The sequence below is a fragment of the Ruegeria sp. YTSC199 genome, assembly GCF_059609725.1.
Window position 1 is genome coordinate 167,391 of record NZ_JBXWMF010000004.1, and the last position, 55,439, is coordinate 222,829.

At 60.6% G+C, this 55,439-nt stretch carries 61 protein-coding genes (2 of these 61 cut by a window edge); 26 read left to right on the forward strand and 35 right to left on the reverse strand.

All coding sequences use genetic code 11. From position 1 onward, the window contains the following. Positions 1–468: the end of a polyprenyl synthetase family protein gene (locus AC2FEE_RS05340; RefSeq protein ID WP_496863557.1), read on the forward strand. It extends 531 nt beyond the left edge of the window; only the last 468 of its 999 coding nucleotides appear in the window; the start codon falls outside the window, past its left edge; its stop codon occupies positions 466–468. Here the strand turns inward: AC2FEE_RS05340 and AC2FEE_RS05345 are convergent. The 4 genes from AC2FEE_RS05345 to soxR all read right to left on the reverse strand — a co-directional run bounded on the left by AC2FEE_RS05345 (position 461) and on the right by soxR (position 5,326). Then, the gene (locus tag AC2FEE_RS05345) at positions 461–1,282 is read right to left on the reverse strand and encodes a 4-(cytidine 5'-diphospho)-2-C-methyl-D-erythritol kinase (RefSeq protein WP_496863559.1); all 822 of its coding nucleotides are present in this window, start codon (positions 1,280–1,282) and stop codon (positions 461–463) included. The genes AC2FEE_RS05340 and AC2FEE_RS05345 overlap by 8 nt on opposite strands. Beyond that, on the reverse strand, positions 1,272–2,984 hold the full coding sequence (locus AC2FEE_RS05350; protein ID WP_496863561.1) for a tetratricopeptide repeat protein: 1,713 nt from the start codon (positions 2,982–2,984) through the stop codon (positions 1,272–1,274). Before AC2FEE_RS05350 ends, AC2FEE_RS05345 begins: the two co-directional genes overlap by 11 nt. A 104-nt stretch (positions 2,985–3,088) precedes the next feature. After that, complete coding sequence (locus AC2FEE_RS05355; RefSeq protein WP_496863563.1) at positions 3,089–4,735, reverse strand: electron transfer flavoprotein-ubiquinone oxidoreductase; 1,647 nt, start codon at positions 4,733–4,735, stop codon at positions 3,089–3,091. Between the two features lie 135 nt (positions 4,736–4,870). Further along, on the reverse strand, positions 4,871–5,326 hold the full coding sequence (soxR, locus tag AC2FEE_RS05360; protein ID WP_496863565.1) for a redox-sensitive transcriptional activator SoxR: 456 nt from the start codon (positions 5,324–5,326) through the stop codon (positions 4,871–4,873). A gap of 88 nt (positions 5,327–5,414) precedes the next feature. On the opposite strand from soxR, the gene AC2FEE_RS05365 reads away from it, so the two are divergent. From AC2FEE_RS05365 to AC2FEE_RS05375, 3 genes are all read left to right on the forward strand, one after another. After that, positions 5,415–5,795, forward strand: coding sequence for a VOC family protein (locus AC2FEE_RS05365; RefSeq protein ID WP_496863567.1), 381 nt, complete (start codon positions 5,415–5,417; stop codon positions 5,793–5,795). 138 nt (positions 5,796–5,933) lie between these two features. Then, the gene (greA, locus tag AC2FEE_RS05370; RefSeq protein ID WP_496863569.1) at positions 5,934–6,404 is read left to right on the forward strand and encodes a transcription elongation factor GreA; all 471 of its coding nucleotides are present in this window, start codon (positions 5,934–5,936) and stop codon (positions 6,402–6,404) included. 13 nt (positions 6,405–6,417) lie between these two features. After that, the gene (locus tag AC2FEE_RS05375; RefSeq protein WP_496863571.1) at positions 6,418–7,410 is read left to right on the forward strand and encodes a hypothetical protein; all 993 of its coding nucleotides are present in this window, start codon (positions 6,418–6,420) and stop codon (positions 7,408–7,410) included. On the opposite strand, the gene AC2FEE_RS05380 is transcribed toward AC2FEE_RS05375, so the two are convergent. Genes AC2FEE_RS05380 through AC2FEE_RS05405 form a run of 6 tightly spaced genes read right to left on the reverse strand, consistent with a single transcriptional unit; the run spans position 7,407 to position 11,841 of the window. Continuing rightward, complete coding sequence (locus AC2FEE_RS05380) at positions 7,407–8,000, reverse strand: GNAT family N-acetyltransferase (RefSeq protein WP_496863573.1); 594 nt, start codon at positions 7,998–8,000, stop codon at positions 7,407–7,409. The two genes, AC2FEE_RS05375 and AC2FEE_RS05380, sit on opposite strands and share 4 nt — an antisense overlap. After that, positions 7,997–9,262 (reverse strand): molybdopterin-binding protein, encoded by a 1,266-nt coding sequence (locus AC2FEE_RS05385; RefSeq protein ID WP_496863575.1) that lies wholly within the window; start codon positions 9,260–9,262, stop codon positions 7,997–7,999. Before AC2FEE_RS05385 ends, AC2FEE_RS05380 begins: the two co-directional genes overlap by 4 nt. Further along, complete coding sequence (mobB, locus tag AC2FEE_RS05390; protein ID WP_496863577.1) at positions 9,259–9,750, reverse strand: molybdopterin-guanine dinucleotide biosynthesis protein B; 492 nt, start codon at positions 9,748–9,750, stop codon at positions 9,259–9,261. Before mobB ends, AC2FEE_RS05385 begins: the two co-directional genes overlap by 4 nt. After that, positions 9,747–10,391, reverse strand: coding sequence for a molybdenum cofactor guanylyltransferase MobA (gene mobA / locus AC2FEE_RS05395; protein ID WP_496863579.1), 645 nt, complete (start codon positions 10,389–10,391; stop codon positions 9,747–9,749). The genes mobB and mobA overlap by 4 nt, the downstream gene beginning before the upstream one ends. Beyond that, positions 10,388–10,903 (reverse strand): hypothetical protein, encoded by a 516-nt coding sequence (locus tag AC2FEE_RS05400; RefSeq protein ID WP_496863581.1) that lies wholly within the window; start codon positions 10,901–10,903, stop codon positions 10,388–10,390. Before AC2FEE_RS05400 ends, mobA begins: the two co-directional genes overlap by 4 nt. After that, entirely contained in the window at positions 10,903–11,841 is a 939-nt protein-coding gene (locus AC2FEE_RS05405) for a formate dehydrogenase accessory sulfurtransferase FdhD (RefSeq protein WP_496863583.1), read from the reverse strand. The genes AC2FEE_RS05400 and AC2FEE_RS05405 overlap by 1 nt, the downstream gene beginning before the upstream one ends. Between AC2FEE_RS05405 and AC2FEE_RS05410 the strand changes: the two genes are divergently transcribed. Beyond that, entirely contained in the window at positions 11,840–12,556 is a 717-nt protein-coding gene (locus AC2FEE_RS05410) for an AzlC family ABC transporter permease (protein ID WP_496863585.1), read from the forward strand. The genes AC2FEE_RS05405 and AC2FEE_RS05410 overlap by 2 nt on opposite strands. Continuing rightward, on the forward strand, positions 12,553–12,885 hold the full coding sequence (locus tag AC2FEE_RS05415; protein WP_496863587.1) for an AzlD domain-containing protein: 333 nt from the start codon (positions 12,553–12,555) through the stop codon (positions 12,883–12,885). The genes AC2FEE_RS05410 and AC2FEE_RS05415 overlap by 4 nt, the downstream gene beginning before the upstream one ends. On the opposite strand, the gene AC2FEE_RS05420 is transcribed toward AC2FEE_RS05415, so the two are convergent. The 7 genes from AC2FEE_RS05420 to AC2FEE_RS05450 all read right to left on the reverse strand — a co-directional run bounded on the left by AC2FEE_RS05420 (position 12,874) and on the right by AC2FEE_RS05450 (position 19,384). Further along, positions 12,874–13,506 carry a hypothetical protein gene (locus AC2FEE_RS05420; protein WP_496863589.1) on the reverse strand — a complete coding sequence of 211 codons (633 nt, stop codon included), beginning with the start codon at positions 13,504–13,506 and terminating at the stop codon, positions 12,874–12,876. The genes AC2FEE_RS05415 and AC2FEE_RS05420 overlap by 12 nt on opposite strands. Positions 13,507–13,524: 18 nt before the next feature. After that, positions 13,525–13,659, reverse strand: coding sequence for an aa3-type cytochrome c oxidase subunit IV (locus AC2FEE_RS05425; protein ID WP_496863590.1), 135 nt, complete (start codon positions 13,657–13,659; stop codon positions 13,525–13,527). Positions 13,660–13,727: 68 nt separating this feature from the next. After that, the gene (locus AC2FEE_RS05430; RefSeq protein WP_496863591.1) at positions 13,728–14,288 is read right to left on the reverse strand and encodes a hypothetical protein; all 561 of its coding nucleotides are present in this window, start codon (positions 14,286–14,288) and stop codon (positions 13,728–13,730) included. Next, positions 14,275–16,113: a glycerophosphodiester phosphodiesterase family protein gene (locus AC2FEE_RS05435; RefSeq protein WP_496863592.1), complete on the reverse strand. Its 1,839-nt coding sequence runs from the start codon at positions 16,111–16,113 to the stop codon at positions 14,275–14,277. The genes AC2FEE_RS05430 and AC2FEE_RS05435 overlap by 14 nt, the downstream gene beginning before the upstream one ends. A 64-nt stretch (positions 16,114–16,177) precedes the next feature. After that, entirely contained in the window at positions 16,178–16,630 is a 453-nt protein-coding gene (locus AC2FEE_RS05440) for a DUF6173 family protein (RefSeq protein ID WP_496863593.1), read from the reverse strand. Positions 16,631–16,634: 4 nt separating this feature from the next. Continuing rightward, positions 16,635–17,681, reverse strand: a complete 1,047-nt coding sequence (locus tag AC2FEE_RS05445) for an MBL fold metallo-hydrolase (RefSeq protein WP_496863595.1) — start codon at positions 17,679–17,681, stop codon at positions 16,635–16,637. Then, the gene (locus AC2FEE_RS05450) at positions 17,681–19,384 is read right to left on the reverse strand and encodes an acyl-CoA dehydrogenase family protein (protein WP_496863596.1); all 1,704 of its coding nucleotides are present in this window, start codon (positions 19,382–19,384) and stop codon (positions 17,681–17,683) included. Before AC2FEE_RS05450 ends, AC2FEE_RS05445 begins: the two co-directional genes overlap by 1 nt. Positions 19,385–19,522: 138 nt before the next feature. Here AC2FEE_RS05450 and AC2FEE_RS05455 point away from each other — a divergent pair, with 138 nt between their 5' ends. Further along, a complete protein-coding gene (locus AC2FEE_RS05455; protein WP_496863597.1) occupies positions 19,523–20,473 on the forward strand; it encodes an L-threonylcarbamoyladenylate synthase in 951 nt (316 codons plus the stop codon). Here the strand turns inward: AC2FEE_RS05455 and AC2FEE_RS05460 are convergent, their stop codons facing one another. Then, positions 20,474–21,028, reverse strand: a complete 555-nt coding sequence (locus tag AC2FEE_RS05460; RefSeq protein WP_496863598.1) for a YqgE/AlgH family protein — start codon at positions 21,026–21,028, stop codon at positions 20,474–20,476. It abuts the gene before it with no gap. 145 nt (positions 21,029–21,173) lie between these two features. On the opposite strand from AC2FEE_RS05460, the gene AC2FEE_RS05465 reads away from it, so the two are divergent. After that, positions 21,174–21,986, forward strand: coding sequence for a protein-disulfide reductase DsbD domain-containing protein (locus AC2FEE_RS05465; protein ID WP_496863600.1), 813 nt, complete (start codon positions 21,174–21,176; stop codon positions 21,984–21,986). Between the two features lie 3 nt (positions 21,987–21,989). Continuing rightward, entirely contained in the window at positions 21,990–22,409 is a 420-nt protein-coding gene (locus AC2FEE_RS05470) for an NUDIX hydrolase (RefSeq protein WP_496863601.1), read from the forward strand. Here AC2FEE_RS05470 and AC2FEE_RS05475 read toward each other — a convergent pair. From AC2FEE_RS05475 to AC2FEE_RS05500, 6 genes are all read right to left on the reverse strand, one after another. After that, on the reverse strand, positions 22,406–25,807 hold the full coding sequence (locus AC2FEE_RS05475) for an efflux RND transporter permease subunit (protein ID WP_496863602.1): 3,402 nt from the start codon (positions 25,805–25,807) through the stop codon (positions 22,406–22,408). The genes AC2FEE_RS05470 and AC2FEE_RS05475 overlap by 4 nt on opposite strands. A 5-nt stretch (positions 25,808–25,812) precedes the next feature. Continuing rightward, positions 25,813–27,267 (reverse strand): efflux RND transporter periplasmic adaptor subunit, encoded by a 1,455-nt coding sequence (locus tag AC2FEE_RS05480; RefSeq protein WP_496863604.1) that lies wholly within the window; start codon positions 27,265–27,267, stop codon positions 25,813–25,815. 106 nt (positions 27,268–27,373) lie between these two features. Continuing rightward, positions 27,374–27,916 (reverse strand): molybdenum cofactor biosynthesis protein B, encoded by a 543-nt coding sequence (moaB, locus tag AC2FEE_RS05485; protein WP_496863606.1) that lies wholly within the window; start codon positions 27,914–27,916, stop codon positions 27,374–27,376. A gap of 6 nt (positions 27,917–27,922) precedes the next feature. Beyond that, positions 27,923–28,543, reverse strand: coding sequence for a LysE family translocator (locus AC2FEE_RS05490; protein ID WP_496863607.1), 621 nt, complete (start codon positions 28,541–28,543; stop codon positions 27,923–27,925). After that, positions 28,540–29,139 carry a metallophosphoesterase family protein gene (locus AC2FEE_RS05495; protein WP_496863703.1) on the reverse strand — a complete coding sequence of 200 codons (600 nt, stop codon included), beginning with the start codon at positions 29,137–29,139 and terminating at the stop codon, positions 28,540–28,542. The genes AC2FEE_RS05490 and AC2FEE_RS05495 overlap by 4 nt, the downstream gene beginning before the upstream one ends. Continuing rightward, positions 29,139–29,903, reverse strand: a complete 765-nt coding sequence (locus AC2FEE_RS05500) for a uracil-DNA glycosylase (RefSeq protein ID WP_496863609.1) — start codon at positions 29,901–29,903, stop codon at positions 29,139–29,141. Before AC2FEE_RS05500 ends, AC2FEE_RS05495 begins: the two co-directional genes overlap by 1 nt. Positions 29,904–29,988: 85 nt before the next feature. Between AC2FEE_RS05500 and AC2FEE_RS05505 the strand changes: the two genes are divergently transcribed. The 9 genes from AC2FEE_RS05505 (at position 29,989) to AC2FEE_RS05545 (ending at position 36,118) form a co-directional block, all read left to right on the forward strand. Beyond that, the gene (locus AC2FEE_RS05505) at positions 29,989–30,618 is read left to right on the forward strand and encodes a scavenger receptor class F, member 2 (protein ID WP_496863610.1); all 630 of its coding nucleotides are present in this window, start codon (positions 29,989–29,991) and stop codon (positions 30,616–30,618) included. A gap of 59 nt (positions 30,619–30,677) precedes the next feature. Next, positions 30,678–31,613, forward strand: a complete 936-nt coding sequence (locus AC2FEE_RS05510) for an aspartate carbamoyltransferase catalytic subunit (protein ID WP_496863611.1) — start codon at positions 30,678–30,680, stop codon at positions 31,611–31,613. Further along, positions 31,610–32,128, forward strand: coding sequence for a hypothetical protein (locus AC2FEE_RS05515; protein ID WP_496863613.1), 519 nt, complete (start codon positions 31,610–31,612; stop codon positions 32,126–32,128). The genes AC2FEE_RS05510 and AC2FEE_RS05515 overlap by 4 nt, the downstream gene beginning before the upstream one ends. Further along, positions 32,113–32,499, forward strand: a complete 387-nt coding sequence (locus AC2FEE_RS05520) for a hypothetical protein (protein WP_496863614.1) — start codon at positions 32,113–32,115, stop codon at positions 32,497–32,499. The genes AC2FEE_RS05515 and AC2FEE_RS05520 overlap by 16 nt, the downstream gene beginning before the upstream one ends. Next, positions 32,496–33,776 (forward strand): dihydroorotase, encoded by a 1,281-nt coding sequence (gene pyrC / locus AC2FEE_RS05525; RefSeq protein WP_496863615.1) that lies wholly within the window; start codon positions 32,496–32,498, stop codon positions 33,774–33,776. The genes AC2FEE_RS05520 and pyrC overlap by 4 nt, the downstream gene beginning before the upstream one ends. Further along, the gene (gene plsY, locus AC2FEE_RS05530; RefSeq protein WP_496863616.1) at positions 33,776–34,381 is read left to right on the forward strand and encodes a glycerol-3-phosphate 1-O-acyltransferase PlsY; all 606 of its coding nucleotides are present in this window, start codon (positions 33,776–33,778) and stop codon (positions 34,379–34,381) included. Before pyrC ends, plsY begins: the two co-directional genes overlap by 1 nt. Then, positions 34,378–34,545 carry a hypothetical protein gene (locus AC2FEE_RS05535; RefSeq protein ID WP_496863618.1) on the forward strand — a complete coding sequence of 56 codons (168 nt, stop codon included), beginning with the start codon at positions 34,378–34,380 and terminating at the stop codon, positions 34,543–34,545. The genes plsY and AC2FEE_RS05535 overlap by 4 nt, the downstream gene beginning before the upstream one ends. Positions 34,546–34,841: 296 nt before the next feature. Continuing rightward, a complete protein-coding gene (locus AC2FEE_RS05540) occupies positions 34,842–35,315 on the forward strand; it encodes a YHS domain-containing (seleno)protein (protein ID WP_496863620.1) in 474 nt (157 codons plus the stop codon). Between the two features lie 269 nt (positions 35,316–35,584). Further along, positions 35,585–36,118 carry an outer membrane protein gene (locus tag AC2FEE_RS05545; RefSeq protein WP_496863622.1) on the forward strand — a complete coding sequence of 178 codons (534 nt, stop codon included), beginning with the start codon at positions 35,585–35,587 and terminating at the stop codon, positions 36,116–36,118. Positions 36,119–36,171: 53 nt separating this feature from the next. Here AC2FEE_RS05545 and AC2FEE_RS05550 read toward each other — a convergent pair whose 3' ends face one another. Continuing rightward, entirely contained in the window at positions 36,172–37,155 is a 984-nt protein-coding gene (locus AC2FEE_RS05550) for a quinone oxidoreductase family protein (protein ID WP_496863624.1), read from the reverse strand. 193 nt (positions 37,156–37,348) lie between these two features. Here AC2FEE_RS05550 and AC2FEE_RS05555 point away from each other — a divergent pair, with 193 nt between their 5' ends. Further along, positions 37,349–38,206, forward strand: coding sequence for a DUF2189 domain-containing protein (locus tag AC2FEE_RS05555; protein ID WP_496863625.1), 858 nt, complete (start codon positions 37,349–37,351; stop codon positions 38,204–38,206). A gap of 34 nt (positions 38,207–38,240) precedes the next feature. Here AC2FEE_RS05555 and AC2FEE_RS05560 read toward each other — a convergent pair whose 3' ends face one another. Both AC2FEE_RS05560 and AC2FEE_RS05565 read right to left on the reverse strand, forming a co-directional pair. Then, the gene (locus AC2FEE_RS05560; protein ID WP_496863626.1) at positions 38,241–39,227 is read right to left on the reverse strand and encodes an NAD(P)H-quinone oxidoreductase; all 987 of its coding nucleotides are present in this window, start codon (positions 39,225–39,227) and stop codon (positions 38,241–38,243) included. A gap of 55 nt (positions 39,228–39,282) precedes the next feature. Further along, the gene (locus tag AC2FEE_RS05565) at positions 39,283–39,975 is read right to left on the reverse strand and encodes a COQ9 family protein (RefSeq protein ID WP_496863627.1); all 693 of its coding nucleotides are present in this window, start codon (positions 39,973–39,975) and stop codon (positions 39,283–39,285) included. 111 nt (positions 39,976–40,086) lie between these two features. On the opposite strand from AC2FEE_RS05565, the gene rpsU reads away from it, so the two are divergent. The 4 genes from rpsU (at position 40,087) to AC2FEE_RS05585 (ending at position 44,378) form a co-directional block, all read left to right on the forward strand. Next, on the forward strand, positions 40,087–40,293 hold the full coding sequence (gene rpsU, locus AC2FEE_RS05570; RefSeq protein WP_005614280.1) for a 30S ribosomal protein S21: 207 nt from the start codon (positions 40,087–40,089) through the stop codon (positions 40,291–40,293). A 465-nt stretch (positions 40,294–40,758) separates the two neighbouring features. Beyond that, positions 40,759–41,649 (forward strand): hypothetical protein, encoded by an 891-nt coding sequence (locus AC2FEE_RS05575; protein ID WP_496863629.1) that lies wholly within the window; start codon positions 40,759–40,761, stop codon positions 41,647–41,649. A 303-nt stretch (positions 41,650–41,952) separates the two neighbouring features. Beyond that, positions 41,953–42,990, forward strand: coding sequence for a CAP domain-containing protein (locus AC2FEE_RS05580; RefSeq protein ID WP_496863630.1), 1,038 nt, complete (start codon positions 41,953–41,955; stop codon positions 42,988–42,990). Between the two features lie 203 nt (positions 42,991–43,193). Next, the gene (locus tag AC2FEE_RS05585) at positions 43,194–44,378 is read left to right on the forward strand and encodes a CAP domain-containing protein (protein ID WP_496863631.1); all 1,185 of its coding nucleotides are present in this window, start codon (positions 43,194–43,196) and stop codon (positions 44,376–44,378) included. A 55-nt stretch (positions 44,379–44,433) separates the two neighbouring features. Here AC2FEE_RS05585 and ppk2 read toward each other — a convergent pair whose 3' ends face one another. Next, positions 44,434–45,351 carry a polyphosphate kinase 2 gene (gene ppk2, locus AC2FEE_RS05590; protein ID WP_496863633.1) on the reverse strand — a complete coding sequence of 306 codons (918 nt, stop codon included), beginning with the start codon at positions 45,349–45,351 and terminating at the stop codon, positions 44,434–44,436. Between the two features lie 355 nt (positions 45,352–45,706). Between ppk2 and AC2FEE_RS05595 the strand changes: the two genes are divergently transcribed. Beyond that, positions 45,707–46,474, forward strand: a complete 768-nt coding sequence (locus AC2FEE_RS05595; protein ID WP_496863635.1) for a CPBP family intramembrane glutamic endopeptidase — start codon at positions 45,707–45,709, stop codon at positions 46,472–46,474. A 3-nt stretch (positions 46,475–46,477) separates the two neighbouring features. Here the strand turns inward: AC2FEE_RS05595 and AC2FEE_RS05600 are convergent, their stop codons facing one another. Further along, entirely contained in the window at positions 46,478–46,936 is a 459-nt protein-coding gene (locus AC2FEE_RS05600) for an Lrp/AsnC family transcriptional regulator (RefSeq protein ID WP_480429839.1), read from the reverse strand. Positions 46,937–47,074: 138 nt separating this feature from the next. On the opposite strand from AC2FEE_RS05600, the gene ald reads away from it, so the two are divergent. Next, positions 47,075–48,193, forward strand: coding sequence for an alanine dehydrogenase (gene ald, locus AC2FEE_RS05605; protein ID WP_496863636.1), 1,119 nt, complete (start codon positions 47,075–47,077; stop codon positions 48,191–48,193). Between the two features lie 188 nt (positions 48,194–48,381). Here the strand turns inward: ald and AC2FEE_RS05610 are convergent, their stop codons facing one another. Together AC2FEE_RS05610 and AC2FEE_RS05615 are read right to left on the reverse strand one after the other, a co-directional pair. Then, entirely contained in the window at positions 48,382–49,188 is an 807-nt protein-coding gene (locus tag AC2FEE_RS05610; protein ID WP_496863637.1) for a mechanosensitive ion channel family protein, read from the reverse strand. Between the two features lie 198 nt (positions 49,189–49,386). Then, positions 49,387–49,836 (reverse strand): YtoQ family protein, encoded by a 450-nt coding sequence (locus AC2FEE_RS05615; protein ID WP_496863639.1) that lies wholly within the window; start codon positions 49,834–49,836, stop codon positions 49,387–49,389. 230 nt (positions 49,837–50,066) lie between these two features. On the opposite strand from AC2FEE_RS05615, the gene AC2FEE_RS05620 reads away from it, so the two are divergent. Next, positions 50,067–50,585: a hypothetical protein gene (locus tag AC2FEE_RS05620; protein ID WP_496863641.1), complete on the forward strand. Its 519-nt coding sequence runs from the start codon at positions 50,067–50,069 to the stop codon at positions 50,583–50,585. Between the two features lie 79 nt (positions 50,586–50,664). Here AC2FEE_RS05620 and pheT read toward each other — a convergent pair whose 3' ends face one another. The 4 genes from pheT to pheS all read right to left on the reverse strand — a co-directional run. Further along, complete coding sequence (pheT, locus tag AC2FEE_RS05625; protein WP_496863642.1) at positions 50,665–53,061, reverse strand: phenylalanine--tRNA ligase subunit beta; 2,397 nt, start codon at positions 53,059–53,061, stop codon at positions 50,665–50,667. A 78-nt stretch (positions 53,062–53,139) separates the two neighbouring features. Beyond that, positions 53,140–53,934 (reverse strand): CE1 family esterase, encoded by a 795-nt coding sequence (locus tag AC2FEE_RS05630; protein ID WP_496863644.1) that lies wholly within the window; start codon positions 53,932–53,934, stop codon positions 53,140–53,142. A gap of 231 nt (positions 53,935–54,165) precedes the next feature. After that, positions 54,166–54,429 (reverse strand): hypothetical protein, encoded by a 264-nt coding sequence (locus AC2FEE_RS05635; RefSeq protein ID WP_496863646.1) that lies wholly within the window; start codon positions 54,427–54,429, stop codon positions 54,166–54,168. Between the two features lie 54 nt (positions 54,430–54,483). After that, on the reverse strand, positions 54,484–55,439 hold the 3' portion of the coding sequence (gene pheS, locus AC2FEE_RS05640) for a phenylalanine--tRNA ligase subunit alpha (RefSeq protein WP_496863647.1). 118 nt of this gene lie beyond the right edge of the window; the window shows 956 of its 1,074 coding nt (coding positions 119–1,074); the start codon falls outside the window, past its right edge; its stop codon occupies positions 54,484–54,486.

The window sequence follows — 55,439 nt, forward strand, 5'->3', positions numbered from 1 at the left end:
AAGACGGCCGCCCTGTTCTCGGCCGCGACAGAAGTAGGCGGCGTCATCGCCGGAGCATCCGAGGAACAGGTCAAGGCGCTGTATGGCTATGGCGACGCGTTGGGTATTGCCTTCCAGATCGCGGATGATCTGCTGGATTATCAGGGCGATAGTAAGGCCACCGGCAAGAACGTCGGTGACGATTTCCGTGAGCGGAAGCTGACCCTGCCGGTCATCAAGGCCGTGGCGCAGGCGACCCCCGAGGAACACGCCTTTTGGGAACGCACCATTGGCCGGGGCCGTCAGGAAGATGGCGATCTTGACCACGCATTGAGCCTGATGGGCAAATACGGCACTCTGGACGCCACCCGCGCGGATGCGTTCGGATGGGCCGCCAAGGCCAAGGCATCTCTGGACGTCCTTCCCGATCACGAGATCCGCACCTTACTGCGCGATCTGGCCGATTACGTGGTCTCGCGCCTCAACTAAGCCGCGTCGCGCGGCACCACCAATCGGGATGGGCCGCACCGATCTCATAAGCCGCGAAATGCGCGTCTTTCATCGTTGGATACAACGCAAAACAGGTCGAGCCTGAGCCCGACATGCGAGCCAGAAGGGCCTGTTTGGTTTCAGCCAGTTCCTCAAGCACACGTGCCACATCCGGGGCCAGCCCGGTAGTGGGCGGCTCAAGATCATTGCGCTGATCCCGCAACCACGCAGCACAGACCTCGGGCGTGTCGAAAGATGGGATCATGCCTGGCATGGACGGGTTGTCACGACTGTCCAAAGCCGAGAACACTGCGCCTGTGGGCACTTCGACGCCGGGATTCACCAGCAGGGCGGGCAATGGGGGCAATGTGATCGGGTTCAAATGCTCGCCAATACCGCGCATCCGCACGCCGGAAGCCAACATGCAGACAGGAACGTCCGCGCCCAAAGACAATGCTACTTCTGCCGAGACCGCCTCTCGCTGATCCGTGATCATTTTCAGTGTCGCGGCAGCGTCCGAGGACCCGCCTCCGATTCCGCCGCCATGGGGAAGCACTTTGTTCAGATCGATATGCCCGGTCCAGCCTGCGGCCTCGGCAGCTTTCCAGACCAAATTGCGCCTGTCCGTGGGCACGCCTGCGGCGTGTTCTCCAGTCACAGCCATCGACAATGCGGGCCCGGGGGTGAACTCCAGCGTGTCGCCGACATCTGCGAACACCACCAGCGAATCCAGCAGATGAAAGCCGTCCGGCCGCTGGCCGGTCACATGCAGGGTCAGGTTGATCTTGGCGGGCGCGAAGGCCTTAATTGCCATTGGCAACCTTCAGCGGCTCGGCCCCTTCTTCGGCCAGAACCGCGTCCAGCCCAATTTCCAGCTTGCGGCGGATGCGCTCGGGGTCGGCCTCGCCATCCGCATCTGACGGGTCGATGAAGGACAGGGCGCGGCTCCATTGGAACTCAGCCTCACGCCCACGGCCGACGGCCCAGTAAACGTCGCCCAGATGGTCGTTTACCACTGGATCGACCGGCATCAGTTCGACTGCGCGCTCCATATGCTCGACTGCTTCGTCATAGCGGCCCAGACGGAACAGAACCCAGCCCAGACTGTCGACGATATAGCCGCTGTCAGGTCGGGCGGCGACGGCGCGCTCGATCATATCAAGCGCCTCATCCAGCTTTTCCTGCCGTTCAACCAGCGAGTACCCCAGATAATTCAGCACCTGAGGTTGATCCGGATTCAGCTCTAATGCGCGGCGGAAATCGGCCTCGGCCTGATCCCAGTTCTTCAGCCGCTCGTGTGAGATACCGCGGGCATAATGCAAGAACCAGTTGCCGCCCGAAGCGCCCTCGGTCAGGACAATTGCCCTGTCATAGGACGCGACAGCTGCCGCGTAATCTTCTTGCTGGCGCTGCAGATCGGCCAGCGCCACATGCACGCTGGGCAGGTTCGGGGTCTGGCTGGCGAGCGTCTGCAGCACTTCGGCCGCCGCATCTTTCTTGCCCCACCGGCTGAGCACTTCGGCCCGTCCCAGTTCGGCTGCGTGGTAATCGCTGCTGCTGGGTGGAACCTTGCGATAGGCCTCGACCGCCAGGTCGTATTGCTCCAGCCCGTCCAGCAACTCGGCGCTCAGCAGAATTGCGTCCACGTGGCCGGGCCGCAGAAACGCAGCGATGCGTACATAAAGCAAAACGTAGTTCTCAGCAGCCTCATTGCTCAGTGCGGCGCCCACGGAAAAGAACACTTCGGCCATGCCATCCTGTGCTGATTGCGCATGGGTGAACGGCAGCGTTTCACCGGCGCTCAGGCGCGCAACATAGCCTTCGATGGACGGATCGCTGCCAGCGGCAAAAACCTCCGCCAAGAACTGCAGCGCCTCGTCGTGGCGATCCAGTTGCGACAGAACCTCGACCCGAGCCAAGGCCGCGCGACGTGAAAAGCGAGATACAGCGCCGTTATGCGCCGTGAACACCTCTTCTGCGCCTTCAAAATCGCCTACCGACGCCAGCGCCAACGCTTTGTGATACAGTGCAAAGTCCCGCAGCCCGTCCTGCGTGGCAACCTCATCGAATTGCTCCATCGCGCGGGTCATGGCGCCCTGCCCCATATAGGCCCAGCCCATCATCAGACCATCGACCAGAGGCCCCACGCCCTGTGTTTCATGATCCAGAGCCAACAGGTCGTCCAGCTTGCCTTCGGCCACCAGATTGGCAGTGATCACCATCCGCGCCGCCTGGCTGGGCAGGCCCATATCCTCAATGGCCTGTGCAACCGGTAGCGCGCGCTGCACCTCGCCCAAGGACAGGCGCGCGACGACAACGCTTTCCAACAAGGTCGCATTTTCGGGATCGGCCTGCAGGGCCCGGGCATAGTATCTTTCAGCCGCGGTATAGTCGTTCTCGTAAATCGCCTGACGGCCGGCCAGATAAGCACCAGACCCCGTATCCGCCTGAACCGGAAAAACAAAAGACGAGGTGAACAGCACAGCCAACGCTGCGCGACGAACCAGAGAAACCACCACAATCCTGCCTTGCTATTTTTGTCTGCGCAACAAGCTAGGGCTTTGGTAGGCAAGAGGCAATGGCAGAGCCTTCACGACCCTGCCAGTGCCCGGATTTTCGCTTACATGTTGGGATAGTTCGGGCCATCCCCTCCCTGCGGCGTGGTCCAGGTAATATTCTGGCTGGGGTCTTTGATATCGCAGGTCTTGCAGTGGACGCAGTTCTGGAAGTTGATCACGAACCGCGGACCCTCTTCATCCTCGACCATCTCGTATACACCCGCCGGGCAATAGCGCTGCGCCGGTTCGTCGAACTTGGGCAGGTTCACTTTGACCGGGACATCCGGGTCGGCCAGCTTCAGGTGACATGGCTGGCTTTCCTCGTGATTGGTCATCGCAAAGGACACGTTGGTCAGACGGTCAAAGGACAGCGTGCCATCGGGTTTAGGATAGTCGATGGGCTGATGCTTGCTGGCCTCTTCGGTCGACTGCGCGTCATTCTTGCCGTGGCCCAGCGTGCCCAGCAACGAGAAGCCCAGCGTGTTGGTCCACATGTCCATGCCGCCCAGCACCAGCGAGGCAGTCAGGCCGTATTTCGACCACAGCGGCTTGACGTTGCGCACCTTTTTCAGGTCGCTGCCAATGGGGCCATCGTGCACGTCGGCCTCATAGGCGGTCAGTTCATCACCCGAACGATCGGCCTTGATAGCGTCATAGGCGGCTTCAGCAGCAGCCTTGCCCGACAGCATGGCGTTGTGGTTGCCCTTGATGCGCGGCACGTTGACCATGCCCGCCGAGCAGCCCAGCAGCGCTACGCCAGGGGCGACCAGCTTGGGCATCGACTGATAGCCGCCCTCGGTGATCGCACGTGCACCGTAAGCCACGCGCTTGCCGCCTTTCAGCAACTCGGCCACCATCGGGTGATGCTTGAAGCGCTGGAATTCCATGTAAGGATACAGGTGCGGGTTCTTGTAGTTGAGGTGCACCACGAAACCGACATAGACCTGATTGTTTTCAAGGTGATAGATGAACGATCCGCCACCTGCGTTGCTGCCCAGAGGCCAGCCCATAGTATGCGTGACCGTGCCTTCCTTGTGCTTGGCCGGGTCGATCTCCCAGATCTCTTTCATGCCGACACCGTATTTCTGCGGCTCTTTCCCGGCAGACAGGTCATACTTGGCAATCACTTCTTTGGACAACGATCCGCGGACACCTTCCGACAGGAACACGTACTTACCGTGCAGCTCCATTCCTGGCTCGGTACCCGGACCGTAGGATCCGTCGGGTTCCAGACCGAAGACACCTGCAACCACGCCTTTGACCTCGCCATTGTCGCCATAGACCAACTCGGAACAGGCCATTCCGGGGAAGATTTCAACGCCCAGTTCTTCGGCCTGTTCGGCCATCCAGCGGCAGACATTGCCCATCGAGACGATGTAGTTGCCGTGGTTGTTCATCAGCGGCGGCATCGGGAAGTTGGGGACGCGGATTTTACCCGCCTCACCCAGCATATAGAAATTGTCCTCGGTCACCGGCGTATTAAGCGGAGCGCCTTTTTCCTTCCAGTTCGGGATCAGCGCGTCCAGGCCGCAGGGGTCCAGCACAGCACCCGACAGGATATGCGCGCCCACCTCCGAGCCCTTTTCCAGAACGACAACGTTCAGGTCGGCATCCAGCTGTTTCAAACGGATGGCCGCCGACAGGCCCGCGGGGCCTGCACCCACGATCACCACATCGTATTCCATCGCTTCGCGTTCAATCTCGGCCATCGCGGGCTCCCTAGCTAACTTTCCGAATTGGCGCTTTCACTGCGTGGTCTGCGCAATATTGTTTCACGGCTGATTACATGGTCGGAAAGACCTTGGTCAATCAAAACACGGCGTAACATTGCTGCAATGCGGCAGTTATGTCTCTGGTGCGTCCCCCATGAGGTATCTGGGACCGCTACCATGGGATTTGGCGCGGTCATCAGGGTTGTAAAGGGCGCAGTTCGGCAAGCTCAGGCAACCGCATCCAATACAGCCGTCCAGATTGTCGCGCAAGCGCGTCAGGGTATCGATTCGCTGGTCCAGATGAGACCGCAGGCCGATACTGATCTTTTGCCAATCTTTCGGCGTCGGCGTGCGGTTTCCGGGGAGGCCTGACAGTACCTCGCGAATCTCGGGCAGGGTCAGTCCGAATTGCTGGGCGATCATGACAAAGCTCAGCCGTCGGATATCGGCACGCTGATACCGCCGCTGACCGCCTGCGTTGCGCCAGGGCGAAATCAGCCCCTGCGCCTCGTAGTAACGAATGGCGGAAACCGCCATCCCGGTGCGCTGCGCCAAAGCGCCAATTGCCAATCCTTCCGATACCGCCATTTCACCCTCGCAAAAATACCTTGACCTAAAGTTAGGTTTAGAAATTACGATGAGTCGGAACAAGCCTCAAGACTGAAAAGGAGATCCCATGATGGCAACACTTGAACACACCAATTTCACCGTGCGCGACCCCATGGCCTCGGCGGCGTGGATGCAACAGGTGTTCGGATGGAAAACACGCTGGGAAGGCCCGGCCATCGCGGGCGGATACACGGTGCATGTAGGCAGTAAGCATACCTATCTGGCACTGTATGCGCCCAGCGATCCGAAACCGTCGGGCGAAAGCAGCTATGACATCGTTGGCGGCCTGAACCATGTAGGCGTTCTGGTCGAAGACATCGATGCCACTGAAGACAAAGTGAAAAAGGCCGGGTTCACCCCCAAATCCCACGCTGATTACGAGCCGGGCCGACGATTCTACTTTGACGACGACAACGGCATCGAATTCGAGGTGATTAGTTACGACTAGGCCGTAATCCGCGTCACAGGACATCACCCTCTTGCATTTCACGCCTCATTTGGGTCAGGTATTTGCCAACCCATCAAATCGCCCCGACGCTGGTTCCATGCGGCGGGGCGCAACATTTTTTGCGTGGACGACAAGAGTATGGAAAAGATTCCAATGACGCCTGCGGGCAATGCCGCGCTCGAGGCAGAGCTAAAAAACCTGAAATCCGTTGAACGCCCCGCGATCATCGAGGCCATTGCCTCGGCGCGCGAACTGGGCGATCTGAAGGAAAACGCCGAATACCACTCGGCGCGCGAAAAACAGGGCTTCATCGAAGGTCGGATCAAGGAACTGGAAGGCATCCTGTCGCTGGCTGACGTGATCGACCCTGCCAAGCTGTCCGGTGCGATCAAGTTCGGCGCCAAGGTCACGCTGGTTGACGAAGACACCGACGAGGAAAAGACTTGGAAGATCGTGGGTGAGTATGAGGCCAGTATCGAAAACGGTCTGCTCAACATCAAATCGCCCATCGCCCGCGCCCTGATCGGCAAGGACGAAGGTGACAGTGTCGAGGTTCGCACCCCCGGCGGCGTGCGGTCTTACGAAGTGCTGAGTATCGAGTACGCCTGACCGGAGCGTCCCCATGTCCGAGCCCTCACCTGAGCAGGAACCCGAGCGACCGACCTCGCTGGGCATCTACGACAAGCCTTCGCGCCCGGTGGTGACCGAGATCGAGATCGCGGCCATCGTGCTCAGCGTGATCTGGCTGGTGGTTTCAGTGGTATTTCTGGTGCTGCCCGGCCAGGCACAGGGCGGAGGCTTCATTGTGACCTTGTTGGCGGTGTTCATGCCGGTGGCGATGTTCTGGGTTGCTGCCACCGCGATGCGCGCGAGCCGCGTGATGCGCGAAGAAAGCGAACGTCTGCAGACCGCGATCGACGCGATCCGGCAGGCCTATGTCATCCAACAACAGCGTTCGGCCAGTTCTTATGAGCCGGCAGTCAGCAAGAAGCTGGATGAAATCGCCGAGGCGGCGAAAAAGACCGAAAGCGCGCTGGCGACGTTCTCGACCAAACGCACAGAGCGCGCGCGTGCGGCGGCACCCAACGGCACTGGCGACCAGACAACGCTGGAATTGGGCACCCAGGCCGAAGATATCGCGCCGCCACTCAGCACCGATGTTTTCATCCGCGCGCTGAACTTCCCCGAAACCCAGGACGATGCCGACGGGTTTAACGCCTTGCGTCTGGCATTGAAGGACCGCAAGACCGCGCAGCTGGTGCAGGCCTCGCAGGATGTGCTGACCCTGCTTAGCCAGGAAGGCATCTATATGGATGACCTGCGCCCCGATATGGCCCGGCCCGAGGTCTGGCGGCAGTTCGCGCAAGGCGCGCGCGGGCGTTCGGTGGCCGCATTGGGCGGCATCCGCGACCGGTCCTCGCTGGCGCTGACAGCGGCACGGATGAAACAGGACCCGATCTTTCGCGACGCCGCGCATCATTTCCTGCGCCGCTTCGATCACATGATCGTCGCCTTCGAGCCCGAGGCCAGCGATGCCGACCTGACCGCCCTTGGCGAAACCCGCACGGCACGGGCCTTCATGCTGTTGGGGCGTGTGGCCGGGACGTTTGACTAAGGCGCGGTAACCGCCCAGCTCATGCGCGTGGCGCTGTTGAAGCCGAACAAGAACTGGAACGGTCCGGTTTCTTCCTTGCTGACGGCTCTGAAGCCCTCGCGTTCGTACAAGGCCTTTGCGCGCGGGTTGGTATCGATTACGTCCAGCTGCACCTCTGACATACCCGATTTGCGAGCCTCATCCTTGATCGCAGAGAGCAGCGCGGTTCCAACACCCTGTCCGCGCGCCTCTGCAGCGACAAAGATACCGTCCATTTGAAACACGCCGGGCTGCAGATCACGCTCCAAAACGCTCAGCACAAGACCGCGCCATGTGCCGCCAAACCAGCCATATACCTTTGCCATTTCGGACAGGCTGCCTTCGACCAGCCCGCCGTCCTGGGTTTTGTAGCCGGCCAGCCCCAGCATCCTGTTTGAACTGTCTCGCGCGACCAGGGCAAATTGCGGGTTTATGGCAAGCTCTATGAAGGCCAGCCCCTTTTGGTCCGGCCCCATGACCTTGTGTAGCTTGGCTGCGAAAGCCTGCCAGAACAGGGCGGCGGATGTTGCCCGTTCCGCCTCAGAGAAACCCTTCTCTATTCTGAACGTCACAACCCAAAGCTCCCGTAGGGAATGAACCGAATCATATCGCCCGGTTTGATGTGGCAAGCGCCGTCCTCGATCTCGACCAGCCCCTCGGCCCAGCTGAGCCCGCTGATCCGGCCCGACCCTTCCGAAGCGAACACCTCGGCCTGGCCATCGCGGACACGAGCGCGCAGATATTCGCGGCGGCCCGGCTTCTTGCGTTTCTCGAATGCGGCGGGCAGGTCGAAACCTTGCGGGTCCTGCCAACCCTCACCGGCCATCAGGCCCAGCGCCGGGCGGGCAAAGATCAGCGTGCAAACCATGGCGGCCACCGGATTGCCCGGCAGGCCGAAGACCGGTGTTCCGTCCCACATTCCCAACGCCAAGGGTCGCCCGGGTTTCAGCGCGATCCGCCACTCCTGCATCGCGCCCGCTTGCCGCAACAGGGCCGAGACGTGATCTTCATCCCCTGCCGACGCACCACCGCTGGTCAGGATCACATCCGCCTGCACTGCCGCCCGATTCAGGCGGTCGCGCAGGGCATCGCGGTCGTCTTCAACACGTCCCATATCCACGGGCTGGAACCTCATGCGGGCGATCAGTGACAACAGCATCGGGCGGTTGGCATCGAATATCTGGCCCGGACCGGCGGGTTCGCCCGGTTCGATCAATTCGTCCCCTGTGGACAAAACGGCCACCCGCAGCGTTTCACGGACGGGCACCTCGGCAAGACCCGTCGCGGAAAGCAAAGCCAGATCGGCGGGTGTTAACCTGCGCCCGGCGGGCAAAACCGGATCGCCCTCGGCCACATCCTCGCCTGCGCAGCGTGTGTTGGCGCCGTATTTCAAAGGGCCGTGAAAGGCGATGTGGCCCTCTTGAACGGTTACGTCTTCCTCCAGAATGACTGTATCCACACCCGCAGGCAGGGCCGCGCCGGTCAGCACGCGCAGCGCATGGCCGTCGGGTACCGTGCCGTCAAACGGAATGCCCGCCGCTGCGCGCCCCGGATGCATGGGCATCACCTGCGGCCCCTCGGGCGCGGCACCGGAGAAACCATAGCCGTCCACCGCCGTATTCGGCAGCGGCGGGTTTGAGCGTTTGGCGATGACACCTTCGGCCAGAATATGCCCCGTTGCCTGCTCCAAAGGCAGAGTTTCGGCGCGCTTCACCACCGTCAACCGCTTGCGCAGCAGACCCAGCGCGTCGTCTACCGGGGTCCAGTTCACACCGGCGGGCAGCGCAAAACAATCGTTGCGCAGGGGCGGCGGTGCGATGTTCGGTTTGGTCATAATCCGACCTCCTGCAGGATGAAATCAGCGATTGCAGCGGTGTCATCCAGATCGAAAACAGGGCAGTCCGCGGTCAACGGCGTATCGCTGGCCACGGCGCGAATAGTTGCGTTTTCCGGTGCCATCAACGGATTTCCGGCCTCGGCCCGAAACGCTTCGACCTTGTGATGGGCTTCGCGTTTGAACCCTTCGATCAACACCAGATCAACCGGTGACAAGCGCGCCAGCAGATCGGCCAGAGACGGCTCAGGTGCGCCGCGCAGCTCCTGCATGATGGCGATGCGTTGGCCCGAGGCCAGCAGCACCTCGGACGCGCCGGCGGTACGGTGGCGATAGCTGTCGGTGCCCGGCTGATCGACATCGACCCTGTGATGGGCGTGTTTAACGGTCGAAACCGAGAAACCGCGCCCCGTGATCTCGGTCACCAAACGCTCCATCAGCCCGGTTTTGCCCGCGTTTTTCCATCCGGTGACGCCATATGTTTTCATGCCTGCTCCAGCAGCTTTTCCGCCCGCGCCAGATCAGCGGGCGTGTTGACGTTGAAGAAGGGATCGAACGGGTCGGCCGAAAACAGCGCCTCGCGCCCGTCATGTTTGTCGGTCCACAGCACGACCTTGCGTAGCCCGTCGTTCAGTGCATCGCGCAGATCGTCACGCAGTGCCACGGGCCAGAGGCCGAATGTCGGGTGCCGGTTGATGCGTTTGCCACCGCCGGATTTCAGCGCCTCCTCCCCGGTGCGCGGTGTGGTCGCCAGAACCAGCGGATGGGTTTGTCCTTCGGCGGAATGCATCAGACGCGCCACCAGATCGCGCGGGAAAAACGGCGTGTCTGCTGCTGCGGTTACGATACTTTCCGCACCGTGCTCTGCCGCCCAGTCGAGCCCGGCCAGAACGCCCGCCAAAGGGCCTGCGAACCCTTCAATCGTGTCCGGCAGTATAGGCAGGTTCAGATCCGCGAACCGTTCGGGATCACCATTGGCGTTCAGCGCAAGGTCATCGACTTGCGGGGCAAGACGTTCGATGACATGGCACAACAGGCTCTGCCCACCGATCTGCAACAGGCCCTTGTCGCCACCACCCATCCGGGTGGCCAGACCGCCTGCGAGGATCACTCCTAAAGGTTTGGTCATGGTGTATCCTCAGTTACAGGCCATTTCTTGAACTTCTCCAGTGAAATAAAAACCAAAAAACCTATGCAGAGGCTGAACAGAATGCACCATGTGTCTTTGGGCACTCCTGTGAATTCGGCCAGAGCACGGCTTAAGCGAAGATAGGCAGGCAGAAAAACGACCACGGCACCAATAACAAGTAAGGCACAGAAGTAACGCCGGAAATTGCGCACTGATTTTTGAGTCTCTTCAGATAACTCCAAAGAGCTGGGCAAACCGTGAAGTAAAACCCGTTGAAGGGCGATGTTCTGTCGCTGCGCCAACAGTCCCCAAGACTGCCACCCCTGTTTGAAAGAGCCGAGAAAACCCCATGGGCTGATAAAAACCCTCGGCGTCCATCCCAGTTTATCAAGGTGGCCTTGATCGAGATTTGCCATTCCTTCAATGACAGCTCGTTTGCTTCTTTCGTAGCTTCTGAATGCAACAAACATCAGCGCGATTAATAAGAACACGAGGAGATAAGCTACGAGCATTATCCCGCGCTCTTCCTGCGATGTTTCTTGTCCTCGACCGCCACCGATGCCGGGTCGACATCGCGGACCAGCCGGTCCTCACCGGACAGGCACACGAACCGCTGCCCGCGCATGCGGCCGATCAGGGTCAGGCCGACCTCGCGGGCGATCTCGACGCCCCAGGCGGTAAAGCCCGAGCGGGACGCCAGTACCGGGATGCCCATCATCGCTGTCTTGATCACCATTTCCGAGGTCAGACGACCGGTGGTGTAGAGGATCTTGTCCTCGGCCGCCTCGCCCTCGGACAGCATCCAACCGGCGATCTTGTCGACCGCGTTGTGGCGGCCCACGTCCTCCATATAGACCAAGGGGCGATTCTCGCAGCACAAGACCGTGCCGTGAATTGCGCCCGCTTCAAGGTACAGCGAGGGCGTCCGATTGATCTTGGCGGCCAGATCATAAAGCCACGAGGTGCGCACCTGAACCTGTGGCAGGCGCACATCCTCCAACCCCTCCATCATATCGCCGAACACCGTGCCGACCGCGCAGCCGCTGGTGCGGGTCTTTTTCTTCAGCTTGTCCTCGTACGAGGTTTCACGCGCCGTGCGGACGATTACGGTTTCCAGATCGTCGTCGTAATCGACCCGCGTAATCTGGTCATCGGCCAGCAACATGCCCTGATTGCGCAGGAACCCCAGCGCCAGATATTCCGGGTAATCGCCGATGGTCATTGCCGTCACGATCTCCTGCGAGTTGAGGAAGATCGTCAGCGGACGCTCCTCGACCACCGAGATCCGGCTGATCTCGCCATTCTGGTCCACACCTTCGACCGCACGGGTCAGGCGGGCCGCGCCGGGGTCGGGGGCGATGATGTAGTCCGAGGCATCCAGTTCTGTAGCCAATTGCAACCCTTTCCCAAGACCGTTAGTGCTGCGGGCAACACCATAGGATTTAGCCATGGCAGACACCACATCCAAGTCATACTATTGGAAGGGTTTTCGCGACGGGTCACCGTTCATCTTTGTCGCAATCCCCTTCGGCACCCTGTTCGGCGTTTTCGCAACTGAGGCCGGTCTGGATATCGTGCAGACCATGATGCTCACTTCAACCGTCTTTGCGGGGGCAGCGCAATTCGCCGCCCTGCAATTGCTGCAGGACCAGACGCCCACGGCCATCATTCTGATCTCGGCGCTGGCGGTGAACCTGCGAATGGCAATGTACTCGGCCTCGCTGACGCCCTTTCTGGGGGCGGCACCGCTATGGCAGAGGGCCTGTGCGGCCTACCTGACGGTCGATCAGTCTTATGCCTGCTCAATCGTGCAGTTCGAGAAAGAGCCGAAGATGACCGTCCCCCAACGCATGGCCTATTTCGTGGGTTCTGTCACTCCGATTACACCGCTTTGGATTCTGGCAACTTATCTGGGCGCGGTACTGGGGACGCGCATTCCCGAAAGCTGGGCGCTGGACTTCGCCCTGCCAATTACCTTTCTGGCCATGATCGGCCCAATGATGAGGACCCTGCCCCATGTGATCGCCGCGTTAGTTGCCATTGCCGTTTCGTTGCTGACGGTGGCCCTTCCGTACAATCTGGGCCTTTTGATCGCAGGGTGTGCCGGGATGATCGCAGGCGCACAGGCTGAACTGGTCACAGAACGCCGAAAGACCGGGACATGAATCAAGTCGATGCTGTAACAATCTGGACCATTATCATAGGTCTGGCAGTGGGCAGCTACGCCCTGCGATTTGTCTTCATCGGTCTGGTCGGAGACCGCCCGATGCCACCCTGGCTGCTGCGTCATCTGCGCTACACCGCCGTGGCCATCCTGCCAGCGCTGATCGCGCCGCTGGTGGTGTGGCCAACCGCTACCGAAGGACAGCCGGACGCGCCGCGCATGGCGGCGGCAGCGGTCGCTTTGGTTGTCGGGCTGGTTACCAAGAACGTGCTGGCGGCCATATTCTCTGGCGCCGGAACCCTCTACGGGCTGCTGTATCTATTGAGTTAGGGCTGCGTCCTGCTGGTTCAGAACAGCATTGTTCGCCGCCAGACCTTTTTGCAGATCGGCGTCGTCATTCTCACGGTATTCGCTGGTGGCAACCCCCGGGATCTCTCCAAATTGCTCGGACAGTTTGACCGGGTAGAAGGTGGTGCTGATCTGTTCGAAACCCGGCACCTGTTGCAACAGCTGAGCTGTCGAGTTGGCGCAGTACGCGCTCGACACCGGCCCCATCTGCTTGGCCAGTTGCAGGGCGATCTCGGCCTGTTGCGGGGTGACCTCGATGGTTTGAATCCGCGCAAAATGCGTCTCGCGCGCGTGGCTGCTGCGATAGGCGCGCTCGACGTTCGGAGTGATACCGTAAAGCACGTCATTCTTTATCGGCACCACATCCGCACGAAACGAACCTGCGGGGTCAAAGATCACTCTCTCACTGCCGCTAATCATCAATGAGGTATGTGCACCCGAACCGGTCCGGGTGTTGATCATCGTATAAAGGGTCAGCGTAGAAGGTCCGGGGTCACGGTAGGACCGTGCCACGACTTCCGACTGATCTGCCTGTGGGCGCTGCGAACCGGTGCAGCCAGCAACGGTTGCTGCCAAAAGGCAGGCAAGCAAAATCCTGATCACGGTGAACCCCGTTCCGAATTAAGAGGCGAAAACCGCCAGGAACAGGCAGAGGAAAATGATGGCAACCACGCACCATGTGGTGGCCTTGATAAAGCCGTGGAAGGTTTTTTCTTGGACTTTGATGTCCATTTCGCCGTGCTTGTATTCAGCCATTGTTCAGAGATTCCCAGTTCGCGTGTTTAAGACGTTGGATAATCGAAAATCCGAGGCCTGTCACCACGTCATTCGCGCGCAGGGGGCGTAGGCAGGAACACAGAACAGCCTGGATATCCGAAACCCCAGCGCCAAGGCAGGCCGGAACAGGGCCCACCGCCCAACCGCACCGCCGCATGCATTGCTTCGGCCGTGATGGAATGCGCCGTGCGAATCTGGTCGGGTGTCATGTCATACCGTTCAGCATAGGCGTCGGCGTTATCTTCTCCATGCTGTTTGACGCAGGCACGCAGCGCATCATCCGCTGACAGGCGCGCGTCATAGCTGCCCTCGGCCTGCGTCGCGTCACCCGCATTGTGATAGGCGCGGTCATGGGTCACGCAGCAGTATTCCCACGGAGGGTGTTCCTCGTAGAGGGCGCGGAATTTGGGAAATGTCTCGGCCACAAAGCGCCAACTAGCCGACAGGCCACCGGAACAGCCATCGGTTTCGAACGGCGTTGGTTCCGTGTCCCCGCGCTGTGCGATCAGGGCACGGTGGGCCGGCAACTCGATGTTGCGCATGAAGTCCTGCGCCGTAGCGGTGGACGCCATCAGCGCGAGGGCCACGCCCAGATTACGGGCTATCATCGCGCATCGCTTTTGTGTCGACGGACATGCCGAAGGTGGTTGCCAACCACAGCAGCAGCCGCTCGGCCGGGCCCATTTCGGCGCGCACCCGCAGAACCTCGTTGGCCATCGCGGGGCGGTCGGTGATCAGCCCGTCCACACCCATCGAGGCCATAGCTGACATTTGCAACGGGTCGTTCACCGTCCAGACATAGATATCCTTGCCCGCCGCATGGGCCGAGCGTACCAGCCCCGGCGTCGCCATCGCGGCGTTGACGGCGATGAAGTCACCTTCCAGCCCGGTCAGATCGCCCACTGCCGTTGCTGCCAAGACCCCGGCTCGCCAATCCGGGCGCAACTTCTTCATCTTCTGCACCGCAGGGTATTTCAGAGACATGGTGGCGATGTCGTCCTGCATCTCCAGCTCTTCGACAATCGCCGCCACGCGGTTTTCCAGATCGACGTCGTGGCCATAGTACTTCAACTCGATGATGACCTTGGACTTGCCCTTGGCAGCTTCCAGAACCTCACGCAGGGTCGGGGTGCGTTCCTCAGCGTATTCTGGGCCGAACCAACTACCGATATCGATCTGGGCGATGTCCTCCATCGTCGCATCCCAAACCTTGAGGTTCACACCCGCCAGTTTCATGAAGTCACTGTCATGGGCGACGATGACCATGTCATCCGCAGATTCCTGCACGTCGATTTCAACCCAGTCCGCCCCATCCTCGATCGCCTTCAGCACCGAAGCCATGGTGTTCTCGGGCCGCAGGGCGGCAGCACCACGGTGGCCGATCACCTCAGCCCGGTCCGGGGCCTGTATGCGTTCCAGCAAGTGTTGCCCAAACCACAATCCGATCAGAACGGCAGCCGCTGCAGCACCCAAAACGGCGAACAATGGGATACGCAGGCGACCCGGTTCGGGATGCGGCGGCTCTTCGGTCCTGATCTCAAAGAACCCGTCCAGCAGCACCGCCAGCGCACCCAAAGCCGTTGCCGCCAGCACAAGGCCTGCCAAAGACCAGATACCAGCCACCACCAGGCTGTAGATCAGCGCCAAACGCAGATGGCCGGCCCCCTGCAGCGGCACGATGGCAAAAAGCAGCCCCGCCGCCCAGGCGATCAGACCCGCGATGATCACCCGCAGGATCAACCAAATCGCCAGCTCGATCTTGAGGCGACCGCGCTTGCCCTCCATCCGGGTGGCGCTGACGTTGAACGCATGGGCCGGGTGAACCCCTTCGAAAAGGACCAGATGCAAGCCCAGCGCCCACGCCGACAACCGGCGGATCAGCACCCAAGCCATGACCAGGACCACGGCCCCGATCAGAACCACCGTAATCCAGAAGGAGGGCGGGTGGAACGTCAGGTAGTAGTTGATGTCATATTCGGTCAGCGTCCACCACGCGATCACGGCGGAAAAGGCAGCAAAGGGCAGGATCAGAACCAGAACCCGCAATACAAAGCGCACCGCAAAACCGAACAGCGCTGGTAGCCGCGACAGGATCAGGCCGATGGCGGAACTGCCCGCACGCCACGGGTCAGACTCGCCCATCCGCAGCGATCCGGTCATGACCGAGAACACAAACACCTCGGCCAACAGAAACAGGCTCAGCACGACAATCGCCGCGACAAAACCGACGGGAGACAGGATGAAGGCAGCGATGGCCTGATCCGTCAGCGCAGTCTGGTTCGAAAGCGACACGGCCAGATTGACGGTGATGGCCACGCCCGGCGCGATCAGAGCGACCAGTAACAGGCGCACGGCAATATAGATCGGCACAAAGACGCGACGGCGCGCCCATGCGCCTTTGTAGGCACTTGTAACGGCTGAGAAATCGGACACGCGTCACCCCCTTGAATGGTGCACTCATTCAAGGCTGCGCAGACGTGAATTGCAAGTCAGGCGGTCAGCTTTCTTCCAGATCCTTTGCCAACCGAAAGCCGATGCGGTTGGCGGGCTTGTCTTCGACCGATTTGGGCAAGGCCCGCAGCATCACGTTCAACTGGCTGACATGCTGCACAAGCTGGGTTCGCGCCCCGGTCGCATCCGAGCCATAGAAGGTGATGATATCGGGATCGAAATAACCCATGCCCTCGATCCGCATCACCCCCGCATCGCCGCCGGTAAAGCCCATGGCGACTTCTTGATCGCCATCCAGAGTCTGCTCGAAATTCTGGATATAGAGGATCAGCCGCTCATAGGCCCACTGCGCCGGGCTTTTGGTGGCGACGGGTTTTTGCAGCTGGCCGGGAAGGTCCTTGGCGCCGGATTTCGCATCCGGGTTGGCATGAACTTCGTAGCATCGGGGCAAAGCCGCCGCTTCTGCCGCCTCGGCCGATGTTTCGATCTGGTCCTGCATGCCATTACCCTTTGCGCTGAAACTCCCAGGCCCCGTCCGCGCGCCGCGTTCGGGTCACGGTTCCAATGTGGTAAAGATGGTTCAGATGTGCAACCGCCTCAACCAGCGCAAGCCCATACTCGCCCTCGCCAATCTGACGTTTGAACAGGGGGACAAAGCACTCGGCGGCGGTTTTCGGTGTATTCAGGTAGCCCTGCAATCGGTCCAACGCGCCGTGGTGATTGTCGATCAGCTGCCGCATCCGCAGCGGCAGGCCGGTAAAGGGCAGCTTGTGCCCGCCCAGCGCCAGATGATCGGGCCGCGAGAGGCCCTGCAGCCGCTCGCAAGCCTCAAGCCATTCGGCCACCGGGTCGGCCATCGGTTCAGTGACATAAACGCCCAGATTGGGGCTGATTGAGCTGAGTATCTGATCGCCGGTGATCACAAGATTGTCATCGCGGCTCCAGAAGGTGGCGTGCTCGGGCGCGTGGCCATTGCCTATGTGCACGTCCCAGTCGCGCCCGCCCATACGGATGACGCTACCCTGCTTGATACGGGTATAGCCCAGCGGCATCGGGTAGACGGTGTCGCAGAAGTTGAACGGGCGCTCGGTCATGCGTTTAGCCAGAAAGTCGGCGTCCATCCCGGCACTGCGATAATAGTCCAGAGTTTCTTGCGGCCAGGTTTCCTGCACATCCAGCTGCAGCATCCGCGCGAACAGCCAGGCAGTGCGGGTTGTGACCAGTTCAGCGCCCTGCTCGGATTGGAACCAGCCTGCATTGCCGACATGATCTGGGTGATGATGCGTGACCACCACACGGGTCACCGGCTTGCCACCCAGCGGTCCGGCCATGAGTGTTTCCCAGACCCGGCGGGTCTTGTTCGAGGAAATCCCGGTGTCGATCACCGTCCAGCCATCGCCATCATCCAGCGCATAGATGTTGACGTGGTCCAGCGCCATGGGCAGCGGCAGGCGCATCCACAACACGCCCACGGCGACCTCGACCACCTCTCCCAAAGCCGGAGGCTCGGGCCAAGGGTATCGGATCGCCAAAGGAGTGTCCCCGTCCATTATACTGCCAATTCCTCGGCGCTGAGAGTGTAAAGATCCCCGGCCCCGTTCTGAGCCTGCGCCAGCAGACCGGCATATTCCGGCAGCAGCGCGTTGATGTAGTATCGCGCCAGTTTGAAGCGCGGACCATTGGGTTCAGCCAATGCGGCCTTGAGGTGGTAATGCGCGCCCAGAACCCGGGCGAAGGCGTGCATATAGGGCACGGCCCCGGCAAAGCGGGTCTTCATGTCGGACTGCGCCACGAGCCACTCGGTGGTTTCGCGCAGGCTTTCGGTGGCCTCCCAGACGGGCCCGGCCAGATTGGGCATAGTGGCGCGAGCCTCTTCGGCGTGATCCTCGATCTCATCCAGCAGGCGCGAGGCAGCCTCACCGCCGTCCATCATCTTGCGTGCGACAAGGTCCATAGCCTGAATGCCATTGGTGCCCTCGTAGATCGCGGTGACGCGAACATCGCGGTAGTACTGCGCCGCACCGGTTTCTTCGATAAAGCCCATGCCGCCATGCACCTGCACGCCGGTCTCGGACACACGCATCCCGGTCTCGGTGCCGAACGCCTTGCAGATCGGAGTCAGCAATGCGGCCCGCGCGCTCCACTCGGCATCGCCGGTGGCTGCGGCCATGTCAATCGCGGCCGCATTGGACAGCATGATCGCCCGCGCAGCAAAGGTATCGGCGCGCATGCTCACCAGCATCCGACGCACATCCGCATGGTCGATAATCGTGCCCGAGGGCGTCTTGCCCTGCTTGCGCTCCAACGCATAGGCCAGCGCGTGCTGATAGGCCCCTTCGGCGGCACCCACGCCCTGACCGCCAACACCAAGACGGGCGTTGTTCATCATGGTGAACATCGCGGCCATGCCGCCATGTTCCTTGCCCACAAGCCAGCCCTTGGCACCGTCATACTGCATCACGCAAGTGGGCGAGCCGTGCAGTCCCATCTTGTGTTCGACCGAAACGACCTTCAGGTCATTGGCCACGCCAGGATTGCCGTTTTCGTCAGGCAGGTACTTGGGCACCAAGAACAGCGAAATCCCTTTGGTTCCCGGCACACCGTCTGGCAGACGCGCCAGCACCAGATGGCACACATTCTCAGTGAAGTCGTTATCGCCCCACGAGATGAAAATTTTCTGCCCTGTTACCGAAAAAGTGCCGTCGCTATTGGCCTCGGCCTTCGAAGACAAAGCCCCCACATCCGACCCGGCCTGCGCCTCGGTCAGGTTCATGGTGCCAGCCCATTCGCCCGACATCATCTTGGGCAGGTACAGCGCCTTGATCTCGCCGCTAGCGTGATGCTCCAACGCTTCGATCTGACCCTGGGTCATCAGCGGAGCCAGTTGCAGCGACAGGCAGGCGGCCGACATCATCTCGTTCACCGCCGTGGTCAGGGTCATCGGCAGGCCCATACCGCCATATTCGGGATCACCGCTCATCCCGATCCAGCCACCTTCGGCAATCGCTTTCCAGCCGTCGGCATAGCCGGGCGAGGTCCGCAGCACACCGTTTTCAAGCCGCGCCGGCTCCAGATCGCCGGGGCGCTGCAGCGGGGCCATCACCTCTTCGCACATCTTGCCGGCCTCGGTCAGGATAGCACCGACGACATCCTCGCTGGCTTCCGAGAACTTCTCGGTCGCGGCAATCTGATCGAATCCGACCACGTGGCGGAAAAGCAGTTCATAGTCGGAAATGGGCGCGCGGTATGGCATGAGTTCCCTCAGGGTTAACTAAATGGTTTTTCGCGGGTGGGGTTGGAAATTGCAATGCCCACCTTTATGCATCCTTGATCTATTCGATTACCTAGCCAGCCAGATGGTACAAGCAATCAAAACGCGGCGTCACCAGACATGATCCCTAACGGCACATTGGAATTGTCCGCCGATCCCGGCGGAATCGCACAAGCAGCGGACCTGCTGCGGCAGGGCCTGTTGGTCGCCTTCGCCACCGAGACCGTTTATGGGCTGGGCGGCGACGCCCGCAATGGCGAAGCCGTCGCCAGCATCTACGCGGCCAAGGGACGGCCCAGCTTCAACCCCCTGATCGCGCACGTGGCATCGGTTGAGGCGGCGCAGCGGTACGTCGAATGGTCGGACCGGGCCGAAGCCCTGGCCGCAGCCTACTGGCCCGGACCACTGACGGTGGTCCTGCCGCTGCGCGACGGGCAAAGGATTTCTCCGCTGGTCACCGCGGGGTTGGACACGCTGGCGGTACGTGTACCCGCTCATGGAACGGCGCGGGCCTTGCTGGCGGCGTTTGACGGGCCGGTCGCGGCCCCTTCGGCCAACCCTTCGGGCCAGATCAGCCCTACAACCGCCGATCACGTGCGCGCCGGTCTGGACGGGCGCATTGCGGCGATTCTGGATGACGGTCCCTGCGGCGTTGGGCTGGAATCCACCATTGTCGGACTGGCCGGAGAGCCTTCGCTGCTGCGCCCGGGTGGCGTCGCGTTGGAACAGGTCGAATCCGTTTTGAATGCGCGCCTACACATCCATCAGGCCGGAGACCTGCTGACCGCGCCAGGCCAGTTGCAGTCACACTACGCACCGGACGCTCCGGTGCGGTTGAATGCAATAAACCCGCGGGGCGATGAGGTGTTGCTGGGGTTCGGCCCTGTTTCTTGCGATCTAAACCTGTCGGAAAAGGGCAGCTTGACCGAAGCCGCCGCCAACCTGTTCTCGGCCTTGCATAAGCTGAACGCCACGGGCCGCCCGATTGCGGTGTCACCGATCCCAGATCAGGGTCTGGGCGCCGCCATCAACGACCGCCTGCGCCGCGCTGCCGCGCCGCGCGACAGCTGATCAGGCGCGCCCGGCGCTGGCCGACAGGGTCAGCGGGTCAACGCCCAGCGTCGCCAAAGCGGCCCCCCATTTCTCATCATCGGGCACATCGAACACCAGTTTCGAGGTTGCTTCGGTGGTCAGCCAGCCATTCATGGCAATTTCATCCTCCAACTGGCCGGGACCCCAGCCGGAATACCCCAACGCCAGGGTCGAATTCAGAGGCCCACGGCCCGAGGCGAGGTCCTCAAGCACATCCAACGTCGCGGTCATGCTGAAATCGTCCGAAATCTGCATCGAATGCAGGTTGGCCTCGTAATCCGAGCTATGCAGAACAAAACCGCGCGACATCTCGACGGGGCCTCCGAAATGCACCAGACGCTCGCCCACAATCGGAATTCGGCAGGCGATATTCAATTGCTCCAGCAAAGCTTTGATCCGCAAGTCCGAGGGTTTGTTGATGATCAGACCCATCGCCCCGTCTTCGCCATGGCTACAAACGTAAACTACCGAATGATCGAAGCGCGGATCACCCATGCCAGGCATCGCAATCAACAGTTTTCCGGTCAGGTCCATGGATTTACATCTCTTGCTTCGTGCCTTTCAACAATGGCCCCGGCGCATGGGTATTGGCAAGGGATGAGGCCACATTTCGCCAGATTTCATCCGAGTGACCGGAACGTGACTTGGAATCCCGGACCGGACCGCGCATTTATTGGGTATGAAGCGTTATCTGAAATCGACCGCAGTCGCCCTGACGACCTGTTTCGCCATGACCGTTCCTGCGCAAGCACAGGAAGTGGACGGGGTTGTGCAACTGGACGTGCTGGATGGCGGGCGCACCGCCAACGGCACTTATCTTGGCGCGTTGCGGCTGACACTGAAGGACGGCTGGAAGACCTATTGGCGCGCACCTGGCGATGCCGGTATCCCGCCGCAGTTTGACTGGCGCGGCTCGCGGAATGTAGGCGATGTGTCGATCACCTGGCCCGCGCCCGAGGTGTTCGTGCAAAACGGCCTGCAATCCATAGGTTACGCCGACCAACTGGTGCTGCCGGTCGAGATTACCCCTCGGGATCCCACCAAGCCCGTTCGGCTGCGCGGCGACATGGATCTTGGCATCTGCAAGGATGTCTGCATCCCCGAGCGGCTGGATTTCGATCACACCCTGAACGCCGACGCCAAGCGCAACCCGGCCATCGCTGCTGCACTGGCCCAGCGCCCCTACTCCGCGAAAGAGGCACGCGTGACCGCCGCCAGTTGTCATCTGACCCCAACCTCGGACGGGATGCAGATCGAAGCCCGCGTAAAAATGCCCTCGGCCGGAGGACGCGAGATTGCCGTGATCGAACCGGGCAATCCGGCACTCTGGGCCTCGCAGCCTGAAACCAAGCGGCAGGGCGATACTCTGGTGGCCACATCCGAGGTGATCAGCGCCTCGGGCGGACCCTTTGCGCTGGACCGATCCGAGATTCGGATCACGGTTCTGGGGACCAATCACGCGGTGGACATTCAGGGCTGCAGCGCGGGCTGAACCATGGAAAAAACTCCAAAGATCGGTGCTCTGGCCGTTGTTATGCATGAGGCACGCGTGCTGCTGGTGCGGCGCAGCAAGCAACCCGATGTCGGGCTCTGGGGGTTTCCCGGCGGGCACGTGGAATGGGGCGAGACTGTTATGCAAGCCGCGCAGCGGGAACTGCACGAGGAAACCTCAATCATGGCCGAGCCGCTGCACTACCTCGACAATCTGGACCTGTTGCGCCACGACGCGCAGGGCTTGGTGCTGTCGCATTACCTGTTGGTCGGGGTCGCCTGTCAGTATCGTTCGGGCAGGCCGCTGGCCGGGGATGATGCACTGGACGCCCGCTGGTTTCCGATCGATCAGATACGACGGGGCGATCTGCCGATGAGCGACCGCGTCACAAATCTGCTGGAAACCGCTCTGCTTCGGTCTTAAGCCACCCGTCCCCTGAGGCGCACGTAGAGCAGCCCCGATAATACGACGCTCAGGACAAGGATCGGCACGGCACCGGCGACGAAAGCCCCCAGCCCCATTTGCAGGGCGGCAATGCCTTCGTCTCCTGGGTAGAGGCCCGAAAGAAACCCAACAGGAGCACCCGCGACCGCTGGCCAGACCATTGTCAAACCGAACCAGACAAGCAGTGCCAGCCCGGTGGCTGTCACCGCGCCCTGCACGATCCGGTCCGGTGCTCGCAGCGCCCGGCGCATTGCAGTCATCGGGCGCGACAGGTCGTTCAGAATGGCCAACAACGCGGGCACCAGAAGCAGCACTAACAACATCCCGAATCCCAGCCCATAGACCAGCGTGATCACCGAGGGCTTGAGGAATTGCGCCTGCTGCGAACCTTCATAAAGCAGCGGCGTCAGCCCCAGAACCGTGGTCAGTGTCGTCAGCATCACCGGGCGCAACCGGTCCGCCGTGCCCTCGACAATCGACGGTACCAGACCGCGGTCCTGCTGATAGGCGTCGATGGTTGTCACCAGAACAATCGAGTCGTTGATGATGATCCCGGTCATCCCCAACAGGCCGATTACGGTGAACATGCTCAGCGGCACGTCCCAGATGTAATGCCCCCAGATCGCGCCCACCAATCCGAACGGGATAATCGCCATCACCACCACTGGCCGTGTCCAGCTGGCAAAGACCCAGGCCAGCACCAGATAAATCCCGGTCAGACAGAGAATAAGGCCAGTGCGCGCCTCGGTCAGGAATTCATCCTCCTGCTCACTCAGGCCTGCCATCTGCCATTCGACCTGCCGTTCGGCTGCGATGTTGGGCAGGATCTCTTCGCTCAGGGCACGGGCGATTTCCGCCGCGCGGGTCGGATCATCCTCGGAAATATCGCCAATCACCGAAATCACCCGCAGGCCGTTTTCGCGCCGCACGGATGAAAAGCCCGACTTGCGCTCGACCGAGACGATATCGGCCAGCGGCACGTAAACCCCGTCCGGCGTGCGCATCAGCGTGCGTTCCAGGAAATCAGCAGTCAGCTCGCCCTCGGGCAGTTCCACGCGGATCTCGGCGCTGCGCGGGCCGTCGGGGAAGGTTGCGGCCTCGATCCCGTTCAACCGGTCGCGCAGCACGCGACCCAGCGTTTCGATGCGGAAGCCCAGCGCCTGCCCCTTGGCGGTCAGGTCCAGAATGAAGTCTTCCTTGTCATAGGCCAGATTGTCTTCCAGCGCCGAAACCTCGGGGTATTTCGACAACTCCGCCTGCAGGTCCTCGGACGCCGCCTTGAGCGTGTTCACAGCAGCCCCATAGAACTGCACATCAATCGCATCCCCGCCCGGGCCGGAGCGCCAGCCACGGAAGGTCAGAAGCTCGACCTTGGGATGGCGCGGCACAAAGTCCTGTAGCTCGCCCACGAACTCAAAGCTGGAATAGGGGCGTAGGTCCGAATCGATCAGTTCGATCGAAATCCCGCCCAGCAGGTCCCGGTCCTTGCCATCCGCAGCACTCAGGTTGAACCACCCGGCATTTCCTCCGACCTCGGCCAGAATATAGTCGATGGGATTGCGCCCGTGACGCTCTTCGTAAATCTTACCCAGATCTTCGGTGGCGCGCTGCATCTGGTGCATCATTTCCAGCGTATCTTCGCGGGTGGCCCCCTCGACCATGATAAAATTGCCGGTAACCGAGCCGCGCTCGGGCGCGTTGAAGAACCGCCAGTTCACGTCACCCTTGATGAACAGGGCAAGCTGGCTGGCCAGGATCACCACCATCGCCGCCACAACCACGTAACGCGCCCAGACGACCCAGGCAATCAGCGGCCGGAACAGGTGATCGCGCACCCAACGGAAGCCGCGATTAACCACGCGGTTGGGCCAGTCATACCAGTGTTGCTTGGCCGAATGTGCAATCGCATGGGCCATGTGGTTCGGCAGGATCAGGAAGCATTCGATCAGCGAGGCAATCAGCACCGCGATAACGGTAAAGGGGATGTCGCCGATCAACTCTCCGAACCGGCCACCGATGGCAGTCAGGCCGAAGAACGCGATGACGGTGGTCAGGGTGGCGGCAAAGACCGGCATCGCCATGCGCCGCGCTGCACGTTCAGCGGCCACCACGGGGGCCTCGCCCAACCGTCGCGCGCGAAAATCAGCGTGTTCGCCCACAACGATGGCGTCATCAACCACGATACCCAGCGTGATGATCAGCCCGAACAGCGAGATCATGTTGATCGACAGCCCGCCGATATACATGAAGGCAATCGCCGCAGACATCGCCACCGGAATACCCGCCGCGACCCAGAAGGCAATACGCGCGTTCAGGAACAGGAACAGCAAGCAAACCACAAGGCCCAGACCCACCAATCCGTTGTCGACCAGAATATCCAGTCGTTCGGTGATAGCCTGTGCACGGGTGCGGATCAGCTCAATGGTCACGCCTTCGGGCAGGATGGCCTGCAACTCGGCCACCACGTCCTCGACCGTGTGCTGGATCTTGATGGCATCACCCAGATTAGACCGGTCAACCCGCACCGACATGGCCGGGTTTTCACCAACAAAGTAACTGCGAACGCGGTTGACGCCTTCAACCCGGATTTCAGCCACATCGCCCACAAATAGCTTGGACCCGTCGGCAAAGTTGCGCAGCGCGATGCCCTCGATCTCTTCGGGGGTGCGCTTTTCGGTGCCGGTACGGATTCGGGCATTGGCCCCGGTAACATCGCCCGCCGGGTTGGCCATCGCCTCAGCCGCAATGGCCTGTGCGATTTCCGAGAGGGTGACGTCATTGGCAATCAGCTGCGCCGTCGGCACTTCGACGACCACGCGGGGCGCGGCGATGCCACGAATTGTCGTGCGGGTCACGCCGACCGCAAACAGGCGGTTGATCATTTCGTCGGTGAACTTGGCCAGCTGGTCCGGATCGACCGGGCCGGTAACCACCACATCCGTGACCCGATCCCGCCACGCCCCGCGCTTGATCGAGGGTTCCTCGGCATCATCGGGCAGGTTAGTCACCCCATCGACGGCGGTCCGAACCTCATCCACGGCGCGCGACATGTCCCAGTTGGGCTCGAACTCCAGCCGGATATTGGCCCGCCCCTCGCGCGAGGTCGAGCTCGTGCTGGCCACCCCTTCGACCGCCAATAGGGCCGGTTCAAGCAACTGAACGATGCCGTTATCCACATCCTCGGGGCCAGCGCCTTCCCAGTCGATATCCACGTCCACACGTTCGAGGATCACGTCCGGGAAAAACTGCGCCCGCATCGCCGGGATCGCTGCAGCGCCAAGAACCAGCATCACCAGCAACAGCAGGTTGGCTACCGTCCGGTGGCGGGTGAAATAGCTGAGGATACCGCCCGCCGTACCGGGGATTTCGCGCATCATGGCGCCTAGCCCCCTGCCCGGTTCTCGATGCTGCGCACCAGAGATGCCGGAACCTTGGGCGCGCTGAGCTGGCTCAGGGCGCTGGCTTTGGCCTCATTCGACATCTGATCGCTGGCCTCGACCTGCGCCACCAGTTGGGCGCGGAGTTCGTCGGAAAGCTCGACCATGCCCGGATCGACTCCGGCATTGGCCTCATCCCGCAGCGGACGTACACGAACCCCGCCGCCCAGCAGCGGAGTTCGACCTATAACAACTTCGCGCCCGACCAGTCCCTGGCCGCGCAGCAGCACCTCATCGCCCTGACGGCGGATCAATTGTACCGGCAGCGCCTCGAGCCGGTCATCGGGGCCCAGCACCAGCACCGTGCCCGCCGAATCCAGAACCGATGAGGGCAGGCGCACCACGTTGTCCAAAGGCTGTTCCTCGACCGTGACCGTGACGAAATCGCCGGGCTTGAACCCCGGTGCGTCCTCCAGCCTTGCATAGATCAGCCGTCCGGTTTGCCCTTCGCCCGCCGAACCGCTGTCACGGCTGATGCGACCATGGGCCATCAGATCGGTGCCGGTTACATCCAGCGATACGGTGACCGGCGCATCGATCAGATCGCCCTCGGTATCCAGCAGACGCACGTATTGCGCAGTCGAGACGCGAAACGCCACCTCAAGCGCGGTTGGATCAACCAGTTCGGCCAGCTTTTCATTGGCCGAAACCAGCCGCCCTTCGACCAGGGTCACATCGGTCAACGTACCTGCAAACCGCGCGCGAACGGTCATGTCGTCCAGATCGCGTTCGGCGGCTTCAAGCGCGATGCGGGTACGGGCCAGCAAGGTGGTCGCCTGATCGACCCGCGATTCCGCCTGCGCCAGCGATATGCGGCGCGCCAGAACCGATTGCTGTGCCGCAGCCTCGGCCAGTTCCGCCTCTTCCACGGCCGCAGGCGTGCCGACCCCGCGACCCTGCAGGTCTTTCTGGCGCTGCAAGGCACGTCCGCGCAGATCCGCCTGAGCCTCGGCCGAGTTCAACTCGTCCTGCGCCAACAGCAAAGAGCGTTCGGCGTCGCGTTCCTCGAATTGGGCATCCAGCAGGTCGGATTTGGCGCGATCCAGCGCCGACTGTGCATCAGCAGGGTCCAGTTCCACCAGAACCTCACCCGCGGTGACAACGCCGCCGTCCTCGAAATCTTCGGCCAGAGATACCACACGCCCGCCAAGCGCCGCGCGCAATTCCAGACGGCGGCGGCTTTGCACTTCGCCGAAGGCTTCGAGATAGGGGGTGACGGTTTCAAGTTCCGCTGGCCGCACGCTGACGGCAAAGATGCGTTCGCGCGCTTCAGGCGGTTCACTGTCGCGATTAAGCGCATCCTGCACCGCGCCGGTTATCAGTTGCGCGGCAACAAACAGCAGGGCCAGCGTCAGAAACGCCAGAAAGACACCAACAAGGCTTTGCCTCAGAAATCGCATCAATCACCCACCCCGGTCGCATCAGGCTGCCACGTGCAAAAGGTAGCCGGGCACAGAAAAATGCCAAGCCACAAAGCGGTTACGAACAATTAAACGTGCAACCAGTCTACTTCCGTCGCAGATGTTCGTCCAATCTGGGCATTATTTCCACGAAATTGCAGGGGCGATGACGGTAGTCAAACTGTTTTTCCAGAATCCCGTCCCAGGCATCCTTGCAAGCACCGGGACTGCCGGGCAATGCGAACAGGTAGGTACCGCCAGCCACGCCGCCCGTGGCGCGGGATTGCACGGCGGATGTTCCTATCTTTTCCATTGAAATAATGGTGAAAACGGTGCCGAACGCCTCAATCTCCTTCTCATAGACGTCGCGATGCGCCTCGACCGTCACGTCGCGGCCCGTCAGACCGGTGCCCCCGGTCGAGATCACCACGTCAATCTCAGGGTCACCAACCCACAGCCGCAACTGGGCCGCGATCTCACCGCGCTCATCCCGGATGATCTTGCGGTCGGCCACCGAATGGCCCGCGCGCTCGATCCGGTCGACCAGCGTCTGACCCGAGCGGTCCTCGTCCAGCGACCGTGTGTCCGAGACGGTCAGAACGGCGATCCGAACCGGAATGAACTCCATGCTTTCATCAATGCGCGACATTTGGCGTCAGGCCCTTTCCATGATGGCAAGCCGGACCGCAAGGGCGGTGAAAATCCCCCCCGTCACCCAGCCGATGATATGAAAGGCGCTTGGGTTCGAGATCAGAACCTTGCCCGCGCCACCGGCAAAAACACCCACCAGCCCATTCACAACAAACCCGCCCAGCGCGATGATCAAGCCGAAGATCAGGAATTGCGGCAGGATCGGCCCTATGGCGGGATTCACGAATTGCGGGATAAAGGCCAAAACGAACAGGATGACCTTGGGATTGGTCAGGTTCACCACCAACCCGTCGCGAAAGGCGTGGCTTGTGGGCTTTGCAGGCGCATCGGCGGACACCGCCCCGTTCCGGATCGCGCCCCATGCCAAATACAGCAGATAAGCCACCCCCATCCAGCGGATTACATCGAACAGCCATGGCATCGTCGCTACGGCGGCCCCCAACCCAAGCCCCGCTACAAATACATGAACCATCGATCCGAGGGAAATTCCCGCGCTTGCAGCGAAAGCCGGTTTGGCACCTGACCGCAAACCTTGCCCAAAGCAAAACAACATGTCTGCACCGGGGGTGAAATTCAGCGCCAAAGCTGCCGGAATGAAAGCCAGCAGAGTGACCGTTTCGATCATGAGGTGACCTCAAACCAGTTTACGCGGGGGCCAAGATTGGCGACCTGCGTGCGGCCGATGGTGCCGCGATAGCCCCAGCTGTCATGGATATGGCCGCAAAGCGCGTATTGCGGCTGCAACCGTTCCACCGCGTCACGTACGGCGACCGAGCCAACCGTATCGCCCATTGACGTGACATCGCCATACCCCTTGGGCGGAGAATGCGCGATCAGAATGTCGGCGCCGTCGCAGCGGTCCAGCAACTCGGCGGCCTCGGCATCAGTCAGGTCGCAGGACCAGTGGCCAAAAGGCGTGACCGGCACGCCGTAGCCCAGCCCGAACAGGCGCAGACCGTCCAGAGTCATGCCGGTGCCGTGCAGGACATGGCCCCCCTCGGGCGCGGCCTCGGTCAATTCCTGCGCGCTTTCCGCATTGCCGGGCACCATGACAAACGGCGCCGTGATGCCGGACAGCATCGCCATTGCTTCCTCCAGCCCCTGCCGCATGTTGCAGAAATCTCCGGCCCCGATCACCAGATCGGCCTCGGCGCTGGCCTTTACGACCTCGGCCGCGCGATTGCGGGCCATATGCAGGTCGGAAAAGGCCAGAATGCGCATCATTTCTCCTCCAGCCGGGCCTTGAGTTCCAGCAGATCCGCCCAGGCTTGCCGCTTCATCTGCGGCTGGCGCAGCAGGTAGGCGGGGTGGAACATCGGGATAACCGGCAGGTCCAACGCCTGAGTCCACTGCCCGCGCAGCCTTGTGATACCGCGTTTACCCAGAACCGCCTGACAACTGATATTGCCCATGATCACCAAAACCTTGGGCTTGGCCAGCGCCACGTGGCGTTCGAGAAACGGTTTCATCATCCCGATCTCTTCGGGTTTTGGGTCTCGATTCTGAGGCGGCCGCCACGGCAGGACATTGGTGATATAGACATTCTGGCTGCGATCCAGATCAATCGCCCCAAGCATCCGGTCAAGCAATTGTCCGGCACGGCCCACGAATGGCTTGCCCTCGCGGTCTTCCTCGCGGCCCGGAGCCTCGCCGATGATCATCACCCGCGCACCCGGCGTGCCGTCGGCAAACACCAGCTGCCGCGCACCGCGTTTCAACTCGCAATGCTCGAACCCATCCATCATGTCCCGCAATTGGTCCAGCGACCCGGCACTTTGGGCGGTGGCCTTTGCCACCGCGACAGGATCCACCTTTTTCGGCTTTTCGGGCGCGGCCTGCACCGTAGCAGGTTTCCTTGCCTTAGGCGCAGTATCAGGCAGCGCATAGCGATCCACCGGCGCATCACCTATCGCATCCGTTGCGCCCAGTTCGATCTGCCAGTCCAGCAGTGCCCGCGCAGTTTGATAATCCAAAGCCGATTCCATACCCCTCAATCTAACCAGCTTTTGATCGAGGGAAAGCGAATAGACCTTGATTGGGCGACCCGTCGCACCGACCATTGCGGCATTCATGTTGGTTCTGTCGCGATTCCTTTTGATTTCCCTGCTGCTGATTCCGCTCAGCGGCCCGGCCTTTGCACAATTGTTCGACCGCAACGGTCAATGCCGCCCCGGCCAGTTCCAATGCGGCACCCGGTGTTGTTCGGGCGGGCAAAGATGCAGCTTTGACGGCCACTGCATCCCGCTGGGCGGCACCTATTGTGGCGGCGGGCGTACCTGCGGACCGTTCGAACGCTGCGTGGCCGGGGGCACCCGCTGCGCCCCTGCAGGGGCCAATAAATGCACCTCGCGCCTTGATTGCCCGGGCGGGACGTTCTGCAACGCGCGCGGCGAATGCGAACGCAGCTCACCTGAGTTTGACCCGAATACCGCAATTGAAGGTCTGCCCTCTCTATGCGACGACGGCCAATCCTGCGCGGCGGGTACATCCTGCCTGCCGGGCGGCGGATGCTCGCGCCCCGGTTGGTACCTGTGCGAAAAAACCGGCTCGCAATGCCGCCCCGGCTTTAAATGCTCAAGAAATCAGGGCTGCGTGCCGGTCAAGGCGGTCGATTGCGGATACGGCAAGTGGTGCAAACCCGGCGAGCAGTGTTTGCCCGAGGGCGGATGTGAGAAACTGCCCGAAGGTTCTGATCCTTAGGTTGCCCTCGCGCGCGGGGCTTCTTATAAGCGGCTCGATTGTCAGACAGGAGCCCGCCCATGCGTTTTGCCCATCGTCACCTTCTTGGCATCGAGCATCTGACGCAATCTGATATCACCGCTATTCTTGATCTGGCCGAAACATATGTCGATCTGAACCGGCAATCGGCCAAGCATTCCGACGTGTTGGCCGGGCTGACGCAGATCAACATGTTTTTTGAGAACTCGACCCGTACCCAGGCGAGCTTTGAAATCGCAGGCAAGCGCCTGGGCGCTGATGTGATGAATATGGCGATGCAGGCCAGCTCGATCAAAAAAGGCGAAACGCTGATCGACACGGCGATGACCCTGAACGCGATGCATCCCGACCTGCTGGTGGTGCGGCACCCGCATTCCGGCGCGGTCGATCTGCTGGCGCAAAAGGTCAACTGCGCGGTTCTGAACGCGGGCGACGGGCGACATGAGCACCCGACACAGGCGCTGCTGGACGCGCTGACCATCCGCCGCGCCAAGGGCCGATTGCACCGGCTGAACATCGCGATCTGCGGCGACGTCGCCCATTCCCGCGTAGCGCGGTCGAACCTGATCCTGCTGGGCAAGATGGAGAACCGCATCCGCCTGATCGGCCCGCCGACGCTGGTGCCCGGCCAGTTCGCCGAGTTTGGGGCCGAGATCTATGACGACATGAATGAAGGCCTGCGCGACGTTGATGTTGTCATGATGCTGCGCCTTCAAAAAGAGCGGATGGACGGCGGCTTCATCCCCTCGGAACGGGAATATTACCACCGCTACGGGTTGGACGCGGCAAAGCTGGCATTGGCCAAGCCTGACGCCATCGTCATGCATCCCGGCCCGATGAATCGCGGGGTCGAGATTGACGGAACCCTGGCCGATGACATCAACCGCTCGGTCATTCAGGAACAGGTCGAGATGGGCGTCGCCGTGCGCATGGCCGCGATGGAACTGCTGGCGCGCAACCTGCGGGATGCCGCATGAGTGATCTGACCATCGCCCCCCACGAACACGGCGTGATCCGCCTGTTCACGCTGGACATGCGCCAGGAAGAAGCGAAGTTCCTGCGCGAACCGGGCGCAGCCGATCAGGTTTTGGGGGTGGCCGGGCTGAACCCCGAACAGATCGATGTCTTTCCGATCTTCGACCTCGAAGACCTTGGGCTTTTCGGCTATCTGAATGAGGGCTGCGGCGTGTCCGCAGATCAACTGGACCGCACCGCGTTGGACGCCATCGAAGGCTGGGTCATGGTTGTGCGTAGCGCCGCGTTTGGCGGGCGCGCAGCAACGCTGACACCGGACCCGAGGGTGCACCTGACCGGTCTTTACACTGAAGGAACCACCAACTGGACCGGCGGCCCGATTGAAACCGAAAGTGCAAGGCCATTCTCGGCGTCCCAAACCGCGCCGCAGGATGAAAGACCCCGCCGCATCGGTTCGGCCATTCTGGTTCTGGTAATCCTGCTGATTATCGGAGGTGCCCTGTGGCTGATCCTGTGACCTTCTCGCCCGACAAAGGCGCGTATCTGCGCACCAATGCGTGGCTGGCCGCTGCGGCCATGGGTGGCGCGATGATTGTGCTGTGGCTGGTCGGCAACCCCTATGTCTGGACCGGCGCGCCTGCCGGTTTGGCGGCTGTCGCGGTCCGCGCCTGGTATCTGGCGTCCGAAGAGCTGGTGGCCACGTGGGAGATGTCCGACACCATGCTGACCGGCCCCGGACCACGCAAGGTGGCGCTGAACCAGATCGAAACGGTCAACACCATGGGCAGTTTCGTACAGGTCGTCACCAAAGGCGGCGACAAGCACCTGATCAAGTACCAGGCGGACCCAGCCGCCACCAAAGCCGCAATCGAAAGGGCCATGGCATGAGCAACCTGATCTTCACCAACGCCCGCCTGATCGACCCGGAAACTGGCACGCAGGAAACCGGCTGGCTGCAGGTCGCGGACGGTCGGATCGCGGCGCGAGGCGCGGGCAAGGCCCCGGATACAGCCACGCAGGTGGTGAACTGCGGCGGCCACTGTCTTGCACCGGGGATCGTCGATATCGGCGTCAAGGTCTGCGAACCCGGGGAACGGCACAAGGAAAGCTATAAATCCGCCGGGCTGGCCGCAGCGGCTGGCGGGGTGACAACCATCGTCACCCGGCCCGATACGCTGCCTGCGGTGGACACGCCGGAAACGCTGGAATTTGCAACCCGGCGCGCGCAGGCGGATGCACCTGTGAACGTGCTGCCCATGGCTGCCCTGACCAAAAACCGCGAAGGGCGCGAGATGACCGAGATCGGCTTTCTGCAGGACGCGGGGGCCGTTGCATTCACCGATTGCGACCACGTCATCGCCAACACCAAGGTGTTCTCTCGTGCCCTGACCTATGCAAGGTCCTGCGGCGCGTTGGTCATCGCCCACCCGCAGGAGCCAGGCCTGAGCGACGGTGCGGCCGTCACCAGCGGCAAGTTCGCCTCCCTGCGCGGCCTGCCTGCTGTCTCGCCTATGGCAGAACGGATGGGGTTGGACCGTGACATTGCGCTGCTGGAAATGACCGGGGCCGCATATCACGCCGACCAGATCACCACCGCCCGCGCATTGCCCGCGCTGGAGCGCGCCAAGCGCAACGGGCTGGACATCACCGCAGGCACCTCGATCCACCACCTGACACTGAACGAGTTGGACGTGGCCGACTATCGCACTTTTTTCAAGGTCAAGCCGCCGCTGCGATCCGAGGATGACCGGCAGGCGGTGATCGACGCGGTGCGGACCGGTCTGATCGACATCATCAGCTCGATGCACACGCCGCAGGATGAGGAAAGCAAGCGTCTGCCGTTTGAAGAGGCAGCCTCGGGCGCAGTGGCGCTGGAAACGCTGCTGCCTGCGGCGCTGCGTCTTTATCACTCGGATCAGCTGGACTTGCCGACCCTGTTCCGCGCGATGGCCCTGAACCCGGCAAAACGGCTAGGGCTGGACTCGGGTCGCCTGACCCAGGGCACGCCCGCCGATCTGGTGCTGTTCGATCCGGATGTGCCTTTTGTACTTGACCGTTTCTCGCTGAAATCGAAATCGCAGAACACACCGTTTGACGGCCAGCGGATGCAAGGTAAGGTCACCGCAACTTATGTAGCAGGCCAAGAAGTTTACCGGAGACCCTGATGCCCCCATTTGACGCGACGACGACCCAGCTTATCCTCTGGGCCGTGATTGGGTATCTGATGGGCTCGGTCCCGTTCGGCATGATCGTTGCAAAGGTCATGGGGTTGGGCAATCTGCGCAATATCGGGTCGGGCAATATCGGCGCAACCAATGTACTGCGCACCGGCAACAAGGCCGCCGCAGCACTGACGCTGGTCTTTGATGCCGCCAAGGGCGCCGTCGCCGTATTGCTGGCCCGAGCGCTGGTCGGGGAAGACGCCGCCCAGATTGCCGCCCTAACGGCATTTCTGGGCCATTGCTTCCCGGTCTGGCTGGGGTTCAAGGGCGGCAAGGGCGTGGCCACCTTTCTGGGCCTGTGGCTGGCGCTCGACTGGCGCGTGGGCGTAGCCTGCTGTCTGAGCTGGCTGGTCGCGGCCGCGATCTGGCGGATTTCCTCGCTGGGCGCGTTGGTCGCGGCGGCCATGTCGATCATCTGGGTGTTGCTGCTGACGGATGGTTCGACCTTTTTCCTGGGCATCGTTCTGACCCTGCTGGTCTATTGGCGCCACAGCGCCAACCTGGCACGGATCAGGGCCGGGACCGAACCCAAAATCGGCCAGTCTTGATCGCCACGGATACCTTTCTGTCCGCGTTTTTCGCCATCCCGCTCGGCTCCTCCACCGGGCAGAGCAAGAGCATTCGGTATATCGTCAGCCGGCTGGAATCGGCCGGCGGCAAAGCCCACAAGCTTGTCGCGCATCAATTGGGCGGCGGCGATTACCCAGTCTGAACCTCTATCTGACCAACACCAGTGGCGCGTTGCTGCGGCCCTGCGAAATGCCTGCTGAAAAGGTTATTGCCTTCGTGATTGCGTTCGAACCCGAAGCCTGAGGCGGACATGCGCGAAATTGAACACCGCCCCTTCGTCGCCGCACATTCACAATTGATTGTTTTGAACGTGATGGCGCGATTGCCCACTTCGGTTGCGTGACGGCCAATTACCGGTCGCACGGACAAAAATCCCAAGGGGTGTCCTGGCGAAATTTCAGCGCCGCCGGATCGCCCGTTTCACGAAAGGTGAAAACAATGAACAAGATTAAATCCATCATTGGCGGCGTCGCGCTGTCTGTTGCAATCGCAAGCTCGGCCTTGGCCGCAGGCGTTGAACTGAACGCAAGCTCGACCGGTCTCGCGCTGCAGGGTTACGACCCGGTAGCCTATTTCACCGATGGTGAACCGACCAAGGGCGATTACCGTATCACCGCGCTTCACAATGATGCGCTGTATCGCTTTGCCAATGAAGAAAACAAAGCCTCATTCGAAGAAAATCCAGAAGCCTACCTGCCGGCCTATGGTGGGTACTGCGCATTCGGTGCCGCGATGGGCTTCAAGTTCGACGGTGACCCGACCTATTGGAAGATCGTCGACAACAAGCTGTACCTGAACCTGTCGCAGGACATTCAGGAACGCTGGGAAGGCGACATTCCCGGCTTTATCGAGAAAGCCAGCACCAATTGGGAAACCATAGCTGAAAAAACTCCGGCAGAACTGCAGCAATAACCCGCTGACGGAAAAAGTCAGATCGGCGGCGGATCACTCTGCCGCCGATTGTCGTTTGAAACAGACCTTTTGCAGACCTACATTTAAAGGAAAGAACGTGCCCGGTTTCAACGGGCCGATGCTGCCGCAGATTGTGAGCGTGGCGCATCTTTCGGGTCGGAATGCTTGAACGAACTGTGATCCGGTCGTCAAACCGGACCGTAGTAATCAATACAGTCGAACAGGCAGCGTGGATTTGCTGCAGGCCATTTCCGATGAAAGGATATAAAATGAAAGGTAAGCTTCTTCTCGCCTCAGTGATCGCGGTCTTTACCGCAGGTGCAGCCGCGGCGCAGTCCTCGGGCAATTGGACCGGTTTCTACGGCGGCTTGCAACTGGGTTACGCCGATATCGACACCAATGTCTCGGGCGTGGACGGCGACGGTGTGATCGGCGGCATCATCCTTGGCTACGACTACGACCTGAGCGATTGGGTTGTCGGTCTTGGCTTTGACTATGATTGGACCGGTATCGGGCTGGCCCCCGGCGTCAAGGTCGAGGATGTCTGGCGCATCAAGGCGCGCGCGGGCTACAAGGTGACGTCAACCGGGTTGCTGTACGGCGTCGGCGGCTTTGCCGAAGCCGGAACCGACAATCTGGGCAGCGAGGACGGCTGGTTCATCGGGGCTGGCTACGAACAGATCGTCGCCCCGAACATCAGCGTTGGTGGCGAGATCCTCTATCACGAATTCGACAATTTCGACCGCACCGGCATCGACGTGGACGCAACCACCGTTCAGGTGCGCGCAGCCTATCGGTTCTGATCGGACGACAGATAAGCGAAAAGACCCGGCCCCGGTGGGCCGGGTTCTGTGTGTCAGAGTTCCAGTACCGTGCTGCCGGTGGTCTGCCGGGCCTCGAGCGCGCGGTGGGCGTCAGCGACCTGATCCAGCGGAAAACGCTGATCGATATGGACTTTGACCTCTCCGCCCTCGACTTTGCCGAACAGGCGACGGGCCATCGCCTGACAGACAGTATGATCGGAAATATGCGTAAACAAGGTCGGCCGGGTGACCTTAAGCGAACCCTTCTTGGCCAGAATTCCGATATCCATCAGCGGCACCGGTCCCGACGCATTGCCGAATGAGATCATCATTCCCAACGGCTTCAGACTGTCCAGCGATCCGTTGAACGTATCCACCCCAATCGAATCCATCACCACATCCACACCTTTACCACCGGTGATCTCGGCCACGCGTTCGGCAAAGTTCTCTTTGCGGTAGTTGATACAATGGGCGGCCCCGTTGAACTGCGCCAGGCTGCATTTTTCATCCGTGCCAGCCGTGCCGATCAGGGTGATCCCTTCGGATTTTGCCCATTGGCAGGCAATCAGGCCGACGCCCCCGGCTGCCGCATGAAACAGCACAGTGTCGCCGCGTTTCAGCGGCGTGGTGCGGTGAAACAGGTATTCCACCGTCATCCCTTTGAGCATCATCGCCGCCGCCGCATCAAAGGATATCCCGTCAGGCAAGGGACAGACCTGCGCCGCAGGCATCACCCGCGCATCGGAATAGGCACCCGAGGGCGCGGCGGCATAGGCGGCACGCTGGCCGGGTTCCAGATGGGTCACACCTTCACCGACGGCCTCAATCACGCCTGCAGCCTCCATGCCCAAAGCGTGCGGCAGGTCCATCGGGTACAGACCCGTGCGCTGATAGACATCAATGAAATTCAGCCCGCAGGCGTGGTGGCGGATGCGCACCTCTCCGGGTCCGGGATCGCCCAGCGGCCTGTCTTCGATCTTCAGAACTTCGGGGCCGCCGTGTTCGTGAATGACGACGGTTCTTGCCGTTTGCTGCATGCTGACCTCCTGTTACCTGAAGCCAAGCTAACACGCCTGTAAATAAGGGCAATCGGCACGATTCCGCACCACGCAACCGCAACGCGAAAAAATGTGCTATACTGGCGCCCAGGCGTTGCCGGCTGGTCCGGCCAAGGGCAACCGATGCCGGAACCACCCTGCTGCGCGGATACGCAAAGGGAGGGGAAAGACGATGGCCAAGACGATTGGAAATCCGATTAGCTGGACCGCTCGGAACATCGGCGCAACCGGCGATCATATTGCGGAAAGCGTGAACCGCATTGGCAGCGCCGATACAAAGCATCTGCCAAAGATACAAACCCTGACGATGCAGGACCTGCGGGCCTGTCTGCGGGCAGGTTACAACGATTTTCTGGAAACACGGGCCGATGCCATATTCATTGTGCTGATCTACCCCATCGCGGGGTTGCTGATGTTCGGGTTCGGCCTGAACCGCAACATGGTGCCGCTGCTGGCGCCGCTTATCCTTGGGTTTGCACTGATTGGCCCGATTGCCGCGGTTGGCCTTTATGAAATCAGCCGCAAACGCGAACAAGCGGGCGAGGTGCACTGGCTGGACGCGTTCGCGGTGTTCCAGTCGCCGTCCTTCGGGGCAATCCTGATGCTGGGCTTTTATCTGGTCATGTGGATGCTGATCTGGCTGATGGTCGCGCAGAGCATCTATGTCCACACGCTCGGTCCCGACTTGCCCACATCCGTCGGCGCCTTCATCAAGCAGGTCTTCACTACGGGCGCAGGCTGGACGATGATCATCTTCGGCAACGCGGTCGGGTTCCTGTTCGCTCTTGTCGCGCTGGCCATAAGCGTGGTCAGCTTTCCGCTGTTGCTGGATCGCAAGGTGGGGCTGCCGGTGGCAGTCGTGACTTCGGTCCGGGTGCTGCGGCACAATCCCGGTGTCATTCTTGCTTGGGGTTTCATCGTCGCGGCCCTGTTGGTCCTTGGCGCGATCCCGATGATGCTGGGTCTGATCGTGGTGATGCCGGTTCTGGGTCACGCCACGTGGCATCTATATCGCCGCGCGGTGACCTGATGGAAGGTGCGCGGAACAGGCCCGCGCCGCCCGGTTAGCCGGCGACCTTCAGGACGATCTTGCCGATATGGCCCGAGCTTTCCATCCGCGCATGCGCCGCTGACGCCTCTGCCAGAGCGAACTCGCTGTCCATAACGGGGGCAACCTTCCCGGCCTCCAACAGCGGCCAGACCGCCTCGCGCAGTTCCTGAGCTATTTTCGCCTTGGCCAGATCGCTTTGCGGGCGCAGGGTGCTGCCGGTCAGAGTCAGGCGCTTGACCATCATCAGGGCAAAGTTCAGTTCGACCTTCGGCCCCTGCAAAAAGGCAATCTGCACCAGACGGCCATCCTCGGCCAGCGTTTTAACGTTGCGCGGGATGTAATCGCCGCCCACCATATCAAGGATCAGGTTCGCACCGCCTTCAGCCCGCATGACGCCGACGAAATCCTCATCCCGGTAATTGATCGCCCGCTCGGCACCCAGTTTGACGCAGGCCTCGCATTTTTCATCCGATCCGGCAGTGGCAAAAACCCGGGCCCCAAACGCATGAGCCAGCTGGATCGCCGTAGTGCCGATACCGCTGGAGCCGCCATGTACCAGAAAACGCTCACCGGCCTTCAGCCCGCCGCGCACGAAGACGTTGGACCAAACGGTGAAGAAGGTTTCGGGCAGGCAGGCGGCCTCTTTCATCTCCATACCCTTGGGGACCGGCAGGCAATGTGCGGCGGGGGTGGCCACATATTCAGCATATCCGCCACCAGGCAGCAACGCGCAGACCTGATCGCCGACGGAAAGTCCCTCGGCCCCAGTGCCCACGGCAACCACCTCGCCCGACGCCTCAAGGCCCGGCAGATCACTGGCGCCCGGAGGCGGGTCATAGGCCCCGGCACGCTGCAATGCATCCGGGCGGTTCACACCCGCATAAGCCACCTTGAGAATCACCTGACCGTTTTGCGGCTCGGGTACCGGGCGTTCAGTCAGTTGCAGAACTTGAGGTCCGCCAGGCTCGGTGATCTCAACGGCGCGCATTGTCTGGGTCATGGGCAAATCTCCTTTGCCCAATGCCTAGCAGGCAATTTCAGCAAGGCCCAGACGCTTACTTGCGCGGGTTCAGCATCCCGGGCAAATCGGCGCGCATTTTCATCGGCGGTTTCACCTGACTGGCGAACCAGTTCGGCACCGCCAGGAACGGTTTGAACAGCGGGTTGCCATTCATCTGCGCCTTGAGCTTTTCGAACTGCATGACGTTGTCGATGCGACGGTCCAGAAACTGCCACGTCTTTTCGTGATCGGGGGAATCATCGCCCAGCCAGAATAACAGGGTTGAGGAAAACACCCCCGAGAGGGTCGCACGTTTGGTGTACCAGTTCACGTCGTCCGAAGTGTCACCCAGCGTGTCCCAGATCAGATCGCAGGTCTGCCACAGTGCCTTGGCCCCATCCGCCGCATGGGTTGGCAGAGAAAACAAAGTCATTCCCCGGCGCACCAATTCCTTGTCGGGCACAGCCTCAAGCCGGAATCGCACGGCCGCAGCCACGCGGTCGCGGAATTTCAACTCACTCAGGTCAGTAGATTTCAGGCTTTCCACCATGACCGCATCGCCCCGCGCGTGAAATGCCAGCGCAAGATCGACCGCACCACGGGGGCAGATCGCCCGCGCCAAACCGTCATCCAGGTTGCTATCGTTGATCGCGGCGCGAAAGCTGGCCTCGGACCAGCCGTCAAACGGCACATGGATCAGAATCGCGTCCAAAAGCTGTTGTTTTGCATCTTCATAGGTAACGGTCATGGCGGTTCTCCGGTTCTCGGGGCCAGTACTAGACAAGATAGACCGGCTTTGCTATACGGCCAACTCCTGCAATTTCCTTGCAACTCTATCTAGAAAGGTGGTGACAACCACATGCAGGTTAGTGTTCGCGACAATAACGTCGATCAGGCGCTTCGTGCCCTGAAGAAAAAGCTGCAGCGCGAAGGCGTGTTCCGTGAAATGAAGCTGAAGCAACATTTCGAGAAACCGTCCGAGAAAAAAGCGCGCGAGAAAGCTGAAGCGATCCGCCGTGCCCGTAAACTGGCACGTAAGAAAGCCCAGCGCGAAGGTCTGCTCTAAGATCTCGCTCGTCCAGCTTTGGATGACACTATTTGACGACCCCCGAGGCTCCGCCCGGGGGTTTGTCGTTTTCACCAGACCGTTTTGCCAATTGGCTCCGATACACGGCGCATAAAACGCCTGATACGCCGGACGACCACACCTTTGCCAAATTCGCATCATATGCAAAAAGCGATGTGAAACGCATCATTTATTGGCCAATTTTCAAAGAGAGTTTTCCCGATGAAGACCCAATATAAAGTCAGAGTGCTTTCCGTCATGGTCCTCGCCTGTGCGGCGGGCCTTTTGTTGTTCAATCTTGTGAATGCAGGCTCTGACAACCCTATTTGACGGCTTGCATCGACGCCAAGGACAAGCCGACCAGAATTAAAACCTGCACCAAAGCTCTGGAATTGGACGCCCTGCACGACCGCGAGCGGGGCGGCGCAGCGTTTGCGGACATCGAAACGTTTCCAGAGATGGGCGATGAAAGTGTGGAGCAATACGCTTTTGGAAATGGTCGATTTCCAACCTTTGCAAGCGCGCGACATCGTTGATGACGTCCTTGCCGAGCACCCCAAAGACGTCAGACTACTGCTTCTCAGGTTTCGGGCCAGCACACAAGCCGAGGAGTTCGAAACCGCCTTGCAGGATATCAACCGCGTGATCGAAGCCGAAGACTATCCTGATTCGTCGGTCTACGTTCGTGCAAGCGCATACAAGGCGCTCGGGCAAAACGATCTGGCGCTGGCGGTTCTGAACGTGCTGATCAACAAAGAAGACACGCGCATGGAATTCCTTCGTCAGTCAACTGAGGAAATCGAAGAACTGGTAAAGGCTGGGAAGCGACGTGTCACAGTAGATCTGGTTACAAAGAACTTGGATCTGATGGTGCTGTACAGATTTGCGTTGAAGCAAAAGATGATCATTCATACTGAAGCCGGCGATTGGACGTCGACCCTGGCAACTCTGGACCTGATGATCGAGGACGACCCTGACGACGTCGATCATCTGCGAGCGCGAGGCATAATTCTGGAAGAGCTTGGTCGCCCGGGAGATGCGCTCGAAAGCTATGACCAGGCCATTCAATTGATCGAAACCGAAGAGGCTGACAGATCAGCTGCCGAGAATGGCTATGCCGACACGTATGACTATCGCGCTTCGATTCATCAATCGCAGCACCGGGTGGTGCAAGCGCGGTTGGATTTAGACAACGCTCTCAAATTGGGCGACGCCGAGTTTGTCGAAGCTTTTCAACTCAGAATGCAGGAAGCCGCACATTACAAAGGTCCGTTAAACGGCACCTATGACGGGGCGACCAAAGACGCGATGCACCTTTGCGCCTCAGATATTCGCTGCGTCGATCCCGATGTGTAGGGCCGTCATCCCAACACGCGTGAGCGCCGTCATTAACAACACCAAATCACCTCAATCAACTCAGCGGGTTTAAACCGACCGTTTTGGTCGGTCGGTTCTTGCCATTTGTCTCTGTCGCAATTGCGGTAATCTGCCGAGCCGCATTAAGCCCGTTTGGACCGGCATGTTGCAGCGCAGCGAATCTTGCACCGGCAGCACGCCCCTGCCGGATTTCGCCTGAATCTCCGCCTCCTCTGTCCGTCTGTCCGGTGCCCCCTGTAACTGGCCCGGTCTGCACAGACGACCACTCAAACGGAGGCTACCATGTCAACTGCAAGTACATTCGAGCAAGAAATGCTGGCGCTGATCAACGAAGAGCGCACATCCCGCGGGCTGAACCCGCTGAAGCTGGAAACCCGTCTGAATGACTCGGCCGAGGATCACAGCACCTGGATGCTGAACACCGATAGATTCAGCCACACCGGATCGAACGGGTCCAGCGCGACCGAGCGGATGCGGGACGCCGGGTTCGACTTTTCCGGCAGCTGGCGGTCGGGTGAAAACATCGCCTGGCAATCGGAACGCGGCGCCGAGGGCATCAGTGACGATGTCGAACAACTGCACCAGAGCCTGATGAACAGCTCCGGCCACCGCGCCAATATCCTGAACCCTGACTACGAGTATATCGGCATCGGTATCGAGGAAGGCGACTATAACGGTTGGGACGCCGTTATGGTGACCCAGAACTTTGCTACCACCGATGGCACCGTCGTGCTGGACAACGGCGCCGCGCCAACTCCACCGGTTGAAGAGCCTGTTGCAGAAGACCCGGTGATGGAAGAGCCCGACACGGACGTTACCGAGACTGAGGAACCAGCGGACGAAACGCCAGACACCGACGTCACCGAGACCGAAGAACCGGAAGACGAAACGCCAGACACCGACGTCTCCGAGACCGAGGAACCGGAAGACGAAACGCCAGACACCGATGTCACCGAGACCGAGGAACCGGCAGACGAAACACCCGACACCGACGTCACCGAGACCGAGGAACCGGCAGACGAAACACCCGACACCGACGTCACCGAAGCCCCGGCGAGCGATTGCTTTGACGTGGAAGAGTTCCTTGCGGCGATCGAAGGTTTCGTCAACGACCTTCTGGTTCTGGTCGATGACTTCAGGCTGAACGATTCCCCGGCCACCGATACAGCGGCGGTTGTGGATGACTTCATGCTGACCTCGGACATGTGTGATGACGCCCCGGCCAAAACCGATGTCACGTCGGACATGGGCGCTGACATGCAGGACGATTTCTTCACCTTCGTCTCCATCGACAATTTCTGCATGATGGACTTCGCCTAACCTCAGATACGGTCTGCGGGGCATCTGTTTGGTGCCCCGTTCCGATGCGCAGAGGCAATCTGCGCAATTTTTCGCACAAATGAGGCAAAACCGGCGGTGACAATTCGCCTAGAAGGCCGGGGCGTCCGGTTTGCGACCTTATCCCGCCAAAGTCTCGCCATTAATGTCCCGCCAAAATAACGCGATCCACTGGAGGCAGAATCATGGCAATCGCTAGCGATCTAGAACGGCAAATGCTTGCGTTGATCAACCAGGAACGGACAAGCCGGGGGCTTCAGCCCCTGCAGCTTGAACAGAGGCTGAATGACTCAGCCGAAGACCACAGCGAATGGATGCTGCAGGCGAACACGTTCAGCCACACCGGTCAGGGTGGCTCCAGCGCAACCGGGCGGATGAGAGATGCGGGCTTCGATTTCTCAGGCAGTTGGGCATCGGGTGAGAACATTGCCTGGCAATCCGAACGCGGAGCAAGCGGCGCCAGCGACGACGTCGTGCAGCTTCACCAAAGCCTGATGAACAGCCCCGGCCACCGTGCCAATATCCTTAACCCCGACTTCCGGTATATCGGGCTGGGCATCGAAGAAGGCAATTTCAGCGGTTGGGACGCCGTGATCGTGACGCAGAACTTTGCCGCCACCAATGGTACTGTTGTGCTGGACAACGGCGGTTCGGCACCTGCGCCTGCACCCGCGCCCGCACCAGTTGAGCCGGGGCCTGAATATGTAAACGCTGGCACGGTCGGAGATAGCGGGGATAACTGGTTTGCCCTGAAACTCGACCAGGCCGGGGCACTGGAAGGACGCGGCGGTGACGACACGCTTACTGGCGCAAACGGTGGCGATTTTCTTCACGGCGGGACGGGCAATGACACGTTGATCGGTTATGGCGGCAATGACGCCCTGATCGGCGGTCAGGGAACGGACCTTCTCAGAGGTGCGGACGGAAACGATTTTATCCAAGGCAGCCGGGGCAACGACAGGCTGCATGGTGGCAACGGCAATGACCTGATGTTGGGTGGCACCGAGAACGACCGGATCCAATCGGGCAACGGCAACGACGTCCTGAGGGGCGAACGTGGTCAGGATGACCTTTTTGGCGGAGCGGGTAGTGACATTCTGTACGGTGGTCGCGATGACGACAACCTGACCGGCGGTTCCGGCGCTGACTTGTTCGTCTTCACCACCGGGGCGGACACCGTTCTGGATTTCTCCGGCGAAGACTACATCGGCCTCAGTGGCACGGCCTCGATCACGGGGTACAGCGACCTGATGAACAATCACATTTCGCAGTCCGGCAGTGATGTGGTGATCGACGACGGCAACGGCAACAGCCTGATCCTGGCGAATACGCAGGTGTCGGACCTGTCGCAGGACTATTTCGTGTTCTGATTACTCGGACATTTCCAACTGAAAAAGCCCCCGGGTTCGGGGGCTTTTTTTGAGATCAGTATATCTTTGGCACGTGTAATTCATCCGGCAGGACGCGGCGTTCGTATTCCGGGTTGTAGCGCCTGTCCGGCAGATCGACCTTTTCCTGCGGGACATCCGTGTAGGGAACCTTGGTCAACAGATGCTCGATACAGTTCAGGCGTTCGCGTTTTTTGTCATTTCCTTCGACAATGTACCACGGTGCCTCGGGGATGTTGGTGCGGAACAACATGTCTTCTTTTGCCTTGGTATAGGCCTCCCAGCGGATGCGGGATTCCAGATCCATCGGTGACAGTTTCCACTGTTTCATCGGGTCGTGGATACGCATGAGGAATCGCAGTTGCTGTTCTTCATCGGTGATCGAGAACCAGTATTTCAGCAGGATAATACCGGACCGCACCAGCATCCGTTCGAATTCGGGAACGTCTTGAAAGAATTGCTCGACCTGATCTTCGCTGGCAAAGCCCATCACCCGCTCGACCCCGGCGCGGTTGTACCAGGAGCGGTCGAACAGAACGATCTCACCGGCGGCAGGCAGGTGCGGAACGTAGCGCTGAAAATACCACTGGCTCTGCTCGCGCCGGCTGGGCGCAGGCAGGGCGACAACGCGGGCAACCCGCGGGTTCAGGCGCTGAGTGATACGTTTGATTACACCTCCTTTGCCCGCACTGTCCCGACCTTCGAACAGGATGCAAACCTTGGCCCCGGTATGCTGTACCCAGTCCTGAACCTTGATCAGTTCGGCCTGCAGGCGTAGCAGGTTGCGGAAGTAGACCTTGCGGTCCAGCATATTGGGGTGCTGGTCCTTGTAGATCTTACGGATTTCCATCGAGAGCATGGGCTCGCTGAATTCAATCTCAAAATCTTCGTCCAGCGTGTCTTCCAACTCGGCTTCCAGCCAGTCTTTGGGGGCGTATTCGTTTTCGTAAGCCAAGGTCACATCCTTATCGTCTATCGGGTCCGGACCGTACAGGGCGTGTGTAACCGCCTGATGTCATCAGAGAAATTGATGAAACCCTCGCCAAGTATGCGCTGCGGACGCTGATACATGCAACGCAGGCGGGCGTTCGGCCTTTCCCAATTTGAACCCGCAAGCGACGGGACACAAGCGTCAGAATTGCCGCATTGCCAACTGGTTGGCACAAAACTGCCGTTTACGCCCTTGCCACGAACCACAATCCAACGGCAAAAACGGCCTGTCAAAGCATGAGACGACCGTGGCGCAATGTCTGTCCCTTCTGCCTGCTATTTGGCCCTGGTTCATCCTGATTGCCGCGCAAACAAGCGCCGTGTCAGGTCGACAGGGGCTGGGCCTGACCCTGCTGGCCTTGCTCGGCTGCATCGCGCTGGCGCTTGGTCTGGTCACACCTCTGGCGGTGGGGGTTGCGGGCCTTGGGGTGCTGAGTGCGGCGGGGCTGCGGCTGCTGTCCGGGCCCGTGGCTTTGGCCGGGCATCTGGTACTGATCCTGTGGTGCCTTGGGTTGGGGGCGCATCTGTTTCCCGGGTTTCACAACCTGCTGGTGCTGGACCGGGTAAATGCCGGGCCAGACAGTACCGACTTCACAATGTACCTGAACATGGACAAACCGCTGGTTTTGTTTGCTGTCCTGCTGGCCTGGCCCGGAATGATCCAAGATGCGAAGCCGACCAAAGCCGGACCGCTGGTGAGTGGCCTGTTGTTGCTGCCCTCGCTGTTACTGTTGGGGCTCGCCACGGGCGCGATCCGGCTCGAGGTCGGTCTGCCTCCTTGGTGGTTGGTTTTCGCGTTGTCGAACCTGTTTCTGACCTGCCTGACGGAAGAGGCTTTTTTCCGTGGCTATCTGCAATCGCTCCTCATCTCGAAAACCGGAACCGCCTTGGGTATTGCAGCGGCCAGCCTGCTGTTCGGTCTGGCCCACGCGGGCGGAGGGCTGGCGCTGGTAGCGTTCGCGTCGGTCCTCGGGGCGGCCTGCGGGTTGGGCTACCATGCAACCGGGCGGCTCTGGGTTCCGGTTCTGATGCATTTCGGGTTTAACGCGCTGCATCTGACCCTGTTCACTTATCCCGGTCCGGTCTGATCGTCACACCGGCAGGGCGGTGGTCTTGAACACCGTGCGCAATGCGAATGAGCTTTGCATCTGCGCCACCCCCGGTAAGCGCGACAGGTATTGGCGGTGGATGCGGGCAAAATCCTCGGTGTTTTCGGCGACTACCTTCAGGATGTAATCTGCCGTGCCCGCCATCAGATGACATTCAAGCACATCGGGAATGCGGGCCACGGCCTTTTCGAACGCGTCCAGAAGCTCTTCGGCCTGCCCCTGCAAGGTGATCTCGACAAACACCGTCGTAGGCACATTCATCTTGCGCGCATCCAGCAGCGCCACGTAGTTGCGGATATACCCGTCCGCCTCCAATCGCTGTACCCGTCGATGGCAGGCCGACGGAGACAGGTTCACCTGCTCGGACAGCTCTGCATTCGACATACGGCCGTCACGCTGAAGGGCCGCTAAAATCTTTCTATCCGTCGTATCCAGGCTCATCGACGCAAATCCATTGCAAGTTTCTGCTAGAATACCGGAGATTCTCCCGAAAAAAACCCCAATCGCGGGCAGAGTTTCACAGAAATTGCACTCCGAAACGCCCATTATTTAGGCAGTTTATGAATGGAGGAGCGAGAAATGAAGATCGGTTGCCCCAAGGAAATCAAACCACAGGAATTCCGCGTCGGCATAACGCCTAACGCGGCGCAAGAGGCCGTCGCACGCGGCCACGAAGTTTTAATCGAGACCGGTGCCGGAATCGGTTCGGGATTTGACAACGAGTCCTACATCGCCGCTGGCGCCCAGATCCTGGACACCGCAGAAGAGGTGTTTGCCACCGCCGACATGATCGTCAAGGTCAAGGAACCACAAGCGGTCGAGCGCAAAATGCTGCGCGAAGGTCAACTGTTATTCACCTATCTGCACCTGGCACCGGACCCGGATCAGACCCATGACTTGCTGGAGTCGGGCTGCACCGCGATTGCCTATGAGACCGTGACCGATGCAAGCGGCGGCCTGCCCCTGCTGGCCCCGATGTCCGAGGTCGCGGGTCGTCTTGCCCCTCAGGTCGGATCGTGGACCCTGCAAAAGGCCAATGGCGGCCGTGGTGTTCTGATGGGCGGCGTTCCGGGTGTTGGTCCGGCCAAAGTCATCGTGATCGGCGGCGGTGTTGTTGGTACTCACGCAGCCAAGATCGCTGCGGGCATGGGTGCAGATGTCACCGTGCTGGACCGGTCGCTGCCACGCCTGCGTTACCTCGACGACGTCTTCGGCGGAACATTCAAAAGCCAGTACTCGACAGCCGGTGCGACCGCCGAACTGATCCAGGACGCCGACATGGTCATCGGCGCGGTTCTGATCCCCGGTGCGGCAGCTCCGAAACTGGTCACACGCGCACAGCTGTCGACTATGAAACCCGGTGCGGTTCTGGTGGACGTGGCCATCGACCAAGGCGGCTGCTTCGAGACATCGAAGGCGACCACCCATGCCGATCCGATCTACGAGGTCGATGGCATCATGCATTACTGCGTCGCCAACATGCCTGGCGCGGTTGCGCGCACATCGACCATTGCGCTGGGCAACGCAACGATGCCGTTCATGCTGTCGCTGGCGGACAAGGGCTGGAAACAGGCCTGTCAGGACGACCCGCACCTGCTGGCGGGTCTGAACGTGCATGCCGGTCAGCTGACCTATTATGCGGTCGGCAAGGCACTGGGCATCGATGTTGTTGCCCCCGGCGTGGTGATCAAGTCATAAACCTCCCGCCCCTGAAAGCGCTCTTTGACAAGAGCGCTTTACAGCGTTGGGTCAGGCGCCACACCAGCGGTGCGGCGCGGTTGCGCGAAACCCAACGGTCCCGCAAATGAAACTGCGCCGCGCGATCAGCGCGGCGCTGGACCCAACCGAAGAGGGGCATTTGAATGCCCGATCGACGGGCGGGAGGCTTACGCCTCTTTGTGGATCTCCACCGAATGCGGATACGGGATCGACACGCCCTTGGCATCGAACGCCTCTTTCACCGCCTTGGTGACTTCGAATTTCACATCCCAGTAGTCCGCTGCGGCACACCACAGGCGCGCGGTCAGGTCGACCGAGCTGTCGCCCAAGTTGGTCACCCGCACCCAGGGCTCGGGATCGCTGTGAATCCGCTCATCAGCCTTGGCGACGTCCAGAATGATCTGCATCGCCTCATCCGCGTTATCGCCATAGTCGATACCAAACACCAGGTCGACGCGCCGCGTGTCATGCGCGGAGTAGTTGGTGATAATCGAGCCCCAGCTTTGCCCGTTGGGTACGATGATCTGCACATTGTCCGGCGTCACCAGTTCGGTGGTGAACAGGTTCAGATCCTTGACGGTCCCCGCGGTGCCGCCAATATCAACATATTGGCCCAGCTTGTACGGGCGAAACACTACCAGCATGACACCAGCTGCCAAATCGCTGAGTGTCCCCTGCAGCGCCAGACCAATTGCCAGCGACGCGGCACCCAGAATGGCAACGATGCTCGTGGCTTCGATCCCGAAAATCCCAAGAACAGCCACCAGAACCATCGCAAGGATGACCCATTTGACCAGACTGGCGACGAAATTGCCCAAGGTCGGGTCAATCTGCGGCGTCGCGTTGATCCGCCGACGTACCATTCCCGCGATCGCCCCTGCCACGATCCAGCCCAGGACCAGAACGATCAGCGCTTTGACTGCGTTCATGATAAGCGGCGCAAACGCACCTACCTGTGTTACGACCTCATCCACGCGTCTCTCCTTTCAACAGTAAGAAACCCGCGTCTGTCGCGCGGGATTCGCCAAAGTCTTAGCAAAAAAAGCGTTTGGGTCTAGGTGCCAGTTTCCCGGGTTTTCCCCGTTATTGACCAGTGAACGTCCGCCAACTGACAGGGCCAACAAGACGGCCGCCGATCACACGGGTTGAGCACTGCCCTTATTGCTGGCTTCTTAGCCCGGCAGCTTCCCGGTCAGAACGTAGCGCAACACCTCAACAACCTGAGAGGGCTGCTCGGCCACGGCCAGCGCGGCGGCGTCGACCTCTTTCAGCGCGTGCTGGTGATCAGCACCGTGTAGCACGATCAGTGACTTGCCCAGCGCTGCCGCATAGCCCGCGTCAAAGGCCGCGTTCCACTGTTTGTATTTCTCGCCAAACCGGACCACGACCACATCGGCATCAGCAATGCCCTTGCGGGTGCGGATTGCGTTGACCATCGCCCCCTTGTGGTCGTGCCAGTATTTGTTCTGCTCGGCCCCCAGAATGGCCACGCCACAATCATCGCTGGCGTCGTGATCCGTGACAGGGCTGTTGAAGGTGACGTCCAACCCCTGCGCGCCGTCGATGATCTGTTCGCGCCAGTCGGTGTGGATTTCGCCAGAGAGGTAAACGTTCAGGCCCATGGGTGTCTCCTTTAACCTTTTGCGGCGACCCTACTGCGAATACTGCGTCAACCCAAGAGAGGGATCAGACAAATGAGGTCGTTTCACTTGCTGTGCACGCTGGAGCTGAAACGGTCATTGACCACTCTCGCAATATTCGACAGAGTTCGGATAAAGCGATGAATTGAAACAGTTTCCACGTACCGAGATATGCGATCGAAGGAAACGGACGGAAGAAAAGGGGCAAGTTGATGAGCAAATTCATGGACGGGTTCGTGCGCGCGGGGCTGACGAAGAAAACTCAGGTACAGGGTAAGCGTATCCGTCAGCAAAACCGCGATATGGAAGATATGGCCCATATGCTGGGCACAGCGGTTGCGCAGAAGATTAAAGCCGAGCAGGAAGCCGCGACGAATGAGGAGCTGCGTGCGGAGGTTCACAGGCTTCAAGAGGAAGTTCTGCTTCTTGAGATGTCTATTGATGTTCGTGAAGCTCACCGGACAGCGGATGCTGCTCGATATGATTACGTGATGTTAGAACTGGATCGAATATGCTCAGAGCGGAATATACAAAACCCTGCTCGAATACCGGCCTACAAGGATCCGAACACTCTGCGCATTCCTTCGGGAGATCGTAAGGGGCAGGCAATGACAGCAGCGGACCATGCGTACATCGAGGCTTTCGCAAACATATTTGTTTCGAATTTCCAGAAAAAGTGGCCGCACATAGAGAATTGGAAGGACTTCCTGCACGGAAAAATTTCGTACTGATTCCCGGCCTGCAATCCCAAAAAAAGGGGCTCCGCATTTGGAGCCCCTTTTTCTTTGAATGGTCATTCAACCTGCCAGCTTAGCCGCGCAGGGTTCCGCCGGTGGCCTTGGTGACCTTGGCGATGATCTTTTCGGCCACCGCTTCGATGTCTTTTTCCTTCAGTGTCTTGTCCGTCGGCTGCAGACGCACGGTGATGGCCAGAGATTTCTTGCCCTCACCCAGGCTGCCGCCGATGAATTCGTCAAAGACGCGGACATCCTCGATCAGCGCCTTGTCAGCACCGGCCGCGGCGTTCACCAGTGTCAGCGCCTCGACACCCTCGTCAACAACGAAGGCAAAGTCACGCTCGACCGCTTGCAGATCGCGCAATTCAAGGGCTGCGCGGGTGGCACCGGACTTACGCGGCAGAGGCACCTCGTCCGGCCAGATGGTGAAGGCCATCGCCGGGCCTTTGATATCCAACGCCTGCAACACGCGCGGGTGCAGTTCGCCGAACACGCCCAGCACCTTTTTCGGCCCCAGACAAATCTTGCCATGACGGCCCGGATGCCACCAGGCATCCCCGTCGCGCAGGATCTGAACCTTGGCGGGCGCACCGATGGCAGCCAGCACCGCCTCGGCATCAGCCTTGGCGTCGAACACATCGACCGGGCGCGAGGCACCGTGTACGTCCTTGGGACCGTTGCGGCCAACCAGCAGACCGGTGATCTGGGTTTTCTGATCGCCGGGTTCGCCGTCATGGAAGACCGGGCCGACCTCGAACAGGGCCACATCCGCATAGCCGCGCGCCTGATTGCGGGCTGCAGCCTGCAGCAGGCCGGGCAGCAGATCGGGGCGCATGTGGCTCATCTCGGATGAGATCGGGTTTTCCAACTGCGTGGCTTCATCCCCACCACCAAACAGCGCCGCTGAGGCCTGATCGATGAAGGTGTAGGACACACATTCGTTGTACCCCAGCGCCGCGCAGGTGCGTCGTGCCATGGACTGGCGCCGCTGTGTCGGGGTCATCACAGGTTTCGGGATACCCTCGGAAATACGTGGCAGAGGTTTGCCCTGCAGCTTGGTCAGCGAGGCAATCCGCGCGACCTCTTCCACCAGATCGGCCTCGCCCATGATATCGGGGCGCCAGCTGGGCACGTGGGCCATCTCACCTTCCAAACGGAAGCCCAAACGGGTCAGGGTCTGGCGCTGCTCGCTTTCGGGAATGTCCATCCCGACCAGTGACTGCACACGCTCAGCATCCAGCTTGTAGGCGCGGGCGTGGTTAGGGGCTTTGCCGGCTTCAACCACCTTGGACACCTCACCGCCGCAGATATCCAGGATCATCTGCGTCGCGTGTTCCAGACCTTCCAGCGTGTATTCCGGGTCTACACCGCGTTCGAACCGGTACCGCGCGTCCGAATTGATCTTAAGCGCACGCCCCGTCAGTGCGATCTGCACGTGATCCCAGAACGCGCTTTCCAGGAACACGTTCACCGTTTCCTCGGTGCAACCTGTTTCCTCACCACCCATGATACCAGCAATGGATTCCGCGCCTTTGTCGTCCGAAATCACCATCATGCCGGGCTGCAGGGTGTATTCTTTCTCATCCAGCGCCACCAGTTTCTCGCCACCCTTGGCACGGTGAACGCGCAGGTTACCCTGCACCTTGTCCGCATCGAACACGTGCAGCGGGCGGTTCTGGTCGAAAGTCATGTAGTTGGTGATATCCACCAGCGCCGAGATCGGACGCAGACCGATCGCCTTCAGCTGATCCTGCAGCCATTGCGGGCTGGGGCCGTTCTTGACGCCCTTGATCAGACGGCCGGTGAAATGCGGCGCGCCATCGAGAGTATCCTCATCGATCGTCACCTTGATCGGGCTTTCGAAATCGCCCGGCACCGGCGCGTAATCGCGCTCTTTCAGCGTACCCACACCCCGCGCTGCCAAATCACGCGCAATCCCGGCCACGCCCAGCGCATCCGGTCGGTTCGGCGTGATCGCGATCTCGATCATCGGGTCGACCCTCGACGGATCATTTTCGGCCAGCCAGTCGACGAACTTGTCGCCGACCTCGCCCGAGGGCAGCTCGATAATGCCATCATGTTCCTCGGACAACTCCAGCTCACGCTCGGACGCCATCATGCCAAAGCTCTCGACACCGCGGATTTTGCCGACGCTGATAGTCAGGTCCAGACCCGGAATATACATGCCCGGTTTGCAGACCACGACGGTGATGCCTTCTCGCGCGTTGGGCGCACCACAGATGATTTGCAGCTCGCCCTCATCAGTATCCACCTTGCAGACGCGCAGCTTGTCGGCGTCGGGATGTTTCTCGGCATGTTTCACATAGCCCAGCGTAAAATCCGCCAGCCGGTCTGCCGGGTTCACGATCTCTTCGACCTCAAGCCCGAGATCGGTAAGCGTCTCGGCGATCTCATCAACCGAAGCGTCAGTGTCGAGGTGGTCTTTCAGCCAGGACAGAGTGAATTTCATTGCACGGGGCCTTTTTTGGCAAACATCCAGTCGGCACAGGCAATGGCAAAGATTGCGCCGGGGTGCAAGCGCTGCGCGTCACGGATAGGTGGGGGTGCGGCCCAAAAGCTCGTCCAACTGCCAGCCGATCCAGCCATGGGGGATGAAATGCCCGCCCGGATGGGTGTCCAGTACCACCTGCCCCTGCGCACAGTCGGTCCATTCCACGCGGCTGAGCGTCAGAAACGGCCTCACGCTCCAGTCGCCGCGCGGGGTTGCACCATTGCAGTTGTATTTCTCGCGCCACAGCGCCACCGGATAGGTCGTGTCGCCGCCCGGCCCAAAGGGGAAATCCATCACCGTGTCGTCCAGCCCGTGCACATGGCGCACCTCGCGCGGGGCTTCGGGGCAGGCTTCCGTTTGTCGGATGCTGCCCGCAACTGCCAGCAGCGCCGCCGTGTCGTTGCCCGATTGGCAGACATAACGCCACGCCATCGCGCCGCCAAAGGAATAGCCCGAGACGTAAATGCGGTCTGGATCAATCGGGTAACGCTTGGTGACATCCTCCAGCACCCGGTCGGCAAAGGGCACGTCGCCAGTATCCGCAGACCAAAAATCCCAGCTTTTGCCCAGCCCGTTCGGGGCCACCAACAACACGCCGCGCAGTTTCGTGGCCCCGGCTATGCGTTCATGGTTCACCACCACGGCCCCCTGCCGCGCCCAGCCGTGGAAATGCAGCAAAACGGGCAGAGGCGTTTCGCCATCCCACCCATCCGGCTCCAACACATGATACGAACGGTCGCCGACCTGACAGGCGGTATCGCCGTGACAGGATTCGATAGCAGAGGCTTGAGTGGCGGTCAGCAGGAGGAGGCAGAGTAGTCGATAAATCATCTGTCGAACCCTAGCGAGCCTGCGCACGCTGTCACGTCACAACCCCGTGGGAGATTGTGACAAGCCGCGCTGTCGCCAGACCGCGGGATGGCGATCAACGGGCTGTAGTGGGCAGTTTATCTTGGCCAAGCTCGTGCATCGTTCAAACGGAGTGCCTGCGGAGACAAATCGCCAGCCCGTGCGGGCGGTCTGGCGATAGCGCGGCGGCCTATCGGCCTTTGCTCCGCGCTGCTATTTCGACTGCTTTTTCGCGAATTCATCAATTAACTTCTTCGCCATGGCTTTTTGGTCTTCCACTTCTTTCCATGGATTCACTTTCTTTAAAAAACCGTTTCGGGTCGCCAAAAGAGCCGCCCACATTCCCGGAGATGCAACGATAACCGCGACCAGCAAAACCCAAGCAAAGGACAATCCGAAGAAACGTTCTACCAAATACTGAAGAACGCCTATCGCAACAACTAGCCCAACCAGCCACCGAAATGGCACCTTAGCCACTCTACGCTGCCACCAATCAATATAGCTCGCCAGTTATACACCCAGCGGATACATTTAGCGGCTCAAACCACCATGCAGGTTCGGCATATCCAGCGCCGCGAAGCCGTAGTGGCGCAGCCAGCGCAGGTCGGAATCAAAGAACGCCCGCAGGTCAGGAATGCCGTATTTCAGCATCGCCAGACGGTCGATGCCGATGCCAAAGGCAAAGCCCTGATAGACGTCGGGGTCGATGCCACCAGCAGCGATCACCTTGGGGTGGACCATGCCCGAACCCAGAATCTCCATCCAGTCGTCGCCCTCGCCGATCTTCAGCTGACCGTTATCCCAGGAACAGCGGATATCGACCTCGGCCGATGGCTCGGTGAAGGGGAAGTGCGAGGCACGGAAGCGCAGCTCGACGTCGTCGACCTCAAAGAACGCTTTCACGAACTCCTCCAGAACCCATTTCAGGTTCGCCATCGAGATGTCCTTGTCGATGGCCAGCCCCTCGACCTGGTGAAACATCGGCGTGTGGGTCTGGTCATAGTCGGCGCGATACACACCGCCCGGACAGATCACGCGGATCGGCGCGCCCTGTTTCTCCATCGAGCGGATCTGCACCGGCGAGGTATGGGTGCGCAGCACGTGCGGCGGGCGATTGTCGCCCTCGGCGCGGTGCATGTAGAACGTGTCCATCTCGGCCCGCGCGGGGTGGTGCCCGGGGATGTTCAGGGCGTCGAAGTTGTACCAGTCGTCTTCGATCCGCGGGCCTTCGGCCACCGAGAAGCCCAGTTCGGCAAAAATCGCAGTCAGTTCTTCGGTCGCCTGGCTGATCGGGTGGATCGAGCCCTGACGGCGTGCGCGGGTCGGCAGGGTGACGTCCAGCCATTCGGTGCGCAGACGCTCATCCAGCGCTGCATCGGCCAGAGCGGCTTTCTTGGCGGACAGGGCCGAGTTGATCTCATCCTTCAGGGCGTTCAGCGCGGGGCCTGCAACCTGACGCTCTTCGGGGGTCATTTTGCCCAGCTCGC

Coding starts and splice junctions, on each gene's coding strand:
- AC2FEE_RS05345 (WP_496863559.1), bottom strand. CDS start 1,282: ATGGCAATTAAGGCCTTCGCGCCCGCCAAGATCAACCTGACCCTGCAT.
- AC2FEE_RS05355 (WP_496863563.1), bottom strand. CDS start 4,735: ATGGCCGAGATTGAACGCGAAGCGATGGAATACGATGTGGTGATCGTG.
- soxR (WP_496863565.1), bottom strand. CDS start 5,326: ATGGCGGTATCGGAAGGATTGGCAATTGGCGCTTTGGCGCAGCGCACC.
- AC2FEE_RS05365 (WP_496863567.1), top strand. CDS start 5,415: ATGATGGCAACACTTGAACACACCAATTTCACCGTGCGCGACCCCATG.
- greA (WP_496863569.1), top strand. CDS start 5,934: ATGGAAAAGATTCCAATGACGCCTGCGGGCAATGCCGCGCTCGAGGCA.
- AC2FEE_RS05375 (WP_496863571.1), top strand. CDS start 6,418: ATGTCCGAGCCCTCACCTGAGCAGGAACCCGAGCGACCGACCTCGCTG.
- AC2FEE_RS05385 (WP_496863575.1), bottom strand. CDS start 9,262: ATGACCAAACCGAACATCGCACCGCCGCCCCTGCGCAACGATTGTTTT.
- mobB (WP_496863577.1), bottom strand. CDS start 9,750: ATGAAAACATATGGCGTCACCGGATGGAAAAACGCGGGCAAAACCGGG.
- mobA (WP_496863579.1), bottom strand. CDS start 10,391: ATGACCAAACCTTTAGGAGTGATCCTCGCAGGCGGTCTGGCCACCCGG.
- AC2FEE_RS05400 (WP_496863581.1), bottom strand. CDS start 10,903: ATGCTCGTAGCTTATCTCCTCGTGTTCTTATTAATCGCGCTGATGTTT.
- AC2FEE_RS05410 (WP_496863585.1), top strand. CDS start 11,840: ATGGCAGACACCACATCCAAGTCATACTATTGGAAGGGTTTTCGCGAC.
- AC2FEE_RS05405 (WP_496863583.1), bottom strand. CDS start 11,841: ATGGCTAAATCCTATGGTGTTGCCCGCAGCACTAACGGTCTTGGGAAA.
- AC2FEE_RS05415 (WP_496863587.1), top strand. CDS start 12,553: ATGAATCAAGTCGATGCTGTAACAATCTGGACCATTATCATAGGTCTG.
- AC2FEE_RS05425 (WP_496863590.1), bottom strand. CDS start 13,659: ATGGCTGAATACAAGCACGGCGAAATGGACATCAAAGTCCAAGAAAAA.
- AC2FEE_RS05430 (WP_496863591.1), bottom strand. CDS start 14,288: ATGATAGCCCGTAATCTGGGCGTGGCCCTCGCGCTGATGGCGTCCACC.
- AC2FEE_RS05440 (WP_496863593.1), bottom strand. CDS start 16,630: ATGCAGGACCAGATCGAAACATCGGCCGAGGCGGCAGAAGCGGCGGCT.
- AC2FEE_RS05445 (WP_496863595.1), bottom strand. CDS start 17,681: ATGGACGGGGACACTCCTTTGGCGATCCGATACCCTTGGCCCGAGCCT.
- AC2FEE_RS05450 (WP_496863596.1), bottom strand. CDS start 19,384: ATGCCATACCGCGCGCCCATTTCCGACTATGAACTGCTTTTCCGCCAC.
- AC2FEE_RS05455 (WP_496863597.1), top strand. CDS start 19,523: ATGATCCCTAACGGCACATTGGAATTGTCCGCCGATCCCGGCGGAATC.
- AC2FEE_RS05460 (WP_496863598.1), bottom strand. CDS start 21,028: ATGGACCTGACCGGAAAACTGTTGATTGCGATGCCTGGCATGGGTGAT.
- AC2FEE_RS05465 (WP_496863600.1), top strand. CDS start 21,174: ATGAAGCGTTATCTGAAATCGACCGCAGTCGCCCTGACGACCTGTTTC.
- AC2FEE_RS05470 (WP_496863601.1), top strand. CDS start 21,990: ATGGAAAAAACTCCAAAGATCGGTGCTCTGGCCGTTGTTATGCATGAG.
- AC2FEE_RS05475 (WP_496863602.1), bottom strand. CDS start 25,807: ATGATGCGCGAAATCCCCGGTACGGCGGGCGGTATCCTCAGCTATTTC.
- AC2FEE_RS05480 (WP_496863604.1), bottom strand. CDS start 27,267: ATGCGATTTCTGAGGCAAAGCCTTGTTGGTGTCTTTCTGGCGTTTCTG.
- moaB (WP_496863606.1), bottom strand. CDS start 27,916: ATGTCGCGCATTGATGAAAGCATGGAGTTCATTCCGGTTCGGATCGCC.
- AC2FEE_RS05490 (WP_496863607.1), bottom strand. CDS start 28,543: ATGATCGAAACGGTCACTCTGCTGGCTTTCATTCCGGCAGCTTTGGCG.
- AC2FEE_RS05495 (WP_496863703.1), bottom strand. CDS start 29,139: ATGCGCATTCTGGCCTTTTCCGACCTGCATATGGCCCGCAATCGCGCG.
- AC2FEE_RS05500 (WP_496863609.1), bottom strand. CDS start 29,903: ATGGAATCGGCTTTGGATTATCAAACTGCGCGGGCACTGCTGGACTGG.
- AC2FEE_RS05505 (WP_496863610.1), top strand. CDS start 29,989: ATGTTGGTTCTGTCGCGATTCCTTTTGATTTCCCTGCTGCTGATTCCG.
- AC2FEE_RS05510 (WP_496863611.1), top strand. CDS start 30,678: ATGCGTTTTGCCCATCGTCACCTTCTTGGCATCGAGCATCTGACGCAA.
- AC2FEE_RS05515 (WP_496863613.1), top strand. CDS start 31,610: ATGAGTGATCTGACCATCGCCCCCCACGAACACGGCGTGATCCGCCTG.
- pyrC (WP_496863615.1), top strand. CDS start 32,496: ATGAGCAACCTGATCTTCACCAACGCCCGCCTGATCGACCCGGAAACT.
- plsY (WP_496863616.1), top strand. CDS start 33,776: ATGCCCCCATTTGACGCGACGACGACCCAGCTTATCCTCTGGGCCGTG.
- AC2FEE_RS05540 (WP_496863620.1), top strand. CDS start 34,842: ATGAACAAGATTAAATCCATCATTGGCGGCGTCGCGCTGTCTGTTGCA.
- AC2FEE_RS05545 (WP_496863622.1), top strand. CDS start 35,585: ATGAAAGGTAAGCTTCTTCTCGCCTCAGTGATCGCGGTCTTTACCGCA.
- AC2FEE_RS05550 (WP_496863624.1), bottom strand. CDS start 37,155: ATGCAGCAAACGGCAAGAACCGTCGTCATTCACGAACACGGCGGCCCC.
- AC2FEE_RS05555 (WP_496863625.1), top strand. CDS start 37,349: ATGGCCAAGACGATTGGAAATCCGATTAGCTGGACCGCTCGGAACATC.
- AC2FEE_RS05560 (WP_496863626.1), bottom strand. CDS start 39,227: ATGACCCAGACAATGCGCGCCGTTGAGATCACCGAGCCTGGCGGACCT.
- AC2FEE_RS05565 (WP_496863627.1), bottom strand. CDS start 39,975: ATGACCGTTACCTATGAAGATGCAAAACAACAGCTTTTGGACGCGATT.
- rpsU (WP_005614280.1), top strand. CDS start 40,087: ATGCAGGTTAGTGTTCGCGACAATAACGTCGATCAGGCGCTTCGTGCC.
- AC2FEE_RS05575 (WP_496863629.1), top strand. CDS start 40,759: ATGAAAGTGTGGAGCAATACGCTTTTGGAAATGGTCGATTTCCAACCT.
- AC2FEE_RS05580 (WP_496863630.1), top strand. CDS start 41,953: ATGTCAACTGCAAGTACATTCGAGCAAGAAATGCTGGCGCTGATCAAC.
- AC2FEE_RS05585 (WP_496863631.1), top strand. CDS start 43,194: ATGGCAATCGCTAGCGATCTAGAACGGCAAATGCTTGCGTTGATCAAC.
- AC2FEE_RS05600 (WP_480429839.1), bottom strand. CDS start 46,936: ATGAGCCTGGATACGACGGATAGAAAGATTTTAGCGGCCCTTCAGCGT.
- ald (WP_496863636.1), top strand. CDS start 47,075: ATGAAGATCGGTTGCCCCAAGGAAATCAAACCACAGGAATTCCGCGTC.
- AC2FEE_RS05615 (WP_496863639.1), bottom strand. CDS start 49,836: ATGGGCCTGAACGTTTACCTCTCTGGCGAAATCCACACCGACTGGCGC.
- AC2FEE_RS05620 (WP_496863641.1), top strand. CDS start 50,067: ATGAGCAAATTCATGGACGGGTTCGTGCGCGCGGGGCTGACGAAGAAA.
- pheT (WP_496863642.1), bottom strand. CDS start 53,061: ATGAAATTCACTCTGTCCTGGCTGAAAGACCACCTCGACACTGACGCT.
- AC2FEE_RS05630 (WP_496863644.1), bottom strand. CDS start 53,934: ATGATTTATCGACTACTCTGCCTCCTCCTGCTGACCGCCACTCAAGCC.